At 34.2% G+C, this 57671-nt stretch carries 61 protein-coding genes and 3 tRNA genes (1 of these 64 running past the window's edge); 37 read left to right on the forward strand and 27 right to left on the reverse strand.

Translation table 11 applies throughout. The features are described 5' to 3' along the window. Nucleotides 1-46: 46 nt before the first annotated feature. Nucleotides 47-262 (reverse strand): hypothetical protein, encoded by a 216-nt coding sequence (locus ACEN92_RS09895; RefSeq protein ID WP_495642194.1) that lies wholly within the window; start codon nucleotides 260-262, stop codon nucleotides 47-49. A 483-nt stretch (nucleotides 263-745) separates the two neighbouring features. Here ACEN92_RS09895 and thrS point away from each other — a divergent pair, with 483 nt between their 5' ends. From thrS to ACEN92_RS09925, 6 genes are all read left to right on the forward strand, one after another. Continuing rightward, on the forward strand, nucleotides 746-2692 hold the full coding sequence (gene thrS / locus ACEN92_RS09900; RefSeq protein WP_495642195.1) for a threonine--tRNA ligase: 1947 nt from the start codon (nucleotides 746-748) through the stop codon (nucleotides 2690-2692). 22 nt (nucleotides 2693-2714) lie between these two features. Continuing rightward, nucleotides 2715-3266, forward strand: coding sequence for a translation initiation factor IF-3 (gene infC, locus ACEN92_RS09905; RefSeq protein WP_081491471.1), 552 nt, complete (start codon nucleotides 2715-2717; stop codon nucleotides 3264-3266). A 114-nt stretch (nucleotides 3267-3380) separates the two neighbouring features. After that, nucleotides 3381-3578 (forward strand): 50S ribosomal protein L35, encoded by a 198-nt coding sequence (rpmI, locus tag ACEN92_RS09910; RefSeq protein ID WP_007810722.1) that lies wholly within the window; start codon nucleotides 3381-3383, stop codon nucleotides 3576-3578. 101 nt (nucleotides 3579-3679) lie between these two features. Next, nucleotides 3680-4024 carry a 50S ribosomal protein L20 gene (gene rplT / locus ACEN92_RS09915; RefSeq protein ID WP_007810721.1) on the forward strand — a complete coding sequence of 115 codons (345 nt, stop codon included), beginning with the start codon at nucleotides 3680-3682 and terminating at the stop codon, nucleotides 4022-4024. A 132-nt stretch (nucleotides 4025-4156) separates the two neighbouring features. Further along, nucleotides 4157-4729: a Crp/Fnr family transcriptional regulator gene (locus tag ACEN92_RS09920; RefSeq protein WP_495642196.1), complete on the forward strand. Its 573-nt coding sequence runs from the start codon at nucleotides 4157-4159 to the stop codon at nucleotides 4727-4729. 77 nt (nucleotides 4730-4806) lie between these two features. Beyond that, nucleotides 4807-5241 (forward strand): carboxymuconolactone decarboxylase family protein, encoded by a 435-nt coding sequence (locus ACEN92_RS09925; RefSeq protein WP_495642197.1) that lies wholly within the window; start codon nucleotides 4807-4809, stop codon nucleotides 5239-5241. 57 nt (nucleotides 5242-5298) lie between these two features. Here ACEN92_RS09925 and ACEN92_RS09930 read toward each other — a convergent pair whose 3' ends face one another. Continuing rightward, nucleotides 5299-6312, reverse strand: a complete 1014-nt coding sequence (locus ACEN92_RS09930) for a hypothetical protein (protein ID WP_495642198.1) — start codon at nucleotides 6310-6312, stop codon at nucleotides 5299-5301. 296 nt (nucleotides 6313-6608) lie between these two features. Between ACEN92_RS09930 and ACEN92_RS09935 the strand changes: the two genes are divergently transcribed. The 12 genes from ACEN92_RS09935 to ACEN92_RS09990 all read left to right on the forward strand — a co-directional run bounded on the left by ACEN92_RS09935 (nucleotide 6609) and on the right by ACEN92_RS09990 (nucleotide 15555). Beyond that, nucleotides 6609-6788, forward strand: coding sequence for a hypothetical protein (locus ACEN92_RS09935; RefSeq protein ID WP_495642199.1), 180 nt, complete (start codon nucleotides 6609-6611; stop codon nucleotides 6786-6788). Between the two features lie 59 nt (nucleotides 6789-6847). Next, nucleotides 6848-8572, forward strand: coding sequence for a tetratricopeptide repeat-containing sensor histidine kinase (locus ACEN92_RS09940; RefSeq protein ID WP_495642200.1), 1725 nt, complete (start codon nucleotides 6848-6850; stop codon nucleotides 8570-8572). A gap of 6 nt (nucleotides 8573-8578) precedes the next feature. Beyond that, complete coding sequence (locus ACEN92_RS09945) at nucleotides 8579-9247, forward strand: response regulator (protein WP_495642201.1); 669 nt, start codon at nucleotides 8579-8581, stop codon at nucleotides 9245-9247. Nucleotides 9248-9646: 399 nt separating this feature from the next. Then, nucleotides 9647-9877, forward strand: a complete 231-nt coding sequence (locus tag ACEN92_RS09950) for a DUF4236 domain-containing protein (RefSeq protein ID WP_495642202.1) — start codon at nucleotides 9647-9649, stop codon at nucleotides 9875-9877. A 2-nt stretch (nucleotides 9878-9879) separates the two neighbouring features. Next, on the forward strand, nucleotides 9880-10128 hold the full coding sequence (locus tag ACEN92_RS09955) for an excalibur calcium-binding domain-containing protein (protein WP_495642203.1): 249 nt from the start codon (nucleotides 9880-9882) through the stop codon (nucleotides 10126-10128). Between the two features lie 14 nt (nucleotides 10129-10142). Then, nucleotides 10143-10538, forward strand: coding sequence for a hypothetical protein (locus tag ACEN92_RS09960; protein WP_495642204.1), 396 nt, complete (start codon nucleotides 10143-10145; stop codon nucleotides 10536-10538). Nucleotides 10539-10541: 3 nt separating this feature from the next. After that, a complete protein-coding gene (locus tag ACEN92_RS09965; RefSeq protein ID WP_495642205.1) occupies nucleotides 10542-11807 on the forward strand; it encodes an ABC transporter permease in 1266 nt (421 codons plus the stop codon). 3 nt (nucleotides 11808-11810) lie between these two features. Continuing rightward, nucleotides 11811-12707, forward strand: a complete 897-nt coding sequence (locus ACEN92_RS09970; protein ID WP_495642206.1) for a hypothetical protein — start codon at nucleotides 11811-11813, stop codon at nucleotides 12705-12707. A 161-nt stretch (nucleotides 12708-12868) separates the two neighbouring features. Beyond that, nucleotides 12869-13924, forward strand: a complete 1056-nt coding sequence (locus tag ACEN92_RS09975; protein ID WP_495642207.1) for a type I restriction endonuclease — start codon at nucleotides 12869-12871, stop codon at nucleotides 13922-13924. 154 nt (nucleotides 13925-14078) lie between these two features. Further along, nucleotides 14079-14480, forward strand: a complete 402-nt coding sequence (locus ACEN92_RS09980) for a hypothetical protein (RefSeq protein ID WP_495642208.1) — start codon at nucleotides 14079-14081, stop codon at nucleotides 14478-14480. A gap of 18 nt (nucleotides 14481-14498) precedes the next feature. Continuing rightward, nucleotides 14499-14708 (forward strand): hypothetical protein, encoded by a 210-nt coding sequence (locus ACEN92_RS09985; protein WP_495642209.1) that lies wholly within the window; start codon nucleotides 14499-14501, stop codon nucleotides 14706-14708. 43 nt (nucleotides 14709-14751) lie between these two features. Continuing rightward, nucleotides 14752-15555: an endonuclease/exonuclease/phosphatase family protein gene (locus tag ACEN92_RS09990; RefSeq protein WP_495642210.1), complete on the forward strand. Its 804-nt coding sequence runs from the start codon at nucleotides 14752-14754 to the stop codon at nucleotides 15553-15555. A 1-nt stretch (nucleotide 15556) separates the two neighbouring features. On the opposite strand, the gene ACEN92_RS09995 is transcribed toward ACEN92_RS09990, so the two are convergent. The 5 genes from ACEN92_RS09995 to ACEN92_RS10015 form a co-directional block, all read right to left on the reverse strand. Next, nucleotides 15557-16816, reverse strand: coding sequence for an asparagine synthetase B (locus ACEN92_RS09995; protein ID WP_495642211.1), 1260 nt, complete (start codon nucleotides 16814-16816; stop codon nucleotides 15557-15559). A 345-nt stretch (nucleotides 16817-17161) separates the two neighbouring features. Further along, complete coding sequence (locus ACEN92_RS10000) at nucleotides 17162-17830, reverse strand: response regulator transcription factor (RefSeq protein ID WP_495642212.1); 669 nt, start codon at nucleotides 17828-17830, stop codon at nucleotides 17162-17164. Nucleotides 17831-17930: 100 nt separating this feature from the next. Further along, on the reverse strand, nucleotides 17931-18722 hold the full coding sequence (locus tag ACEN92_RS10005; RefSeq protein ID WP_495642213.1) for a sensor histidine kinase: 792 nt from the start codon (nucleotides 18720-18722) through the stop codon (nucleotides 17931-17933). A gap of 213 nt (nucleotides 18723-18935) precedes the next feature. Continuing rightward, complete coding sequence (locus ACEN92_RS10010; protein ID WP_495642214.1) at nucleotides 18936-19160, reverse strand: hypothetical protein; 225 nt, start codon at nucleotides 19158-19160, stop codon at nucleotides 18936-18938. Nucleotides 19161-19582: 422 nt separating this feature from the next. Then, the gene (locus tag ACEN92_RS10015; RefSeq protein ID WP_495642215.1) at nucleotides 19583-19957 is read right to left on the reverse strand and encodes a hypothetical protein; all 375 of its coding nucleotides are present in this window, start codon (nucleotides 19955-19957) and stop codon (nucleotides 19583-19585) included. 231 nt (nucleotides 19958-20188) lie between these two features. Here ACEN92_RS10015 and ACEN92_RS10020 point away from each other — a divergent pair, with 231 nt between their 5' ends. The 6 genes from ACEN92_RS10020 (at nucleotide 20189) to ACEN92_RS10045 (ending at nucleotide 28082) form a co-directional block, all read left to right on the forward strand. After that, the gene (locus tag ACEN92_RS10020; RefSeq protein WP_495642216.1) at nucleotides 20189-20746 is read left to right on the forward strand and encodes a phage tail protein; all 558 of its coding nucleotides are present in this window, start codon (nucleotides 20189-20191) and stop codon (nucleotides 20744-20746) included. Between the two features lie 25 nt (nucleotides 20747-20771). Next, a complete protein-coding gene (locus ACEN92_RS10025) occupies nucleotides 20772-21329 on the forward strand; it encodes a phage tail protein (RefSeq protein WP_007810692.1) in 558 nt (185 codons plus the stop codon). 62 nt (nucleotides 21330-21391) lie between these two features. Then, entirely contained in the window at nucleotides 21392-22543 is a 1152-nt protein-coding gene (locus tag ACEN92_RS10030) for an ABC transporter substrate-binding protein (RefSeq protein ID WP_495642217.1), read from the forward strand. Between the two features lie 2 nt (nucleotides 22544-22545). After that, nucleotides 22546-23472 (forward strand): methionyl-tRNA formyltransferase, encoded by a 927-nt coding sequence (locus tag ACEN92_RS10035; protein WP_495642218.1) that lies wholly within the window; start codon nucleotides 22546-22548, stop codon nucleotides 23470-23472. Nucleotides 23473-23505: 33 nt separating this feature from the next. Further along, a complete protein-coding gene (locus ACEN92_RS10040; protein WP_495642219.1) occupies nucleotides 23506-27453 on the forward strand; it encodes a T9SS type A sorting domain-containing protein in 3948 nt (1315 codons plus the stop codon). 116 nt (nucleotides 27454-27569) lie between these two features. Beyond that, nucleotides 27570-28082 (forward strand): hypothetical protein, encoded by a 513-nt coding sequence (locus tag ACEN92_RS10045; RefSeq protein WP_495642220.1) that lies wholly within the window; start codon nucleotides 27570-27572, stop codon nucleotides 28080-28082. Nucleotides 28083-28171: 89 nt separating this feature from the next. Here the strand turns inward: ACEN92_RS10045 and dnaB are convergent, their stop codons facing one another. The 5 genes from dnaB to tgt all read right to left on the reverse strand — a co-directional run bounded on the left by dnaB (nucleotide 28172) and on the right by tgt (nucleotide 34138). Then, entirely contained in the window at nucleotides 28172-29716 is a 1545-nt protein-coding gene (dnaB, locus tag ACEN92_RS10050) for a replicative DNA helicase (RefSeq protein WP_495642221.1), read from the reverse strand. A gap of 140 nt (nucleotides 29717-29856) precedes the next feature. Further along, nucleotides 29857-30810: an acetyl-CoA carboxylase carboxyltransferase subunit alpha gene (locus tag ACEN92_RS10055; protein ID WP_495642222.1), complete on the reverse strand. Its 954-nt coding sequence runs from the start codon at nucleotides 30808-30810 to the stop codon at nucleotides 29857-29859. Between the two features lie 132 nt (nucleotides 30811-30942). Then, nucleotides 30943-31830, reverse strand: a complete 888-nt coding sequence (locus ACEN92_RS10060; RefSeq protein WP_495642223.1) for a DMT family transporter — start codon at nucleotides 31828-31830, stop codon at nucleotides 30943-30945. Then, nucleotides 31817-32905, reverse strand: a complete 1089-nt coding sequence (locus ACEN92_RS10065; protein ID WP_495642224.1) for an LptF/LptG family permease — start codon at nucleotides 32903-32905, stop codon at nucleotides 31817-31819. Before ACEN92_RS10065 ends, ACEN92_RS10060 begins: the two co-directional genes overlap by 14 nt. 102 nt (nucleotides 32906-33007) lie before the next feature. Further along, on the reverse strand, nucleotides 33008-34138 hold the full coding sequence (gene tgt, locus ACEN92_RS10070) for a tRNA guanosine(34) transglycosylase Tgt (RefSeq protein ID WP_495642225.1): 1131 nt from the start codon (nucleotides 34136-34138) through the stop codon (nucleotides 33008-33010). Between the two features lie 400 nt (nucleotides 34139-34538). Between tgt and ACEN92_RS10075 the strand changes: the two genes are divergently transcribed. The 3 genes from ACEN92_RS10075 (at nucleotide 34539) to ACEN92_RS10085 (ending at nucleotide 36974) form a co-directional block, all read left to right on the forward strand. Then, complete coding sequence (locus tag ACEN92_RS10075) at nucleotides 34539-34838, forward strand: hypothetical protein (protein WP_495642226.1); 300 nt, start codon at nucleotides 34539-34541, stop codon at nucleotides 34836-34838. Between the two features lie 255 nt (nucleotides 34839-35093). Beyond that, nucleotides 35094-35945: a transketolase gene (locus ACEN92_RS10080; protein ID WP_495642227.1), complete on the forward strand. Its 852-nt coding sequence runs from the start codon at nucleotides 35094-35096 to the stop codon at nucleotides 35943-35945. Between the two features lie 75 nt (nucleotides 35946-36020). Next, nucleotides 36021-36974: a transketolase family protein gene (locus tag ACEN92_RS10085; RefSeq protein WP_007807696.1), complete on the forward strand. Its 954-nt coding sequence runs from the start codon at nucleotides 36021-36023 to the stop codon at nucleotides 36972-36974. A gap of 76 nt (nucleotides 36975-37050) precedes the next feature. On the opposite strand, the gene bamM is transcribed toward ACEN92_RS10085, so the two are convergent. Then, nucleotides 37051-38259 (reverse strand): BamM family beta-barrel-assembly machinery protein, encoded by a 1209-nt coding sequence (bamM, locus tag ACEN92_RS10090; RefSeq protein ID WP_495642228.1) that lies wholly within the window; start codon nucleotides 38257-38259, stop codon nucleotides 37051-37053. 79 nt (nucleotides 38260-38338) lie between these two features. On the opposite strand from bamM, the gene ACEN92_RS10095 reads away from it, so the two are divergent. Continuing rightward, a complete protein-coding gene (locus tag ACEN92_RS10095) occupies nucleotides 38339-38722 on the forward strand; it encodes an RNA-binding S4 domain-containing protein (RefSeq protein WP_495642229.1) in 384 nt (127 codons plus the stop codon). 179 nt (nucleotides 38723-38901) lie between these two features. Continuing rightward, on the forward strand, nucleotides 38902-39402 hold the full coding sequence (locus tag ACEN92_RS10100) for a phosphoribosyltransferase domain-containing protein (RefSeq protein WP_495642230.1): 501 nt from the start codon (nucleotides 38902-38904) through the stop codon (nucleotides 39400-39402). On the opposite strand, the gene ACEN92_RS10105 is transcribed toward ACEN92_RS10100, so the two are convergent. Beyond that, nucleotides 39394-39912: a shikimate kinase gene (locus ACEN92_RS10105; protein WP_495642231.1), complete on the reverse strand. Its 519-nt coding sequence runs from the start codon at nucleotides 39910-39912 to the stop codon at nucleotides 39394-39396. The genes ACEN92_RS10100 and ACEN92_RS10105 overlap by 9 nt on opposite strands. A 126-nt stretch (nucleotides 39913-40038) precedes the next feature. Here ACEN92_RS10105 and ACEN92_RS10110 point away from each other — a divergent pair. The 3 genes from ACEN92_RS10110 to ACEN92_RS10120 all read left to right on the forward strand — a co-directional run bounded on the left by ACEN92_RS10110 (nucleotide 40039) and on the right by ACEN92_RS10120 (nucleotide 40348). Continuing rightward, nucleotides 40039-40111, forward strand: a tRNA-Lys gene (locus ACEN92_RS10110). A gap of 40 nt (nucleotides 40112-40151) precedes the next feature. Further along, a tRNA-Lys gene (locus ACEN92_RS10115) sits at nucleotides 40152-40224 on the forward strand. A 41-nt stretch (nucleotides 40225-40265) separates the two neighbouring features. Continuing rightward, nucleotides 40266-40348: transfer RNA gene (locus ACEN92_RS10120), tRNA-Leu, on the forward strand. A 137-nt stretch (nucleotides 40349-40485) separates the two neighbouring features. On the opposite strand, the gene ACEN92_RS10125 is transcribed toward ACEN92_RS10120, so the two are convergent. Both ACEN92_RS10125 and ACEN92_RS10130 read right to left on the reverse strand, forming a co-directional pair. Further along, nucleotides 40486-41463: a WD40 repeat domain-containing protein gene (locus tag ACEN92_RS10125; protein ID WP_495642232.1), complete on the reverse strand. Its 978-nt coding sequence runs from the start codon at nucleotides 41461-41463 to the stop codon at nucleotides 40486-40488. Next, the gene (locus tag ACEN92_RS10130) at nucleotides 41453-41962 is read right to left on the reverse strand and encodes a hypothetical protein (RefSeq protein WP_495642233.1); all 510 of its coding nucleotides are present in this window, start codon (nucleotides 41960-41962) and stop codon (nucleotides 41453-41455) included. The genes ACEN92_RS10125 and ACEN92_RS10130 overlap by 11 nt, the downstream gene beginning before the upstream one ends. Nucleotides 41963-42647: 685 nt before the next feature. On the opposite strand from ACEN92_RS10130, the gene ACEN92_RS10135 reads away from it, so the two are divergent. Continuing rightward, nucleotides 42648-43784 (forward strand): Gfo/Idh/MocA family protein, encoded by a 1137-nt coding sequence (locus ACEN92_RS10135; RefSeq protein ID WP_495642234.1) that lies wholly within the window; start codon nucleotides 42648-42650, stop codon nucleotides 43782-43784. 123 nt (nucleotides 43785-43907) lie between these two features. On the opposite strand, the gene ACEN92_RS10140 is transcribed toward ACEN92_RS10135, so the two are convergent. Continuing rightward, the gene (locus ACEN92_RS10140; RefSeq protein WP_495642235.1) at nucleotides 43908-44684 is read right to left on the reverse strand and encodes an XRE family transcriptional regulator; all 777 of its coding nucleotides are present in this window, start codon (nucleotides 44682-44684) and stop codon (nucleotides 43908-43910) included. A gap of 141 nt (nucleotides 44685-44825) precedes the next feature. Between ACEN92_RS10140 and ACEN92_RS10145 the strand changes: the two genes are divergently transcribed. Beyond that, on the forward strand, nucleotides 44826-45452 hold the full coding sequence (locus tag ACEN92_RS10145; RefSeq protein ID WP_495642236.1) for an alpha-ketoglutarate-dependent dioxygenase AlkB family protein: 627 nt from the start codon (nucleotides 44826-44828) through the stop codon (nucleotides 45450-45452). A 153-nt stretch (nucleotides 45453-45605) separates the two neighbouring features. Further along, nucleotides 45606-46067, forward strand: coding sequence for a DUF1810 domain-containing protein (locus ACEN92_RS10150; protein WP_495642237.1), 462 nt, complete (start codon nucleotides 45606-45608; stop codon nucleotides 46065-46067). Nucleotides 46068-46234: 167 nt separating this feature from the next. On the opposite strand, the gene ACEN92_RS10155 is transcribed toward ACEN92_RS10150, so the two are convergent. From ACEN92_RS10155 to ACEN92_RS10200, 10 genes are all read right to left on the reverse strand, one after another. Continuing rightward, on the reverse strand, nucleotides 46235-46660 hold the full coding sequence (locus ACEN92_RS10155; protein WP_495642238.1) for a VOC family protein: 426 nt from the start codon (nucleotides 46658-46660) through the stop codon (nucleotides 46235-46237). A 182-nt stretch (nucleotides 46661-46842) separates the two neighbouring features. Beyond that, complete coding sequence (locus ACEN92_RS10160; protein WP_495642239.1) at nucleotides 46843-47262, reverse strand: lipocalin family protein; 420 nt, start codon at nucleotides 47260-47262, stop codon at nucleotides 46843-46845. Nucleotides 47263-47454: 192 nt separating this feature from the next. Continuing rightward, nucleotides 47455-47622, reverse strand: a complete 168-nt coding sequence (locus ACEN92_RS10165) for a hypothetical protein (RefSeq protein ID WP_495642240.1) — start codon at nucleotides 47620-47622, stop codon at nucleotides 47455-47457. A gap of 170 nt (nucleotides 47623-47792) precedes the next feature. Then, complete coding sequence (locus ACEN92_RS10170; protein ID WP_495642241.1) at nucleotides 47793-48539, reverse strand: phosphatase PAP2 family protein; 747 nt, start codon at nucleotides 48537-48539, stop codon at nucleotides 47793-47795. Between the two features lie 169 nt (nucleotides 48540-48708). Beyond that, nucleotides 48709-49269, reverse strand: a complete 561-nt coding sequence (locus ACEN92_RS10175; RefSeq protein ID WP_495642242.1) for a hypothetical protein — start codon at nucleotides 49267-49269, stop codon at nucleotides 48709-48711. A 477-nt stretch (nucleotides 49270-49746) separates the two neighbouring features. After that, the gene (locus tag ACEN92_RS10180; RefSeq protein WP_495642243.1) at nucleotides 49747-50073 is read right to left on the reverse strand and encodes a uracil-DNA glycosylase family protein; all 327 of its coding nucleotides are present in this window, start codon (nucleotides 50071-50073) and stop codon (nucleotides 49747-49749) included. Between the two features lie 233 nt (nucleotides 50074-50306). Then, nucleotides 50307-51740, reverse strand: coding sequence for a TolC family protein (locus ACEN92_RS10185; protein ID WP_495642244.1), 1434 nt, complete (start codon nucleotides 51738-51740; stop codon nucleotides 50307-50309). Further along, nucleotides 51733-54900, reverse strand: coding sequence for an efflux RND transporter permease subunit (locus tag ACEN92_RS10190; RefSeq protein WP_495642245.1), 3168 nt, complete (start codon nucleotides 54898-54900; stop codon nucleotides 51733-51735). The genes ACEN92_RS10185 and ACEN92_RS10190 overlap by 8 nt, the downstream gene beginning before the upstream one ends. Before the next feature lie 123 nt (nucleotides 54901-55023). Then, nucleotides 55024-56106 (reverse strand): efflux RND transporter periplasmic adaptor subunit, encoded by a 1083-nt coding sequence (locus tag ACEN92_RS10195; RefSeq protein WP_495642246.1) that lies wholly within the window; start codon nucleotides 56104-56106, stop codon nucleotides 55024-55026. A 175-nt stretch (nucleotides 56107-56281) separates the two neighbouring features. Next, nucleotides 56282-56659: a hypothetical protein gene (locus ACEN92_RS10200; RefSeq protein WP_495642247.1), complete on the reverse strand. Its 378-nt coding sequence runs from the start codon at nucleotides 56657-56659 to the stop codon at nucleotides 56282-56284. A gap of 327 nt (nucleotides 56660-56986) precedes the next feature. Here ACEN92_RS10200 and ACEN92_RS10205 point away from each other — a divergent pair, with 327 nt between their 5' ends. Together ACEN92_RS10205 and ACEN92_RS10210 are read left to right on the forward strand one after the other, a co-directional pair. Continuing rightward, a complete protein-coding gene (locus tag ACEN92_RS10205; protein WP_495642248.1) occupies nucleotides 56987-57487 on the forward strand; it encodes a tetratricopeptide repeat protein in 501 nt (166 codons plus the stop codon). Nucleotides 57488-57613: 126 nt separating this feature from the next. Beyond that, nucleotides 57614-57671: the 5' end (the start) of an ion channel gene (locus ACEN92_RS10210; RefSeq protein WP_495642249.1), read on the forward strand. The gene runs 902 nt beyond the window's last position; only the first 58 of its 960 coding nucleotides appear in the window; its start codon is at nucleotides 57614-57616; its stop codon lies off the right edge, out of view.

Here is a 57671-nt window from a genome sequence, read left to right on the forward strand (position 1 = left end):
ATCCCACAAGCTTTTTTGAATCTTTTTTTGAAAAAATTTTTCAGTATCAATTCGTATGCTTGTCAGTATTTAAAGGAACGTCTGTCGCTGTTGCGGGTGCAAAAGTAGCACCTTTATTTACATTTGCAAGACTTTTTATTATATATTTTCCACCTTTTTTCAATCTTTTTCTTAACTCGCTGATAACACAAAACTTACGCTTCCCTCTTTTTTGGCATTTATAGGAATTTTCAGCAGCCAATTGTGTTTGTTGTAATTTCATTTAGTATTCATTGCCGCATTTTGTGGACTTCACATCACAGCAGGTTCTTTTGTGAGAACTTTTAAATATATCAGTCAAGCTGTTTTAGGGGTTTTTCATGGCCAGGAATGACTTTTGACCTTTATCTGAGCGCTTTTCCATCATACTCGAAGTTCTTCATATACATATAACAACAGCAATACCCTTTTGAAAACGGCTCCCCCAGCCCCGATAGAAACGGAAATCCTTTTGTACTGGGGTTCGGCACAAAAGATTGAAGCGCATAGCGGGAATAAGCTCCTTATTAAAAATCATATCCAAACCCTTCTACCAATTCTCAACACTCTTACTTATTATACAAGAAATCTCTACTTATATATATGTACAAAAAACTAATATAATAGAAATGATTTTCCTTCCTATATATTAATAGCATAAACATGTATATATGTATTGTATGTATTTTAGTAATGCGCTATATTTGCATTCACAAAATTATAAACAATGATTAAGATTACTTTACCCGATGGGTCGATTAGAGAGTTCGCTTCAGGCGTAACTCCGATGGAGGTTGCTAAAAGCATTAGTGAAGGATTTGCAAGAAACGTGATTTCTGCGTCTTTTAATGGTACAACAATTGAAACCGAAACTCCATTGACGACCGACGGTAGTCTTATTTTATATACTTGGAATGATGCGGAAGGTAAAAAAGCTTTCTGGCATTCGACTTCGCACGTAATGGCTCAAGCGCTTGAAGAATTGTATCCTGGGATTAAACTGACTCTTGGACCTGCAATCTCAAATGGATTCTATTATGACGTGGATTTTGAAGATCAGAAAATCGTAGAAGCTGACTTTAAAAAAATCGAAGATCGTGTTCTTGAGATTTCAAGAGAAAAGCATGAGTTCAAAATGCGTCCGGTTAGCAAAGCTGATGCTTTAGAAATGTACAAAGACAACGTTTACAAGACTGAATTGATTTCGAATCTTGAAGACGGAACTATTACTTTTTGTGATCATGCTACTTTTACTGATTTATGTAGAGGTGGGCATATTCCGAATACAGGTATTATCAAAGCTTTTAAAATCATGAGCGTTGCCGGTGCTTACTGGAGAGGTGACGAAAAGAACAAACAGTTGACTCGTGTTTACGGAACATCTTTCCCTAAACAAAAAGATTTGACTGAGTATCTTGAACTTCTTGAAGAAGCAAAACGTCGTGACCACCGTAAATTAGGTAAAGAATTAGAATTGTTTGCTTTCTCTCAGAAAGTTGGACAAGGCTTACCATTATGGTTACCAAAAGGTGCTGCACTTAGAGATCGTTTAGAGCAATTTTTAAAGAAAGCTCAGAAAAAAGCAGGATACGAGCAAGTCGTTACTCCACATATTGGTCAGAAAGAACTTTATGTAACTTCTGGGCACTATGCAAAATACGGTGCCGACAGTTTTCAGCCAATCAATACTCCTGCCGAAGGTGAAGAGTTTTTATTAAAACCTATGAACTGTCCTCATCACTGTGAAATCTATAATGTAAGACCTTGGTCATATAAAGATTTACCAAAGCGTTATGCTGAATTTGGAACTGTATATAGGTATGAGCAATCTGGCGAATTACACGGTTTAACTCGTGTAAGAGGATTTACTCAGGATGATGCGCATATTTTTTGTACTCCGGAGCAATTAGATGAAGAGTTTAAAAAAGTAATTGATTTAGTATTATATGTATTTGGTTCTTTAGGTTTTGAAAACTTTACGGCTCAAATTTCATTGAGAGATCAGGAAAACAGAGAGAAATACATTGGTTCTGATGAAAACTGGGAAAAAGCAGAAAATGCTATTATCAATGCTGCAGCTGATAAAGGATTGAATACTGTTGTAGAATATGGTGAGGCTGCTTTTTACGGTCCGAAGCTTGACTTTATGGTAAAAGATGCTTTAGGAAGACAATGGCAATTAGGAACAATTCAGGTTGATTATAACCTTCCTGAGCGTTTTGAATTGACTTATAAAGGTGCTGATAATGAATTACATCGCCCAGTTATGATTCACAGAGCTCCATTTGGATCAATGGAACGATTTATTGCAATTTTACTAGAGCATACTGCAGGAAATTTCCCGCTTTGGCTAATGCCTGAGCAGGCTATAATCTTGTCTTTGAGCGAGAAATACGAAATTTATGCTAAAAAAGTTTTAGATTTGCTAGAAAATCACGAAATTCGCGCCCTAATTGACAACAGAAGCGAGACGATTGGTAAAAAAATTAGAGATGCAGAAATGCAGAAAATACCGTTCATGCTTATCGTAGGTGAAGAAGAAGAGAAAAATGGAACTATTTCTATTCGTCGTCACGGTCAGGAAGGAAAAGGGAATATTACAGTTACAATAGAAGAATTTGTCAGAATTGTTAACGAAGAAATAAAAAAGACATTAAAAGTTTTTACAGTTTAACTTAAATTATAAAGTCATAGCAATAAGAAGCAACAGAGGTTATCAACCTCGCGTAGAAAAAAAGGATGCACACAGAATAAATAACCTTATTCGTGGTGTACAAGAAGTAAGATTAGTAGGCGAAAACATCGAACCAGGTGTATTTAAGCTTGCTGAGGCATTACGTTTAGCAGACCAATTCGAATTGGATTTGGTAGAGATTTCTCCGAATGCTGAGCCGCCGGTGTGTAAAATCATGGATTACAAGAAATTTGTTTACGAACAAAAGAAACGTGATAAGGTTTTAAAGGCTAAGTCAACGCAGGTTGTAGTAAAGGAAATTAGATTCGGTCCTCAGACAGATGAGCATGATTACGAATTTAAAAGAAAAAATGCTGAAAAGTTCCTTAAAGAAGGTGCGAAATTAAAAGCATTCGTTTTCTTTAAAGGACGTTCTATCATCTATAAAGATCAAGGTCAGATTTTATTACTACGCTTGGCAACAGATTTAGAAGAGCATGGTAAAGTGGAAGCGATGCCGGTTTTGGAAGGAAAGAGAATGATTATGTTCATTGCTCCGAAGAAAAAGAAATAAGTCTTAAAGTCGAAAGTCTTAAAGCCGAAAGTCATAAACTGACTTTTGACTTTGACTTTTAAACTTTCAGACCATGATATAAGTAAGTAAGAATAAATTAAAACACTAGGAAAAATGCCTAAAATGAAAACAAAATCTAGCGCCAAGAAACGTTTCAAAGTTACTGGTTCTGGAAAGATTAAAAGAAAGCATGCTTTTAAAAGTCACATCCTGACTAAAAAATCTAAAAAACGTAAATTAGCTTTGACACACTCAGCGTTAGTTCACTCTACAGATATGAAAAGCATCAAACAACAATTAAGAATTATCTAATAATTCTTTAGGTTAAAAAATTATTTATATAACCTTGGAGTATGGCTTTTAAGTTCCTTTGATTCAATTCAGGACGCCTGCTACAAAAACACATTAAAATTATGCCAAGATCGGTAAATTCAGTTGCTAAAAGAGCAAGAAGAAAAAAAATAATGAAGCAAGCCAAAGGTTTCTTTGGAAGACGTAAAAACGTTTGGACAGTTGCTAAGAATGCAGTAGAGAAAGCAATGTGCTACGCTTACCGCGATAGAAAACAAAACAAAAGAAATTTCCGTGCATTATGGATTCAACGTATCAACGCTGGAGCCAGATTGGAAGGAATGTCTTATTCTCAATTCATGGGGAAAGTAAAAGCTAACGGAATCGAATTGAACCGTAAGGTTCTTGCAGATTTAGCGATGAATCACCCTGAAGCTTTCAAAGCAATACTTAATAAAGTAAAATAAACGTTTTATCAACTCAATTTAGATTACTTACTTATCATAGAAAAACCATTCGTTAACGCGAATGGTTTTTTGCTTTTATATCAGTTCAAACTGTAGAACTGAATTTATAATTATCTTTAAAATTACAATCCTATGTACTCAACCCTTTTTAACCATATCCAGAAATTCGTAAACTTAGAACAATCTGATATTGAAATTTTGGAATCAAATTTAGAACTTTCCAAAATAAAGAAAAAGCAGCATGTATTACAAGAAGGGGAAGTTTGTAACACGATGTATTTTGTAATCAAAGGCTGTGTAAGACAATATATAATTAATGCAAAAGGGACAGAACAAACACTTCAATTTGCTATTGAAAGCTGGTGGCTAACTGATTATCTAAGTTACCACAATAATGTTCCTTCAAACTTTTATATTCAGGCTGTTGAGAATTCAGATGTCATTGCAATTGAGAAACCTGTCTTCGAATCATTATTGATTCAGATTCCTAAATTAGAACGCTATTTTAGAATCATTTCTCAGAAAACATTTGGTGCCGCACAAATGCGCATTAAATTCTTATTTACTATGTCTGCAGAAGAACGGTACAATCATTTTAAAAACCAAAACCCTGAATTTGTACAGCGTGTTCCTCAATACATGCTTGCCTCCTATCTTGATTTTTCGGCTGAATTTATGAGTAAAATTAGAGCCGGGAAAGCATAAAATCTATTTCTTGAAGTAGTTCAAGATTTTTAGAATATGATTCGCTGACCTTTGTTTCAACTTTAAAACAAGTAAAAATGAAACCAAGAATCGTTATTCCTACAGTTGCTCCGGAAGCTTATCAAGCTCTTATGAATTTAGAAAACTACATTTCTAAAACCTCATTGACACCAACTCATAAAGAACTCATCAAAATTCGTGCTTCACAAATAAATGGATGTGCTTTCTGTATTAATATGCATACAGCAGATGCCCGAAAACACGGAGAAACCGAGCAACGTATTTACCTTATAAGCGTATGGCGTGAAGCTGATATTTATACCGAAGAAGAAAAAGCAATTTTGGCTTTGACCGAAGAAGTAACTTTAATCAGCAATCATGTTTCTGAAGATGTTTATCAAAATGCTGCTCGCCAGTTTGATGAAAAGTATTTAGCCGAAATTATCCTTGCTATTATTACCATCAATTCATGGAATAGGTTTGCAATAACTACAGGCTTAAGGGCTTCATAATTATAGAAACTTCAGATGTATTATAAAATGTATATCTGAAGTTTTACACTTCTAATTCTATTCTTTTTTATTTTTCAATAAATATTTATCAATAATATATTGAGTTACGGGTCTTAATGGTTTTTTATTTTCAGGATGCCTTCCGTGTGTATTAAAAAATTCTACACTATCTCCTACTTTTACATACCAAATGACAGCTTCTCCATTTTTAAAAAAAGAAGTTGTATCACAAACCTTAATTTTTCTAAGATTAATTATTCTTTCATCTAAAGGCTCTGCAATATTGTAGGTTCCTATTCCCTGCATTTTCAAATCACAACTTACTTCTTCATAATGATTACCAGACCATTGCATACATTGTTTTTGTTGTGCAAAATAATAAACTAAAAACAACAAACAAATAATACCTGTTAGTATCAATATATTTCGTTTTGTCTTGTCATTTCCTTTCTGAGGCAATTCCTTTTTTAAACCCATAAATAAACTTACTGATTCAACAACTTCATCCGAACTCTCTGTTTCATTTTCTTTATTTAGATTTTCTTCTTTTTTAAAGCTTTCTCCCTCATTATTACAAACACTTATCTCTTTCTCTTTTTGTTTATCCTTTGAAATAAATAATTCTGGATCATTAAAACTTTCTATCTCTTTAGTCTCTTTAATACATTTGGCTTTAAATTTAGCAAAAGGTCGTAACTGAAAATCTATCAGAATTGCCGCAAGATTGATTGCATCTATATTAGATGGATCAGTCTCTCCTTTAAAAAAAGTCTCAATAGGTCTAAACTTGTCCTTTTGCTCTTTAAATTTATCTTTCTTGGTGAGATCAAATGGCATGCCTAATAAGGTACAAAAAACATTTAAATCCTCTTGGTTTAATCCTTTCTCAAATATCATCCAACATAAATCTCGCAATTTTCCTCTGGAAGGATTTTTCAAATAATAAGAATAATCACCTTCCTTCTCTATTTCATATCTGGCTTTAATTGCAGTTTTATATTTTTCTAATAAAGTATAGTTATACATAGGCATATTTTTTTTTTTAGGCTTTTCTAGGATTTCCCAGGTCATTTCAGGATTCTAACCACAGCATAGGAATTGCTAGGAATTCCTGATATATTGAGGCTTACAATGGCTATAACTTTGTCAAAAATTAGTTAACGTTTTAATCTGCAGGTTAAAACAAATGTACAAAACTAGTTCAATTAAAAGTGCGGAAAACCGTAAGACGGAGTTTATCCGGGAAGTATAGATAAAATCATACTGTTCTACGCACTTCACTTCCCAACCTTCATAGGTATTGTTTTATCAAGATCCGGACAGAATCCGGACGGCCATACCTATATCATTTTTTAAATTTTATCACGATGAAAAAATTAATCATATTGGGAACATTTGCACTATTGACAACTACATTATTTTCCTGCACAGCAGACGAATATGAAACTCAGGCAAAAAAAGAGATTCAAAAGAAAAGCCATCCTGTTCCGTCATATGCCGAAGGACCTGGCGATCAGCCTGTAATTGTTTTGCCACCACCAAAATAATATTTTATTTTAAGTACTATTTTTAGTATTAATTACTAATTTCGGGGAAAGTAACAATCATGCTACGATCCCCGATTTTGTATTTATTCATTTTTCTCTTTTTGCTCTCCTGCAATGAGCGTACTATTAAAACGGTTGATCCTGCCCTTTCCACCAAAGAAGCCAAAATACTTCAGGAGAAGGGCTTTTCCAATTTGCAAAAAAGTAACTTTAATAGTGCCTTCTATTACTTTAATAAATCAAAAATAACATTTGAAACCTATAAGGATAGTGCCAATATTGTCTACAATTTGATGCAGATGGCGTATATCCAGCAAATAAACGGCGATTATTACGGCAGCAAGGAAACCTTGACCGAGTCGCTGCCCTACCTCAAAAATGACAATAATTACGGAGTGGCCATCAATAACTTTTTTGGTATTGCGGATAAAGAACTTTCCTTATACGATGATGCCATTCTTTATTATAAAAAAGCCATTAAAGATTCAAAAGATACACTATCCAAACAAGCTCCTCTAAATAATATTGCCGTTGTCTATATCAAACAAAAAAAATACCCTGAGGCGATAGCTATTTTAGAATCCATAGTAAAGAGCAATATTTTAAGCGATAAAATAACAGATAAAAGGTCGCCTGAAATCCACAAAAGCAAAGCCAGAGTGCTGGACAATCTGGGTTTTGCTTATTTTAATAATGGAATGCACGAAAACGGGCTTGAATTTATGAATAAAAGTCTTACCTTAAGAAAACAGATTGATGATCCGTACGGAAGCATTGAAAGTTATCTCCATTTAGCCGAATATTATTCCGGAACCGATCTTGTAAAATCAAATCAAAATGCCCATAATGCCTATCAGCTTGCCACCCAATTTAATAGTGTTGATGAAAGGCTGAAAGCACTGTCTTTTTTAATTTCTAATGGTTCGGGTACGGAATATGCTCAAAAATACATTGTTATAAATGACAGTATTATCAAAATCCGAAACAATTTCAAAAACAAATTTGCCAAGATTAAATACGATTCCAAAAAAGAAAAAGAGGAAAATCAGAAACTGAAGTTAGAACGGGTTGAAAACTTATTATCGCTGCAGGAAGTAAAATACCAACGTATCTTTTTTATAATCGGTATTGCGGCACTTTTCTTTTTTATTCTTTATCTCAGAAAGCGAAATCGAATTGAAAAAATAAAAACAGCCTACGACACCGAAACCAGAATTGCCAAAGATATTCATGATGAACTGGCCAATGATGTTTTTAACGCAATGACTTTTACACAAACACAATTGTTAGATACCGAAAGTAAAGAAACCCTGATTCAGAAACTGGATCATATTTATGCACGGGTGCGCAGAATTTCGAGAGAGAACAATACTATTGATACCAAACAAAATTATGCTGCCAACTTAAAAGAAATGCTTTCTACCTATAATATCGAACGTACAAATAATACGGAAGGTACAAATGTAATTATTACCAGTATCGAAAATGTCAATTGGGAAACTGTTGACGACTTAAAAAAAGTAGCCGTTTACAGGGTTTTACAGGAATTAATGGTCAATATGAAAAAACACAGTGCTGCTTCTGTTGTGGTGGTAAAGTTTGCCACTGAAGAAAATTCTATCCTGATTAATTATACCGATAACGGACAAGGAACCGATAAAAATAAAATTATTAAAAATGGTCTTCAGAATATGGAAAACCGTATTCTGGCCATAAAAGGATCTATTATTTTTGAAACAGAACCGGGGAAAGGTTTTAAAGTAAAAATAACTATGCCTAAATAACTCTATATGTTTAAAAAAGTAATTGTAGCCGAAGACGTTGATGCCATCAGTTTAGGAATTGAACAAGTCTTAAAAGATTTAAATATTGTAAATTTTCAACATTCAAAATATTGCGATGAAGCATTTCTGAAAATGCGCGCTGCCATTAATCAAAATGAACCGTATGATCTTCTCATTAGTGATCTGTCATTCAAAACAGGGCATCGTGAAGTAAAGATTAAAGACGGTGACGAATTGATTCAGAAAGTGCGTGATTTACAGCCTGATATTAAAATTATCGCTTTTTCAGTCGAAGATAAGAGCTATCGCATTAAATCCCTTTTCGACAATTCAGGGATTGATGCCTTTGTACTAAAAGGCCTGAACAGTATCGAGGAACTAAAAAAAGCCATCCATATTGTCTCGACTTCAGATCAGACTTTTATTTCGCCTGAAGTCACTTCGGCATTACAGGAAAAAAATAATTTCGAAATAGATGATTTAGATATTCAAATTTTAAAACACCTGGCTTCGGGCACTTCACAAGATGAAATTATAGAGATTTTTAAAAGCCTGGATGTGAAGCCCAACAGCAAAAGTGCGATCGAAAAAAGGCTTTCAAAACTAAAAGACTTTTTTAAGGCTAACAATACGATTCATCTGGTTTCGATTACAAAAGATATGGGGATTATTTAATATCCTGATAATGCTGTCATCACTATAACAAGCTCCTCCGGGGGCTTTTTTTATGGAGTGAACTTAAAATAATTCGAATTATGGTTTTCCGTAAAATACTGGTTTTAAATAGGTTTAAGTTTGAATAATTAATCATTTAAAAATAAAATTATGAAAAAATTAGTCGTTTTGTTTAGTTTATTCTTCCTCGTTTTAGGAGGTAGTGTTGAGGCCCAAAGTGGTCATTACAAAAGTGGAAAAGGTAGTTCCCATAAAGGTGGGAAGTATAAAAACTCAAGTACCCATAACCACTATAAAAAAAGGAAATAAACATTCCTGACTTCGATTGACATGAACAAGGGAAGCGTCAAAAGAAGTTTCTGAATCATAAAAAACTTTAATTAACTAAACCTAAAAATCATGGGCTTTCGATTTCAAAAAAGAATTAAACTTGGAGGCGGACTCGGTTTAAATATTAGCAAATCCGGTATTTCTCCAAGTTTAAAAACAAAAATGGGAACATTTAGTAAAAGTGGATATTCTGTTAAAACTGGAATATCAGGCATACGATATCAAAATAGCGGATGCATGGTCTTATTTGCATTTACAGGAATAATAACCTTTTTAATTTATACAATAAAACATTTATAATTATGGAAAAACGAATAAAATACACGGGAATTTTTATCGCTATACTCTTATTACGATTAGCAATTTCCTGTTCAGAATCATCAGATTCTTCAGAAGTACCAAATAATACTTCGAGCTCAAATTGTCCAACCAAAACCTGCGGTGACTTTTCATCTCAGAGTGCCGCGCAATCTGCTTACAACAGTAATAAAAGCTGTTATAAAAATTTAGATTCTGATGGCGACGGAATCGCCTGTGAAACTTTAAAATAAAAACACCTTAAACTATGATAACACTAGAACTAAAAAGTCATTTTTTGAGATTATATCAAATAGCATTATCCGATGATCAGTTTGATGTATTAGAATTACAAATGCTCTATCATTTTGCTGATGAACGTGGAGTTCCTAAAGAGGAACTTGATAAACTTTTTCTAAATCCAATTAGTACAGATTTAATTATTCCAGAGGATTTAAATACCCGAATAGAATATTTATATGATTTGACACGAATCATCTGGGCCGACGGGAAAATTACCGATGATGAATTGAATATGCTGAAAAAGTATTGCAGGAAATTTAATTTCCTGGACGAAAACATCACTGATTTATCGAACTATCTCATTGACTGTGTGCAGAAAAACATTCAAAAAGAAGAAATTATTAGTCAATTAAACTCTTAAATTATGAAATCACTTACACAATTATTTAGTTTAAAAAAAGTTGAGGATTCCAATACTTTTGGTGAAAATGAAGAAGACAGAGAACAAATCAGAATCACCTACTACCAAAGCGGATTCGCGGCTTCTATTAAAGCAACCGGCAAACCCATTGTGCTAAAAGCCTGTCTCCAGAACCTGTATATGAGTTTTGAAGACCAATGCCGAAAGCAAAAACTGGAACAGGACAGACTCAAACAGCCGTATCGCGAAGAGCAGGAAAAAAACAGAACGGAACTTAAGAAATGCGAAGCGGCAATTGGTATTTACGAAAAGAAAGAACAGGACATCAATGATAGCGTTGACCAGATCAAAAATGAAATTATCGAAGTAAAACGCAATCCTGACAAATACGGAATCGAGGACGGAAAAGGACTGAAAGCGCAATTTTATATTGGTTTGTTTTTGCTTCTCCCAATAACTCTTTATGTATTAGTATTTTATATTTCAGCATCTTACTCTGCATTTTTTAAGGAGTTTGCAAATGATAGTTTAACGGCTGCTATTTTTGATGCCAATGCATTGACAAATTCATTTCAAGCAAGTTGGCTTGAAGGTGTTTTGGTAGTTACAATTCCATTTGTATTTATGGGATTAGGTTACGTAATTCATATGGTTCAAAAAGGAAAAGGCCTGAAAAACGTTTTCAGAATGATTGCTTTATTTGTTACAACTTTTTTATTTGATGCCCTATTGGCTTATCAAATCGAAAAAAAGATATATGAATTTAATAAAACAACAGATTCGTCTCCTTATAATTTAAATATTGCTTTAGGCGAAGCAGAATTCTGGATGATCATATTTGCCGGATTTGTGGTGTATATTATTTGGGGACTTGTTTTTGATTTTGTGATGAAAGAATTCGAAAACATCGATAAAATCAGAGCTTTTATAAGAGGAAAAAAAGAAAATCTTATCGATTTAGAAAAATTAAAAACTGAATATATCAATAAGATTAATGATTTTAAACAGCAAATAATTATTGTAACGGGGAAAATTGCAGAGCTGCAGTCAAAAATAGATGGGTTTGTTTTTCCTGTAAAAGAATATCTGCATTATCATCATCAATATAAGGAAGGATGGTTTCAAGCAATCGGTACTGAAATAGCTTTGCCTTATAAAGAAAAAGAGGAATTACTGGAAAGTTGCGAATTTCATTCTGAAGAACATTTAAGCAAACTAAACTTAGTTGATCCTGATTTTCAGCATTTAGTATATTCTATTAAAAACTAATCTATGAAAAATATTCTCAAAACATTTGCATTATTGCTATTTATTTCTGCATTTTCCTGCAGACAGGATTCAGACAAAGAAGAAAAAGAAGTTTTATCTAAAAATCCTGTAGCAGAAAATTATAACATTAGTATACTTCTGGATTTGTCGGACAGAATTAGCCTTGAAAAGAATCCTAATCCAACTATGGAATATTATCAGAGAGATTTAGGCTATATAAAATCTGTTTCTGAGGGATTTACACAGCATTTAAAGTCTAAAAGAATAAGACAGATTAATGACAAAATGCAATTATTTTTTAATCCGGAACCTAAAGATCCGGAGATTAATTCGATTTCTCAAAAATTAAGAATTGTTATCGATAAAAATAATGCTTCAAAAGATTTACTGAATTCAATAAACTCAAATTATGCTTCACAAACATCAAAAATATATGACTCAGCCATAAAAGACAATAATTTTATAGGTTCAGATATATGGAGTTTTTTCGACACTAAAGTAAAAGATCAATGCATTGAAAATGGTAATCGAAACATACTTGTCATTTTAACAGATGGTTATATGTTTTATGATGGGACAGTAATGACAGAAGGCAACAGAACGACATATATTACTCCGAAACTTATTCAAAAGAATGGCCTAAATACTAAAGACTGGGAGAAAAAATTCCAAGATCAGGATTTTGGTTTTATTAAGATCGGTGAAGATTTATCAAATTTGGAAGTTCTTGTTTTAGGAATTAATCCTAATCGTAATAATCCGTATGAAGAAAAAGTGATAAAAGCATATTGGGCAAAATGGTTTGCTGAAATGAAAATAAAACACTTCGAAATTAAAAATGCCGATTTACCATCTAATATGGAAAAGATCATCAAGGATTTTATAATAGGAAACCATTAATCTTTAGATAATATTGAACAAAACTACTTACAAGAGGATTTTACTAATCCTCTTTTTTATAACTGTTCAAAAAATTAAATATTTATTGATTTACGGTTTTCCATAAACTACTGATTTTTATTGAGTTTACATTTGAATAAATAAATTATAAATCTACATCTATGGAAATTAACATTCAGCTAAAAGCTTTGGCAGACAAAATAATACTGCTAAAAGATAAAATTGAAACAGAAGAATCTACTAAACATGCTTTTGTTTTGCCATTTATAAACATACTTGGATACGATACATTTAATCCAACAGAAGTTGTTCCCGAATTTACTGCTGACTTAGGTCTAAAAAAGGGTGAAAAAGTAGATTATGCTATTTTTCAGGACGGTGCACCTATACTAATTATTGAATGTAAGAGCTGGAAAGAAAAGCTTACCATTCATAATTCACAACTATTCAGATATTTTCATGTTACCAAAACGCGATTTGCACTTTTAACCAACGGAATTACTTATCAGTTTTTTACCGATTTGGATGAGAAAAACAAAATGGATGAAAAACCTTTTTTAGAATTTGATATTATAAATTTAAAAGACAACGTAATCAGCGAAATAGTCAAATTTCATAAATCAAATTTCGATGTAAATAAGATTGTTAACAATGCCAGTTTACTTAAATATACAACCGAAATAAAAAAACAAATTGACAACGAATTACAAAATCCATCTAATGAATTTGTAAAATTATTTGCCAACAAAGTATATCCCGGAAGATTAACAGAAAAAGTGGTTGATGAATTTAAGGAACTTGTTCAAAAGGGGTTTAATCAATTTATTGGCGAAAAAATCAATGATCGCCTAAATGCAGCAATTAATAAAGAAACTCAAAAACAAAAAGAAGAAGCTGAAGAAGTCATTATCATTGATGACAATAAAATTTTTACCAGTGAAGAAGAAATGGAGGGTTACAGAATTGTTATTGCAATATTGAGAAGAAAAATTCCAACAAAAAGAATTGTCTCACGTGACACCCAATCCTATTTTGGCGTTTTACTGGATGATAATAACCGTAAACCTATTTGTCGATTGCATCTTAACGGAGGTAAAAAATATATTGGTCTTTTTAATGATAACAAGAATGAAATTCGTCAGGCAATACAAACTGTTGATGATATTTATTTGTTTGAAAAAGAATTATTGGAAACCCTTGATGCTTATGAAGCCTAAATTCAGGTATAAATACGTATATATCAAGCGATATCGAATTGATACATTTATACATTATTAACAACCTGAATAAATAAAACAGGAAACCAATAGATAAATATATTCCTAAAGCCCTCATTTTTTTATTCAATTACTTTTTAAAAACAGATAAAATATGATTAGAAAATTACTTATTATATGTTTATTGGCGGTAATTAGTTGTAAAAAAATTCCTCCGAAGCAAAAAATAAACAATTTTTACAAAGAAGTTGTCACTGCCGATGACAGAAAAATTATTACTCCTCAGGAAGCAAAAACCTATCACGTAGACAAAACCTTTCAATATGAATACAGAACTGGAAATCCCGGTGATTATGAATATAATTATGATGTAAAAGGAATAAATACCAAAGGTGATTCCGTTTTTGGCAATATCAACGTTCAGGGAAAATGCGGTGCCGGAATATTAAATTCAGATGGTGTTCCTGATACTGAAATTAATACCGAATGGATATCTCATGGAAAATTAAAAGCAATTGATAAAAATGGTAATAAATATGATTTGATAGTCGATTAATAGTATAAAAGTAAAAACATGAAGCTTATTATAACAATTTTATTTTTTACCCTTTCGTCTTTTAATGTTATAGAAACGAAAGTTTATATTTGTGGTATAAGAGGAGCAAAAAAATATCATTTAAATGAATCTTGTCGTGGTTTTGGAGCGTGCAAACATCAAATAACAGAAGTTAGCCTAAAGGAAGCACAAGGATTTGGCTTGACACTTTGTGGTTGGGAAGACTAACAATAACAGTATAATCTTTATATTTGAGTTTTAATTTTATTAAATGAAAATCATCTTTAGCTCATTCTTATTATTATTTACAGTACTTCTTTTCTCCCAAACCAAGATTCTTTCCTGGAATATTGAAAATTTCGGAAAATCTAAATCTGAAACTCAGCTAAATTTTATTGCCAATACTATTAAAAATTATGACATCATTACCATACAGGAAGTTGTCGCTGGTTATGGCGGAGCACAATCAGTCGCAAAACTTGTAGAAATATTAAATCTAAAAGGTTCGGAATGGGATTATCAAATTAGTAATCCTACTTCGAGCAGTGCATATAAAACAGAACGGTATGCTTTTATCTGGAAAACCAACAAGGTAAAGCTGAAAGGAAATACCTGGCTTGAAAAAAAATATAATTTAGAAATTGATCGGGAGCCTTATTTTGCTACTTTTGAAATTGATAAAAAAACCATTACGTTAGTTACATTTCATGCCATTACCAAAAATAAGCAGCCCGAAACGGAAATTAAATATTTTAAGTTTTTACCTCAGGAGTATCCTAATCTGAATTTAGTTTTTATAGGAGATTTCAATTGCCCACAATCTCATACGGTTTTTACTCCACTGAAGAAAATGGGCTATACTTCAATTTTACAAAACCAAAAAACATCTTTAAAACAAAAATGCCAAGCAAATAATTGTCTGGCATCTGAATTTGATAATATGTTTTATAAAATAAATTCTATTTACTTTATAAATTCCGGAATACTTCCTTTTTATAAAAGATACAATTCCTTAAAAGAAGCCCGAAAAATTTCCGATCACATCCCGATATGGATTGAATTCTCAATGAAATAAATTATGTTTTTAATTTTTTCTTTTTTGCAGCAGGAAACAAAACGTTATTCAAAATCAATCTATAACCCGGAGAATTGGGGTGTAAATCCAAAACTGTTGGCGGATCACCTACCTGATGCTGAAAATCCTCCGGATCATGGCCTCCAAAAAAAGTAAACATTCCTTTCCCTTTTTCACCGTGAATATAACGAGCTTCGCCATTTACTTCACAAGTTCCCAAAATTAAAACATTTGATTTAATTAATGCACTGTCAAAAGAAGTAGTCTGTCCCATGAATCCTTTTACTAATTGAGTATGATTTTGACATAACATACTTGGAATAGGATCCCATTTTGCTGAAAATTCCATTAATGAAAAATAATCTTTTTCCGGGGGGATTCTTCGTTTTGTAGTCATATCAATATCTGAAAACTCATATTGTTCCGGTTTTCTTTCAAGTGTAAAATCTTTAAAAGCAAATGAATTCCCATAAACCAATTTTGATTGATAGTTTGGTTCACTCGCATCACCGTCAAACATAGCTTCACAAATATCGACACCATCTGCTGCCAAAGAAATATCAAAACTATCTGTAGCAGAACACATAGCGAACATAAAGCCTCCGCCAATAACAAAATCTCTTATTTTTTTTGCAACGGCGCTTTTCTCCTGCGAAACTTTAGTATATCCTAACTTTGCAGCCAGAGCCTCCGCATCCTTTTTTTGTTCAATATACCAGGGTGTATTTTTATAAGCTGCATAAAATTTTCCATATTGTCCGGTAAAATCTTCATGATGCAAATGCAGCCAATCATAAAGCAATAACTGATCGCTTAGAACCTCTTCATCGTAAATTGGTGTAAAAGGAATTTCAGCATAAGTCAGGACAAGAGTAACAGCATCATCCCAGGGCTGCTTTCCTTTTGGAGTATAAACAGCAATTTTAGGTGCTTTTTCAAGAACAACAGATTCCATATTTTGGGAAGGACTTGAAATTTCATCCAAAATTGATACTTCTTCACTATCAGAAAGTATTTCAAAACTAACACCTCGAATCTGGCATTCTTTTTTAATTTCATCTGCATAAGGCAATAAAAAAGAGCCTCCGCGATAATTCAGCAGCCAACTTGCTTTATAATCTTTACTCAAACACCAATAAGTAATTCCATAAGCTTTAAGATGATTTTGCTGTGTATTTTCGTCCATCGGAAGGAGTATAAAAGAAGCCTTTGCCGATAATGAAATTAGGAACAATACTATATATATTAAACATCGCTTCATTTGATAAACTTTTTAGAGTAAAGATATAAAGGAAGCTGTAAAAAACCATATTAAACTGATTCATTTATTGCCTGTAAAGATTTGTTGAAGGGACAAAATCTATTTTAGAAATTATTTTAAGAGTATAAATAAAAAAACAGGTATAAATACCTACAAAGCAAAGAAAACTTATCGTTAAATTTGATAATCAAACAAACAGAATTATATACAATTTAAAATGAAGAACATGAAAGTTAACGATCCCCAAAAAGAATTAAATATATTTCAAAAAATAGGTCTTTGCTTATTAGCAATTACTGTTATTTCATACTATATTTTATCAATTCAATTTTTAACAAGTTAAAGTCAGGAAGTTAAAACCGCAATTTCATTTTGAATAGCATAGACTACTAATCCTGCGATATTTCTTGATTCGGTTTTGAGTAATAAATTATTTCTGTGCCCTTCTACAGTTCTGGGACTTAAAAAAAGTTTTTCGGCAATCTCAGCTGTTGTTTTTTGGTTACAAATAAGTTGAAGAATTTCAATTTCGCGTGGTGATAAAAAGCTTGTTTCTAAATTAATTTTAGAATTTTTAGTTGTTAAAATAGTGTCCTTTATAGTTCTTAAAATATTTTCATTATAATAAAATCCTTTGCAGGCAACTTCATTAATTGTATTAATTAAATCTTTCGGAGTAGTATTTTTTATTATATAGGCAACTGCACCAACCTGAACCATATTTATTACAAATGCTTTTGTATCATAACTGGTTAAGGCAATGATTTTAATTTCGGGAAAGAATTTTCGAATAATTTTAGTGGCTTCAACACCGTTTAAAATTGGCATTTTCAAATCCATGATAATAATATCCGGCTTAGTTTCATTACTATTCAAATGCGAAATAAGTTCTTCACCATTTGAAGCTTCAAAAAGAACTTCAATATTTTTTTCTTTTTGAAGCAAAAATGAAATTCCTTTACGAAATAAGACTTCGTCATCAACTAAAGCTACTTTGATAGTAAAATCATTCATATTCTTTTTGTTTAAAGAATTTTGAAATTACGAAAATAATATCATAAATAATAAAAATAATGCTATTTATAGCTAATCCATTATAAAATAAACAAAACTGTTAAAAAGTAAAAACAACATCAAATCCATTGCCAATTTCAGAGTTCATATTAATAGTTCCATTTAAAAAAGAAATTCGGCTATCAATATTTTTCATTCCAAGACCTTTTTGGTTTTCAGTATTTTTACTGTCAAAACCGATTCCGTTATCCTTAAAATAACAAGTTTTAGTTCCATTAATACTATCAAAAATAACAGAAATCTCCGTTGCTTTTCCATGTCGTAAAGAATTATTCATTAACTCTTGCAAAATCCTAAAAACGTGTAAATGTTTATCCTTATCTTTTTCATCAAACTCAATTTTATTTTGATAAACAACCTTTACAGATTTACTACTTTCAAATTCTTCACATAATTCTTCAACACCAGCATGAAGTCCAAATTTTTCAAGCACGGGAGGTAATAAATTGTGGGCTATTTTTCTTGAATTTTCTAATGCTTTTGCAGTAAGATTGATAATATTAGCGGTGATTTCTTTGGTTTCAGCCGTTGTTATGTTAGGAGAAGTAAGCAAGTAGCTATTTAACGAGACTACATTTAGTTTTGAACTAATATCATCATGCAAATCCTGAGCTATTCGCTTGCGCTCTTCTTCCTGAGTAATAAGAATAGCACATAATTGCTCTTTTTGGTGTGCCAATATTAAATCTTTCTTTTCTAATTCTTTTTGAATAATTTTCTTTCTTGAGAAATAAAAGAATAAAATTAACCCAACTGCCATTATCATAAAAAAAAGTGACAGATACAAAATAATCGCCACTAGTTCTTTTTCCGGAATTGAATTTACTTTCATATAAACTTGTGGTATTTCATTTATTATTGAATGTCAATCTTAAAATCAAAGATATTGTATTTAATTTTATCAGAGATATATCTTCAAAATAATTTATAACAAAAATCTCCATCAAATATTAAATTTGACAGAGATTTTCAATTAAATTAATTCTTTTTTATTGAGTATTCGAAAAAGAATAAGGTTAATTACTTATTAATCAAATAAATCTTATTAAACCTGAAGAGCAGATTTTTTAGAAAAACTCATTTTCCATTCATATAAAATAACCAATTGGTATATTATAAACAGGAAAGCATTTAATGTCCAGGTAAGATATTTCACATCATCACTTAAACTTAGTGTTACATTTCCGACTAAATATAAAATAGTAGATCCAAACATAAAAAAAATAACAGCGATCGTAATGTAATAATATGTTTTCTGCTCCGAAAGCATGTTATAAAAATGTAATAATGCAAAAATCAATATTAACAAAGAAGTGACTGTAATTTCAAATAAATCAAATACAAATAACAGATTGTAATCATAACAATATTGACAAATGATTAAAAGCAGCACTAAATACATACTATAGGTTACGCATTTTTTTTGTTTTTTATTTATAAAAAGCGATTTAAAAAATAAACTCAAAAGAATAAATTGCCCAATAAAAAATACGTTTACTAATAATAAATTAGTGATTTTTAAGCGGTAAAGCATTTCCATTGAAAATTGCATTACAAAGGAAAATATTAAGTAACAAACAAAAAAAACATTAGCTTTTCCCTTTCGGAAAAAGCTAATACTGTAAAGAATTAGGTTAAAAAATAAAATTGTATAACCTAAGTATATCAAAAAATTATCAATCATCGCTTATATCAATAAGGAGGACTAGGACGGGTACCATCATAAACAACTTCTTCTGTATTTCCAGTCTCTTCAGTACCTTCAGTTGCAGTTTTTTGCAGTGCGGATGATTGTCCATAAACGTCTATGTACTTACCTGTTTCTTTATCCAGTTTTGCTCCGACGAAAAGTAAAGTCTTCTCATCCTGGTCATTGATACCAATATAGGCACGGACAGCTTCAGTATTGAGTTCCAGAACTTTTTCTAAACTTTCTCTTGGTATTAAAAAAGCAATTGCTTTTTTCTTGCTCTCTGCGAGTGTAGTATCACCGTGATACTTTTTCTCCCATTCTTTAGCCTTTGCTAATGAAACTTGGATAGGCCCTGGAAAGGTTTCTTCATTCATAATTTAATTTGTTTTTGGTTAAAAGTTGTTGTAATTGTTCAGCTAAACTAATGAATTATTTTAAAATTTTAACACTTATAGAATAAAAAAAATTCCATAAGTAATTCTACGTAGTTATTTGAATATTAAACAGTTATTTAAGACATATTGTAAAAACAGGTATAAATACGCATATACAGCTTTTTATTATGGTTTAATTTTGATGGTAATCTATTAACCTAAAAAACATTTATGTCAACAGAACCATTTATCGGAGAAATAAAAATTTTCGGATTTAATTTTGCACCAAGAGGCTATATGGCCTGTAGTGGGCAACTATTGTCGATTGCACAGAATACAGCACTTTTTTCCTTATTGGGAACGACTTACGGAGGAAATGGAGTGCAGACTTTCGCCCTTCCTAATTTACAGGGACGCATGCCTATAGGACAAGGACAAGGAGTTGGACTGCCTTCGTATGTAATGGGCCAACTCTCAGGCACAACTAATGTCAGTATATTGACATCAAATATGCCTTCGCATGTCCATACTTTAAACGCTGCTATTGTTAAAATAAAAGCTTCTTCAGCAAATGCAGATGAAATTTCTCCTGATGGTAATTTTCCTGCTGCTACCACATCCGCAATATATTCAGGCAATGGAGAAACTCCCAATGTTTTTACTGGAGGAACTACCGTTACGGGCACAACAGATATAGCCGGAGGAAGCCTCCCTATATCAATTTTGAATCCTTACTTAGTCATCAATTATTCTATAGCTACCCAGGGAATTTTTCCAAGTAGAAATTAACATAACTATTTAAAAACAATAAATTATGTCTACAGAACCATTTATTGGAGAAATAAAAATATTAGGATTTTATTTTGCTCCCAGAGGATATGCAACATGCCAAGGACAAATCATGAGTATTGCTCAAAACACAGCTTTATTCTCGCTTTTAGGAACTACTTATGGAGGAAATGGACAAACTACATTTGCATTGCCTGATTTACAAGGTCGTGTACCAATAGGACAAGGGCAAGGTCCGGGGCTACCAAACTATACCATGGGAGAAATGAGCGGTACACCTACTACTACTATATTGTTATCAAATTTACCACAACACGTACATACTCTTAATAACGTTATTGTAAAACAAAAAGCTTCAACATCTAATGCAGATGAAATTTCACCTGATGGTAACTACCCTGCTGCTACTACAGCTGCAACTTATTCAGGCAGCGGAGCAACACCTAACGTTTTTATGGGCGGTACAGTAATTAGTGGCTCTACAGATCCAACTGGCACAGGTTTTCCTATTGATATAATGAACCCCTATTTGACCATTAACTATTCTATCGCAACGGAAGGAATATTTCCAAGTAGAAATTAATAAAAATTATTAAAAGGAAACTTTCGTATTGAAAGTTTCCTTTTTTATTATTCAAAAAACATATGTATACAATAGGAATTTTATTAGCAAGATCAACATACTATCAAACTATTGGCTTTGATTTATATGAAGGACTTCGTTCCGGATTAAAACATCTGGGAAGAAATGACATTAAAATAGTTACAGAAAACATAGGTTTTGGAGCTGACAAACAACAATGCTACCGTGGTGCCGAAAAACTTTTATTGGAGGAAGATGCTTCAGTTGTAATTGCCTATATAGGGCATCGTATGGCGCAATTACTCAGACCTCTTTTTCTTGCAGCCAATAAAATGCTGATTGTTTTAGATGCCGGAGTTAATTTGCCTCAGGAATGGCCCAGCTGTCCTAATATTTTCTATCATTCACTTCATAATTCATTAGGTGCTTCACTTGCAGCAAAACAAGCAACAAAAGATGGTTACACCCATGCCGGAATGGTAACAGGTTATTATGATGGCGGTTATTTGCATACTTATAGTGTTACAAAAGGTTTTGAAGAAAATGGAGGAATGATTGCTTTTAATCATGCCACCGGATATAAGACAGAAGATTTTACTATTACGCCTATAAAAGAACATCTTGAAAAATTTCCAAATAGTGCTTTATTAAGCATTTTTAGTGGCGATTTTGTACAATGGTATTTTGAAAGTATTAAAAATTTATTTGAAGGACAAAACCTTCCTGTTTATTTGCCTCCGTTTGGATTTGAAGAGATGATGTTATCTGATGCTGAATATTCAAGTAAAAATATAAAAGGAATTGCAGCATGGTCGAAGAAGATAGAGTCTGAAGAAAATAAAATATTTATTGAAACAATAACAAACGCAGGCAGAATACCAAATCTGTTTTCATTGTTAAGTTGGGAAAGTGCCAAAATTGTCATAAAAACATTAGAATTAATTGACGAGTCTAAAAATAATATCTCACAAATAGCTACTGGTTTGCAATCATTTACATTCGAAAGTCCCAGAGGTAAGATTTATTTCGACTCGAAAACAAATACATCAATTGCTCCTTTATACAACGCAACTATAATTTCTACCAACGAAGGCAAATGTGAAGTTCAGATAGAAAGTATAGCAAATGACGTATTTGAACATTTTGAAAAACTAACCACTGAAAATCTGAATAATTCCACATCAGCATGGTATAACAGTTATGCCTGTATTTAATTATGGAAACACAAAAAAAAATAATGGTATTGTGTGGAGGTAAATTCGCCTTTAAAACGCTTCAATTATTGGCGTATGAAAAATTCATATGTGCAGTTGGAATTGGCAAAGGTGCTATCACAATAATAGATGCTTTAGAAAGAGAATCTGAAGACAATAACTTCGGTTTTAAATCTTTTCCTGATAAAAAAAGCGTTACTGAAATGAGAGCATGGATTGATGATGTACAGCCCGATTATATCTTTTGTATCTCATTTCCATTTCTGCTTCCTGAAAATGTTTTATCATACGGATCCAATAAATTCATCAATTTTCACCCAGGTCCGTTACCGCAATATCGTGGAGTAATGCCAATTTTCGAAGTATTAAAAAATCAGGAAACGGAAACCGCTATTTGTGCTCATTTTATGAATTCAAAATTTGATGAAGGCAATATTATTTTTAATGATCCGATTGCTATTCAGGAAGGAGATACATATGGCAAACTAACCGTAAAATTAAGTGACCGTATGGCTCAGGTCACTTTGAATATGGCGAACATGCTGCAATTTGCCAACAGCATTCCAAATCAGCCACAAGACGAGACCTTATCTTATTATTATGAAAAACCGGAATTATCGGATACTTATATTAATTGGAAACATATGACGGCAAGTGAGATAATCTCACTTATAAATGCTTGCAATCCCTGGAACACAGGAGCTGACGCTTCACTTCTGGGAGAACAAGTTAAAATAATCTCTGCAACATTATTAAACCAGCCTCATAATAATCAGAGAGGAACTATTGTGTCCATAACAGAAACGCTTAACATAGCTTGTGCTGATAACCAACAGATTGCCGTTGAAATACTTAGTACAGATTCGGGCATTATGACAGTTGCCCAGTTTGCCATGTTGCATCCTGTATTGACAAATATATTTAACTAATATTTTATACAACACTTAATTTAAAACACGATTATGAAAAAAAATTTTACTTTAATTTTCACATTGTTGCTTTGCCTCTTTTATATAGGAGGAAATGCACAAACGCAGTTTTGGAGCGACACCTTTGAGGATGCCGGCGCCCCAAGTTCTGGTTCAAGGACAGCATCTATAGATTTTTCTTGTGGAGGACCACCATTCACATCTTACTTCACAAGAACTTTACCAACAGGAATTGCCCTGCAAAATGGAAGTTATTCCCTTTTTCAAGGTTCTAAGATTTGGGCGGCAGAAGATATTGACAGAGGTCCTACCTGTACTAACGCATCCATATCTGCAAATCAACAAGTGACATGGAGCGGTATTAATATAGCGGGTAAAACCGGATTATCTTTTAAAGGCCTTTTAGCCGCATCTCAACTTGGTGGATGGCAAGGTCTTAATTTTGGTGCTGCAGAGGATTTTCTTATAGTAGAATATCGTATTGATGGAGGTTCATGGACAAAAGCTTTAGCATTTTACAGTAATGTTCCCGCTGCTTCCCCAGCTTCAAGCAATCAGCTTTATCTTGATACTGATGGAGATTTAATAGGCGACGGAGCTGGTTTAACCTATGCTTTTACTGAATATTCAGCAAATATTACAGGAACAGGAACAACTTTAGATCTGCGTTTCAACTGTTTTGCTAATGCTAGTGCAGCTCAAGAACTTGCGGTTGACAACTTTCGTTTGTATGAAACACCTCCGTGTGTACCAATAAGCGGAACAACCGTGGTGACCAATGTTGCCTGCAATGGCGGTACAAACGGAGCAATCAATCTGACTCCAACTGGTGGAGCTGGTGGTTATACTTTTAACTGGGGCGGAGGTATTACTACCGAAGACCGCACTGGATTGGCAGCGGGTACTTATTCAGTAATCATTACCGATGCCAACGGCTGTACCGGAACTGTTTCCGGAATTACAGTAACCCAGCCTGCAGCAGCAGTATCCGGAACTACAGTAGTTACCAATGTGTCCTGTAACGGCGGTACAAACGGAGCAATCAATCTGACTCCAACTGGTGGAGCTGGTGGTTATACTTTTAACTGGGGCGGAGGTATTACTACCGAAGACCGCACTGGATTGGCAGCGGGTACTTATTCAGTAATCATTACCGATGCCAATGGTTGTACGGGTACTGTTTCCGGAATTACAGTAACCCAGCCTGCAGCAGCAGTATCCGGAACTACAGTAGTTACCAATGTGTCCTGTAACGGCGGTACAAACGGAGCAATCAATCTGACTCCAACTGGTGGAGCTGGTGGTTATACTTTTAACTGGGGCGGAGGTATTACTACCGAAGACCGCACTGGATTGGCAGCGGGTACTTATTCAGTAATCATTACCGATGCCAACGGCTGTACCGGAACTGTTTCCGGAATTACAGTAACCCAGCCTGCAGCAGCAGTATCCGGAACTACAGTGGTTACCAATGTGTCCTGTAACGGCGGTACAAACGGAGCAATCAATCTGACTCCAACTGGTGGAGCTGGTGGTTATACTTTTAACTGGGGCGGAGGTATTACTACCGAAGACCGCACTGGATTGGCAGCGGGTACTTATTCAGTAATCATTACCGATGCCAATGGTTGTACGGGTACTGTTTCCGGAATTACAGTAACCCAGCCTGCAGCAGCAGTATCCGGAACTACAGTGGTTACCAATGTGTCCTGTAACGGTGGCACAAACGGAGCAATCAATCTGACTCCAACTGGTGGAGCTGGTGGTTATACTTTTAACTGGGGCGGAGGTATTACTACCGAAGACCGCACTGGATTGGCAGCGGGTACTTATTCAGTAATCATTACCGATGCCAACGGCTGTACCGGAACTGTTTCCGGAATTGCAGTAACCCAGCCTGCAGCAGCAGTATCCGGAACTACAGTGGTTACCAATGTGTCCTGTAACGGTGGCACAAACGGAGCAATCAATCTGACTCCAACTGGTGGAGCTGGTGGTTATACTTTTAACTGGGGCGGAGGTATTACTACCGAAGACCGTACAGGATTAGCAGCGGGTACTTATTCAGTAATCATTACCGATGCCAACGGCTGTTCCGGAACTGTTTCCGGAATTACAGTAACCCAGCCTGCAGCAGCAGTATCCGGAACTACAGTGGTTACCAATGTGTCCTGTAACGGTGGCACAAACGGAGCAATCAATCTGACTCCAACTGGTGGAGCTGGTGGTTATACTTTTAACTGGGGCGGAGGTATTACTACCGAAGACCGTACAGGATTAGCAGCGGGTACTTATTCAGTAATCATTACCGATGCCAACGGCTGTACCGGAACTGTTTCCGGAATTACAGTAACCCAGCCTGCAGCAGCAGTATCCGGAACTACAGTGGTTACCAATGTGTCCTGTAACGGTGGCACAAACGGAGCAATCAATCTGACTCCAACTGGTGGAGCTGGTGGTTATACTTTTAACTGGGGCGGAGGTATTACTACCGAAGACCGTACAGGATTAGCAGCGGGTACTTATTCAGTAATCATTACCGATGCCAACGGCTGTACCGGAACTGTTTCTGGAATTACAGTAACGGCTCCAACGGCAATCAGTACGGCAACAGGCTCACAAACCAATGTATCTTGCAACGGCGGTACAAACGGTTCGGCTTCGGTTACCCCTTCGGGCGGAACTCCGGGCTATACCTATTCCTGGTCTCCTTCGGGCGGAACGGCAGCTACGGCTACAGGTCTTGCCGCAGGAACTTATACGGTAACAATAACGGATGCCAACGGATGTACGGCCACTCGCAACTATACCATCACGCAGCCAACGGCAATCAGTACGGCAACAGGCTCTCAAACCAATGTATCTTGTAACGGCGGTACAAACGGTTCGGCTTCGGTTACCCCTTCGGGCGGAACTCCGGGCTATACCTATTCCTGGTCTCCTTCGGGCGGAACGGCGGCTACCGCTACAGGTCTTGCCGCAGGAACTTATACGGTAACAATAACGGATGCCAACGGATGTACGGCTACGCGCAACTATACCATCACGCAGCCAACGGCAATCAGTACGGCAACAGGCTCTCAAACCAATGTATCTTGTAACGGCGGTACAAACGGTTCGGCTTCGGTTACCCCTTCGGGCGGAACTCCGGGCTATACCTATTCCTGGTCTCCTTCGGGCGGAACGGCGGCTACCGCTACAGGTCTTGCCTCAGGAACTTATACGGTAACAATAACGGATGCCAACGGGTGTACGGCTACGCGCAACTATACCATCACGCAGCCAACGGCAATCAGTACGGCAACAGGCTCTCAAACCAATGTATCTTGTAACGGCGGTACAAACGGTTCGGCTTCGGTTACCCCTTCGGGCGGAACTCCGGGCTATACCTATTCCTGGTCTCCTTCGGGCGGAACGGCGGCTACCGCTACAGGTCTTGCCTCAGGAACTTATACGGTAACAATAACGGATGCCAACGGGTGTACGGCTACGCGCAACTATACCATCACGCAGCCAGCAGCTATAAATTCAACAACTACACTTGTTGGAGCAACCATAACAGCTAATCAGGCTGGTGCCACATACCAATGGTTTGAATGTCCAAGTACTATAATATCAGGACAAACCGGACAATCATTCATACCAACAGCTAATGGTTCTTATGGAGTTACTATAACAATCGGTGGATGTAGTGTTACATCATCATGTGTTTTAGTAAATACTTTGGCTAATCCTGATTTTGAGGAAAAATCTAAATTTATAATGTATCCAAATCCAAATAAGGGTATAGTGAATATAGAATGTGATTCTGATGGTGATTTAAATATTATAAATCAATTAGGACAAACTATTAAAACAGTAAAAGTTTCTTCCGACAGAATTAATACAATCAATATTGAAGGTCTTGCTGACGGTATTTATTTTATTTGCGAAAAGAAAGGAAGTAAAATAATTACACACAAATTGATTCTAAAGAAATAATATAAATTTGATAAAGGGGGATTGTTTAACGTCCCCCTTTTTTAATTTAAAACACAAATTATTTATGATAAACAATTACACTATAAACTGTCTTCTAACATTTAAATAAAATATCTATGGAAAGAAGATTATTTGCAAAACAGGCAAGCCTGCTGGCTTCGGGTGTTTTAATTTTTCCAACCGGAACCATATTATCAAACCCTGAACAAAAGAGTAGTAACCTTGATTTAACTCCTTTATTTATTACTGGTAAAAAAATTATAATAAAAGGATTAATTTTAGATTCAAAAACACATCTGCCAATAACTACAGATATAAATGTTAAAGTAAAAAGAAATAGATTTTATTCAAAAAACCATTCTATTACTGCTACAAATGGATGTTATTCCATTTATTCCGGATTTTCAAATTCTAATAAAATATCTGAAAAAGTAATGATTGAAATTAAAGTAAATGGATACAAACCATATGAATCGAATCTTTACTTAACCAAAAAGGGCTGTAATATTCATAGTGATCAATGGCAATACAATCCGGATTTCAAATCCGAATACTGCCCTGTAAATAAAGAAGAATCAGAATTTGTACTATCAAAATTTAATTTTTATTTAGTAAAAACTCAATACTGATTTAGAATATTGAATAACTTAAAAAGGGAAAATTTAATTATTTTCCCTTTTATTTTTTAAGTCATTTTTTATTTAATTATTTAAGAACCTTAAAACGGTACATCACTATCGTCATCATCTTCATTCAAATTACTTCCAAAAGCTTCGTTAGCAGATGGCAGGTTTTTAGTAATAAAAGGATTCTCTTCATGATTCATTTTAGACGGTAAGTCATCATAACCTCCTGTAAAATCTTCAAGATTATCAAATTTACCAAGGTTTCCGATAAATTTCAAACGGATATTTTCAAGACCTCCATTACGATGTTTTGCTATAATAAATTCGGCCTGACCTGCAGTTGGTGATTGTTCGTCATCATCCCATTCTTCAATTTTATAATATTCAGGACGATAAATAAACGAAACGATATCTGCATCCTGCTCAATTGCTCCGGATTCACGAAGATCCGAAAGCAAGGGTCTTTTACTTGATCCACGGGTTTCTACCGCACGTGATAATTGCGAAAGTGCAATAACCGGAACGTTTAACTCTTTTGCCAAAGCTTTTAAATTTCGGGAAATAGTCGAGATTTCCTGCTCACGATTCCCCCCTCCTTTTCCGCTTCCTCCAGCTGTCATCAACTGCAAATAATCGACTATAATAAGTCTTATTCCGTGTTGTGATGCTAAACGACGGCATTTTGCACGTAAGTCGAAAATAGAAAGCGAAGGTGAATCATCAATAAATAATGGTGCCTTTTCTAAATCTTTTACTTTAGTACTCAGCTGTTCCCACTCATGCTTCTCCAGTTTCCCTGTTCTTAATTTTTCTGATGACAGACCTGTTTCAGAAGAAATAAGCCTTGTAATCAGCTGTACAGAAGCCATCTCCAAAGAGAATACAGCCACCGGATGTCCATAATCAATTGCAATATTACGAGCCATCGAAAGTACAAAAGCCGTTTTACCCATACCCGGACGGGCAGCAATAATGATTAAATCACTCGGCTGCCATCCTGAAGTTACCTGATCTAATTTTTCAAAACCGGTTGCTACTCCACTCAACCCTTCCTTACCGGCAATTTCTTCAATACGTTTCTTTGCCTGTAAAACCAAACTCTGAGCCGTTTCTGAACTTCTTTTAATATTTCCTTGTGTTACTTCGTAAAGCTTTGATTCCGCTTTATCCAGCAAATCAAATACGTCAGTTGTTTCATCATACGATTCTTCAATAATTTCCGAAGAAATTCGAATTAAACTTCTCTGAATATATTTTTGAAGTATAATACGGGAGTGAAATTCAATATGTGCCGAAGAGGCTATTTTTTGTGTTAACTGAATTAAATAAAAATCACCTCCGGCTAGTTCCAGCTTACCATTTTTTTTAAGCTGTGTTGAAACGGTAAGTAAATCAATTGGTTGTGTTTCTGTAAAAAGTTGAACAATAGCTTCAAAAATAAATTTATGGGCATCTTTATAAAAAGCATCGGGCTGCAGAATATCAATTACATCATCAACCCCTTTTTTATCAATCATCATTGCTCCAAGCACAGCTTCTTCTAAATCAAGCACTTGTGGCGGCAATTTCCCTTTTTCTAAGTTAATAATTGTGGTTTTTTCAACCTTTATTGGGTTTATATTTTTGAAATTTTCCATATGCGAAAGTAGCAAATTTTAAAAAAAATATTGCTATCGAGTTATAACTATTAATTGTTTATAAGTAGCGGTTTTTTGTTTATAACCAAAAAAAAATCCGAAACTGTAAGGCTTCGGATTTTAAATCATTTTTCAGGAATTTACTCTTTATACTCGCCCATCTTACTGTATTTGTCCATTCTTTGGGCAATTAAGTCGGCTGTTGATAAGTCTTTCAATTCATTATATCCTTTTGTGATGTATTCGGTAACCGTTTTAAAAGTAGTTTCGCGGTCATAGTGCGCTCCTCCTAATGGTTCAGGAATAACATCATCAACTAATTTTTGTTTTTTCATGTCAGAAGAAGTCAATTTTAGAGCATCTGCCGCACGTTCTTTATATTCCCAGCTTTTCCATAAAATCGAAGAACACGATTCTGGAGAAATTACAGAGTACCAGGTATTTTCTAACATATATACTTTATCTCCAACACCAATCCCTAAAGCTCCGCCTGAAGCTCCTTCACCAACAATAATTGTGATAATTGGTACTTTCAATCGCACCATTTCAAAAATATTTCTGGCAATCGCTTCACCTTGTCCGCGTTCTTCGGCTTCAAGTCCCGGATATGCACCCGGAGTATCGATCAAAGTTAGGACCGGTATACCAAATTTCTCTGCCATTTTCATTAAACGCAAAGCTTTACGGTATCCTTCAGGATTTGCCATTCCAAAATTACGATACTGGCGTGTTTTTGTATTGTACCCCTTTTGCTGACCAACAATCATAAACGATTGTCCATTTACCTTACCTAATCCGCCAACCATTGCTTTATCGTCTTTAAAGTTACGATCGCCGTGAAGTTCTAAAAATGTTTCACCGCAAATTGCTCTGATGTAATCTAAAGTATAGGGTCTGTTTGGGTGCCTTGAAAGCTGAACACGTTGCCAGGCCGTAAGGTTTTTGTATATTTCTCTCTTAGTTTGCTCTAATTTTTTGTTGATTTCCTTACAGGTTGGTGTTACATCAACGGCAGATTCTTTTCCAATTATAACACACTTTTGTAACTGTTCTTCAAGTTCTTTTATTGGAAGCTCAAAATCTAAATATTCCATGGATTTTTTGAATTTTGTTTTTAAATCGAACCGCAAATATAAAAATATTATATCAGTTAGTATGAATAATTTATAGTTTTAGTGTGATTAGATCGTACTAAAAAATACATTGTGATTAATAACAATAAATTATTACACTTCTTTCTTGTTTTGATAATGTTTAAAAACGCCATTTAAGATAACTGTAATTACAATTATTATGGCACCAATATAAAATTCCATACTCATTTTTTCTTTTCCTCCAAGAATAAAATAAGCCAAGACAATTCCGTAAACCGGCTCTAAATTAGTCGTTAACATTACTGTGTAAGGAGTTAATTTCTGCATAACTTTTACAGAAGCCGTAAAAGCATAAGCCGTGCAGACTGATGCTAAAATAAACAGTAAAATCCAGTTATTTAATGATATGGAGAAGAATTCTGCATTGAATTTTCCCAACACTAAAAAATAAATGGAGATAAAGAAAACCCCGGCACCAAATTCATAAAAAGTAATTACTGATGGTTCATGATCAGCTATTAATTTGCCATTCATAAGCGTAAACAATACACCAAGAATAATAGAAGCCAATGCAAAATAAACACCATGCAAATACTTAATTTCTACCTGCATAATTAATGCTAAACCTCCAATAATTACAAGTCCGAAAAAAACCTCATACCATAATACTTTCCGTCCAAAAAAAAGAGGTTCCAATAAAGATGCAAAAAAAGCTCCGAGCGAAAATATCGAAAGGGTTATGGAAACATTTGAAACATGAATGGCTTTAAAAAAGAAAATCCAATGGAGTGCAATTAATAATCCGACGAAAATCAATTTAAAAAATTCTTTAACGGGAACCTGAAAAGATTGTTTTTTGTAAAGGATAAAAACACCCAGAAAAATTCCGGCAAGAAGCATTCTATACCAAACCAAATTTTCGGCATCAATCGTAATTAATGCACCTAAAATTGCCGTAAAACCCCAAATAAAAACAATTAAATGAAGTTTTAAATAACTTTTTAAATTATCGTTTCGCATTTCGTAATAAATAAACCGCAAGCATTCCGAAAACGATATTCGGAAACCATACAGCTAAAAAAGGTGAAAAAGTAGATTTTTCGGCAAGAGTACCAAATATTTTATCAAAAAAAACAAAAGAAAAGGCAATTGCAATTCCAATAGCAAGATTGACACCCATACCACCACGGCGTTTCATGGCAGAAACCGCAACAGCTATAATTGTCAGAATAAAAGCAGATACAGGAACGCTGTATTTTTTATAAAGCACTACTAAGTACGTATTTATATTTCCTGAACCACGTTTTCTTTCTTTTTCAATAAATTTATAAAGCTTTCCCAAACTTAAAGTTTCAGCGATATAAACGACAGGAGTTAAATCCTCTAATTCAAACTTGAAGGCTACATTTTTTTCAGGTGCTTTTTCAATTTTATCGTTCAGTGCCCCAACCGTTCTTTTAGTATAATCATACAGCGTATATATTTTCTTTTTGGGATCCCATTTAATACGGCTTGCAGTAATTTTATAGGTCAATTTATCTTTTTCGAAATGTTCTAAAGAAAAATTAAATGCTGTTTTGGACTCATCATTAAAACTATTAACAAAAATGAAATCGTTGTCATTAATCTGTCTGTAAACATTCGTATTTTCACCGCGCATTTCAGCTTTACCATTTCCTTTTAAATAGGTGTACCTAAAATTATTAAATCCTTCACTGGCAGCAGGAACAATAAAAAATCCCATTAATAAAACAAAAACCGAAACTATTGTCGCACCTATAATATAAGGCCGTAAAAATCGTGTAAATGAAATACCGGAACTCAAAATTGCAATAATTTCAGTATTATTGGCCAGTTTTGAGGTAAACCAGATTACCGATAAAAACAAAAATATCGGAAACAGGGAATTTGCAAAATATACAGTAAAATTATAATAATAGATCGCAATATCCATAAACGGAATCTTGTTTTCCAGCATTTTATTCACCTTTTCAGAAACGTCAATTACAATTCCAATCGGAATAAATAATAGCAACATCACCGAAAAAGTGGCCAAATATCTTTTTAAAATATATTTATCTATTATCGTTAACATATATCTTTATAGTTTCAAGTTGAAAAGCTTCGCGTTTCAAGTTCCAAGTTTCAGATTTCTGTGAGCAACCTGAAACTTGAAACTAAAAAAACATGAAACTCTTTATAATCTTTGACTCATATTTTTAACCATCATTTCTTTCCATGGTCTAAAATCTCCTGCTAAGATATGTTTTCTGGCTTCACGAACCAACCACATATAAAAACCAAGATTATGAATCGTCGCAATTTGTTTTCCTAAATATTCATTGGCAGCAAATAAATGACGCAAATAAGCTTTCGTATATTCAGTATCTACAAAAGTATGTCCCATTTCGTCAATTGGAGAAAAATCAGCTTCCCATTTTTTATTTTTAATATTGATTGTTCCGTTTGACGTAAACAACATACCATTTCTGGCATTACGTGTTGGCATTACACAATCGAACATATCAATTCCCAAAGCAATATTTTCCAAAATATTAATAGGAGTCCCAACTCCCATTAAATATCGGGGTTTATCTTCCGGTAAGATTTCACAAACCACTTCGGTCATGGCGTACATTTCTTCGGCAGGCTCTCCTACCGACAAACCTCCAATAGCATTTCCCTGCTGACCGGAATTAGCAATATATTCAGCCGATTGACGACGCAAATCTTTGTAAGTACTTCCCTGAACAATCGGAAAAAACGTTTGCTCATACCCATATTTATAAGGCACTTTTTCTAAGTGATTAATACAGCGATCCAGCCAGCGGTGCGTCATATGCATAGAACGCTGCGCATATCTGTAATCGCAGGGATAAGGCGTACATTCATCAAAAGCCATTATTATGTCGGCTCCGATAGTACGCTGAATCTCCATTACATTTTCCGGTGTAAAAAAGTGATATGAACCATCAATATGTGATTTGAACTTCACTCCTTCTTCCTTAATTTTTCGGTTATTTGAAAGCGAATACACCTGATATCCTCCTGAATCCGTCAAAATATTACGATCCCAGTTCATAAATTTATGCAATCCTCCTGCTTTTTCAAGGATTTCAGTCTGCGGGCGTAAATATAAATGGTATGTATTTCCAAGAATAATATCCGGGTTAATATCCTCTTTAAGCTCACGTTGGTGCACTCCTTTTACAGAAGCAACCGTACCAACGGGCATAAAAATAGGAGTTTCAATAACTCCGTGATCAGTAGTGATGCTCCCCGCTCTTGCTTTCGACTGCGGATCTTTTTGTAATAAATCAAACTTCATATATGCGTTTTTCAGTCGGCAAAGATAGGCTAATTTGAGAGAATTTTAATTAATTAGACAATTTGTCAATTAGAAATTAGATAATGATTTACTAATCTTAAACTTGAAACAAAGAAAACCTGAAACTTTTAACTTTTTTTTGGGCGTTTCCCAAGGGCCGGGCTATCCGCTATATTCCCAATTAACAAAAACTACGGCAAAAAAAGCCTTGTTTTTCTAAATCGGGAGATGCCGCTTCTATCCCTAACGCAAAACCAAAGAGTCATTCAATAACTTACGATTATCCAAATGTAAAAACTGCAATATCAAACCGACAAAGTGTAACAAAACTCTAGCATTGATTCTTTAATTTAGTTACAAAAGAAAAGTAGAATTGTATTAATTAAAAATTATAGAAATTATGATAAATTCAGATGATAAAAACCCAATGAAAGAAAATCAAATTGAAAGCAACCTCGAAAACTTAGATTATCCGGCAAATGAAGATATTTACAATCAGGAAGACAAACTGGAAGACATCGATCCTGAAGATATTTCCGGCGAAAGAATCATCAATCAGGATAATCATGAATGGAAACAAAATAGTGACAAAATCGGAAATGATTTAGACATTCCAGGTTCTGAACTTGATGACGAACAGGAAGAAATTGGTTCTGAAGACGAAGAAAACAACTTTTACAGCGAAGGCGATACAGAATAACCTTTTTTGCTGCAAATTACCAGGATTTATTTTTGCCACAGATTATACAGATTAACACACGATTTTTAAAATCAATTTAATCTTTAATCAGTGGCAAACTTTTTTATATACTGTCAGCAAGATTTTCAAGTTTTTTTTCGGTATCAATAAAAAAAGAGCCACAATTTAACAATTGTGACAAACTAAAGCAAAAAATCATTTGTCATACCGCAAAATAAAAATTACTTTTGCACCAGTTTAACTTTTACATATAAAATGAAGCCTAACACACAACAATTAAGCGATTTAACTATCCAAGTAAGAAGAGATATTCTTCGAATGGTACATGCTGTCAACTCAGGCCATCCAGGCGGTTCACTAGGTTGTACTGAATTTTTGGTAACGCTATACCAAAATATTATGGAACGTAAAGAAGGTTTTGATATGCACGGAATCGGAGAAGATATTTTCTTCCTTTCAAACGGACATATTTCTCCTGTCTTTTATAGCGTTTTAGCGCGCAGCGGTTATTTCCCTGTTTCAGAACTAGCAACATTCAGATTACTAAACTCTCGTTTACAAGGACATCCAACGACTCACGAAGGATTACCCGGAGTTCGTATTGCTTCTGGTTCATTAGGACAAGGTTTATCTGTAGCTCTTGGTGCAGCTCAGGCTAAAAAATTAAACGGAGATAATCATTTAATTTACACTTTACATGGTGATGGTGAATTGCAGGAAGGTCAAAACTGGGAAGCTATCATGTATGCTTCTGCAAAAAAAGTAGACAACCTTATCGCTACTATCGATGTTAACGGAAAACAAATTGACGGAACTACAGACGAAGTTTTAGCAATGGGAAGCCTTCGTGCTAAATTTGAAGCTTTTGACTGGGATGTTTTAGAAATCACAGAAGGAAATAATATCGAAGCAATTATTGCCGGATTAACTGACGCTAAATCAAGAACAGGAAAAGGAAAACCAGTTTGTATTTTACTACATACTGAAATGGGTAATGGTGTTGACTTCATGATGCATACTCACGCCTGGCACGGAAAAGCACCAAACAATGATCAATTGGCAACTGCTTTGGCTCAAAACTATTCTGAAGATCAAATCGATTATTAAAAAAAGCTTTAAGCTTTAAGCAACAAGTCTTATGTCTATTGCCTACAGCCTATTGCGTACAGCAAAAAAACAAAAATGAAAAAATATACAAATACAGGAAGTAAAGATACCCGTTCTGGTTTTGGAGCGGGAATGACTGAATTAGGTCAGAAAAACGAAAATGTTGTTGCATTATGTGCCGATTTAATTGGTTCATTAAAATTTGATGAATTCAAAAAAAATCACCCCGAGCGTTTTTTCCAGATTGGAATCGCAGAAGCTAACATGATTGGTATCGCCGCAGGTTTAACAATTGGAGGAAAAATTCCTTTTACAGGAACTTTCGCAAATTTCTCAACAGGAAGAGTTTACGACCAAATTCGTCAATCAGTTGCTTATTCTGATAAAAACGTAAAAATTTGTGCTTCTCACGCAGGTTTAACACTTGGTGAAGATGGAGCAACACACCAAATCTTAGAAGACATTGGTTTAATGAAAATGCTGCCGGGAATGACTGTAATCAATACTTGTGATTACAATCAGACAAAAGCAGCTACTCTGGCTTTAGCTGATCACCATGGTCCTGCTTATTTGCGTTTCGGACGTCCGGTTGTAGCAAACTTTACTCCTGCTGACGAGCCTTTCGTAATCGGAAAAGCTATTTTGCTAAACGAAGGAACTGATGTAACGATTATTGCTACAGGACACTTGGTTTGGGAAGCTCTTATTGCTGCCGAAGCATTAGAAGCAAAAGGAATTTCTGCTGAAGTAATTAATATTCACACAATCAAACCTCTTGACGAAGAAGCGATTCTTAAATCATTGGCAAAAACAAAATGTGTTGTAACTGCCGAAGAGCACAACATACTTGGAGGTCTTGGAGAAAGCGTTTCAAGAGTATTAGCTCTAAATACTCCTGCCCCACAAGAATTTGTAGCTGTAAACGATAGTTTTGGTGAGTCCGGAACTCCGGAACAATTAATGGAGAAATACAAATTAAACAATCAGGCGATTGTTGAAGCTGCAGAAAAAGTTATCAAAAGAAAATAATTTCAGATTTTCTTATTTATAAAAAAACCTCGAAAGTGATTTCGAGGTTTTTTATATTCATTTTCTATTTTTCAAATCAAGGCTTTGCAGTTATCGTAGTTACCTTGGTCGTATTATGTGCTTTATCAAGATGTATCTTAAGTCTGCCTGCGGTCTCATAATCATAAACATTTTTAACTACACCATTAAGCGTTTCAGTCTTAACAAATGCCGGAATTCCTTTAGGCTCACTATTTAAATTTTTCTCATTAATATTTAGTGTTTCCGGATCATCTTCCACATCAAACTTTTCAAATGGAAAATATTTACTTGGCCCATAATAGACCTTAATTCCTTCCTCAATAACTTCACCAACTTTACCAGCCGGCTTAGTAATTTCAAGTTTAGTGGTATAACTATCGCCATCGTCATCTATATCTATAAAATCAGGAACACCATCGCCATCTGTATCATCCGGATTAACCGGTTTATTAGGATATGCTGTTGTGTTACTAAAATCACGCACATAACCATCTCCATTAATATCTTCATACATATCCAAGACACCATCTGCATCATGATCCAGTCTTTGTATCTGATATAATTTAAAACTAAATACCAAAGGTCGATAAGCAGGTATTGAATTACTGCCCGTATAATAACCCAGTCCTGAAGGAAGAAACATTACTCCTGCACCAAAATCAGTATAGGTAATCGTTCCATTAGTATTTCCACTGGAATTTCCTGTCTTAAATTCAGGAAAAGTTTCTGCCCACCCTCTTACAACTCCAGTCAAGTCAAAGGCAGATTGAGGATATTTAAGTTGTTCAAAAAACGTTGTCTTAATATATGCCGGATTTTTATCCGTTTTAGCCACATCTGACAGATAACTTCCACTATAAGAAGCCAAAACTCCATCGGTATTCATTGGAGATTCTCCCGTCCCTTCTCTTAAAACTAAATAATAAAGCTCGTAAGTTATTCCGTGTAAATCAACACTTTTAGATCTTAACTGAGGAAAAGTAGCCGTGCCTACATTAGCCTTATATGACATAATGGGCACTTGTGTTGCAGTATCTTCAATAGAATCTATAACCACATCCATATCTTCCATATTGCCTGCACTTTCCGTAATTACAATATAATGTGTATTTAAATATCCCTCGATAGTAGCCTTATCTGTGGCGTATTGCACGGCAAAATCTCTTATTGGTTCTGTTTTCTGATCATCATTATCATTTTTATTACAGGAAATCAAAGAAGAACCGGCAACCAGTAGAATAAAAAAATATTTAAATTTGTTCATTATTATTAATTTTTTAAGTGCGCAAGATACAATATTGATTTATTTTTGTAAAGAATTTAACTCTGATTTTAGAAAAATTATGCGAATAGATAAATACCTATGGTGCGTACGATATTACAAAACCCGAAATATGGTTACCGAGGCTTGTAAAAAGAACCACATTACAGTAAATGGTCAGGTAGCCAAGCCATCTAAAGAAGTTTTTCCTACTGACAAGATAACATTCAGAAAAGACCAGATTACACAAATAATTACTGTCCTTGATATTCCGGAAAGCCGTGTCGGAGCAAAATTGGTTGATATCTACAGAAAAAATGAGACTCCGGCAGAAACATATGCTCATTTAGAATTATTAAAACTATCAAAAGAGCATTATCGCAAAAGCGGTACCGGAAGACCTACCAAAAAAGACCGTAGGGATATTGACGAATATGGGAATGAAATTTTTGATGAAGAAGAGTAAAACTAAACTCTAATTTTAAAATTCCAAATTCCAAAACTTCCATCTATAAAATCTAACATACAAATTCAAAAATCTAAAATAAAAACCTCAACATTATAATTTTAAAATTCTTTCTGACATTGGAATTTGGATTTTTTATATTGGAATTTAAAATTTGTACTTTAGCAAAAAAATAAATCATGAGCAAAAATATCATCTTGACCAATCAGGAAATTGAACACAAAATAAAGCGTATCGCCTATCAAATTTACGAGACTTTTGTTGATGAAGATGAAGTTGTGATTGCCGGAATCGCTACTAACGGATCTATTTTTGCCAAAAAAATTGCTTTAGCCTTAAGCAGTATATCTACTCTTAAAATCTCGTTGTGTGAAGTTATAGTAGACAAACAAAATCCTCAATTACCAATACAGACTTCTTTGTCCGTAACAGAATACGAAAACAAAGGCTTAGTACTGGTTGATGATGTTCTAAATTCCGGAACTACTTTAATTTATGCTGTTCGTCATTTCCTGGACGTTCCCTTAAAGAAATTCAAAACTGCTGTACTTGTAGACAGAAATCACAAAAAATATCCGGTAAAAGCAGATTTTAAAGGAATTTCACTATCAACATCCTTACTGGAACATGTTCAGGTGATTTTTGACGAAAATGGTGACGACTATGCTTTTTTAAGCTAATAGCTCCAGAATGTCCTGAACGGTTTCTTCAACAGTTTTATCATCAACCGCAACTTTATATTGCGCATGATTATAAAAAAAGCTTCTATCAAATAAATGCTTTGCAATAAACTCTTTCATTTCACCCTCATTCATATCAGCTATCAAGGGACGCTTGCTCTTGTTATGAATTAATCTGCCATATAAAGTCTCTATGGAAGCCTTTAAGTAAATTGAAGCAACATCATCTCTTTTTAATAATTCGTGATTATTTGCATAACACGGCGTTCCTCCGCCTAATCCTATTATACTATTTTCTGAAGACTGAAGTAATTCTACAAATATTTCGTGTTCTAATTTTCGAAAGTAGATTTCGCCATGCTGTTCGAAAATTTCACTTATAGATAAATTTGCTTTTTTTTCGATACATTTATCTAAATCCAGATATGGAATATTTGTCGCTTTTGATAAATTTTGGGCAATTGTAGACTTTCCGCAACCCATATATCCTAATAATATAATTTTTTTCATTTTAATAAAACCTTATAAACTAAGGCATTGTGAACTTTGGTTAAAAAAAGACAAATTTATAATAAATTTGCTTGCAAATAATAAAATAAACTCCTTATATTTGCACCCGCGTTCAAGAAACGAAATGACTCGATAGCTCAGTTGGTAGAGCACATCACTTTTAATGATGGGGTCCTGGGTTCGAGCCCCAGTCGGGTCACAAATTTTGTGATTCACAATATAAGTTTCTTGAATGCAATGACTCGATAGCTCAGTTGGTAGAGCACATCACTTTTAATGATGGGGTCCTGGGTTCGAGCCCCAGTCGGGTCACAAAAGGTCGAGTAATTATTTACTTGGCCTTTTTTATTTTCGGCCACGTGGAGAAACGGTAGACTTGCCATCTTGAGGGGGTGGTGCTCGTAAGGGCGTGTGGGTTCAAATCCCACCGTGGTCACTAAAACAAAAAACCTATTTCATCTAGAAATAGGTTTTTTTATGTCTTTTTTTAAACTATATGGCAAGTTTTGTTTTGTATTGGCGCATCAACTATTAAAGGCTTTTGCATTTGTAGACCCTGTTGTACCAGGTTTTTTAATCTGGATTCCAAAACTGGATACCGCCTTTTAGATCTATTGATACAAGTTGGCTTTCGTCATTTGCTACTTTTAATTTATTCACAGTTCCTTTATGACTTGTTAGTGATTTTAAAAGCTCACCGGTTTTTTTATCCCAAACCCTTATAGAACGGTCAATGCTAGCCGTAAAAATTTTATTTTTAGCAAATTTTGCCGTGGTAAGATTCATGCTGTAATCGTCTTCGTATACTTTACTTTCATCTTCTATATCATGCGTAATCCAATTAGGATGCTTTACCTTAAATTCTGACTGATGCGTATTGCTGTTGTATTTGGTACATTCATTATAATTTAAAGAAAGAAAATTTCCTTCACCATCCATATCCGTAAATTTCTTTAGGTCAACTAACGTTTCTTTTTGTACCGTATTATTATTCATATTCCAATAAGTAACTTTATTGGAGGTCACAATTGTTGCTATATTTTGTTTGTCAATTTTGACAATATTTCCTTTTGGAAAATCAGTTGACAATACCAATTCCTGATAATTTTTGGTTGCATCCCAGATGTATTGGTTTTTTTTCTGGTCCTGGGTAATCAGATAATTGAAATTATCCGAAAAGAAAACAGCAATAGACCAAGTGGTTTTTAAAGGCAGTTTTTTTATGATTTTTCCATTTTTCTCATTGATTAAAAGGATACTGTTTTCTAAAGTGGCAGCTGCAATTTCTTTTCGTTGGGGATGATAGGCCAGAGAATAAATTTCATCAGTAATTTTTGCAATTACAATTTCTTTTGGGTTGCCGTTTATTCTTTTGGAAATCCGTCCACTGAAAGTAGAAACAAGAACAGTGTCTTTAATACCGGTATAAACCACATCCGTATAAGATACCGGGTTTATATTGGTTAGTTTAGGAATAAAAATATTTTGACTTTTACAACCCAGTACCGCAAAAAGTAAAATGAGCGTATATAGAATTTTATTATTTTCCATTTTCATATAATTTTACATTTTTATCATTCTGCTTCAATTTTACATCTGCATTTTGATCACTGGTAGATAGTGTTATCGTGTTTTTTCTATCATGACTATTTAACATTATTGCTGCAGCACCTTGTGGTTCTGATAGTAATAACAATTGCATATTGGTTTTCGAGTCTAAAGACAGAAACGCATTTCCTAAATAGTCATCTGTAACATATCCTCCTCTTTCCTGTCCTTCCGCATCATAGAGCATAACACCTGAAACGCCAACCTTACCTCTTGAATTTAGTCTGCTCCCATAACTGCCTAAATTAGGTTCAGGCAAATGCGAACCAATAATAACCCGCTCAACCCCAAGTGAGTCAACAACAACAATACCCCTTACTTTTATTATTTTATCCTGAAAATCAACTACTTTAACATTTTCATTCTTAGAAAATGAAAAGAGATAGAAGCTAAAGGCTAACAGATTGCAAATACTTAGTGCATAAAAAAAATTTGACTTCATTTTGGTTTATTATTTAAATTTATCTTTTGTTGTTTACTTTAAAAAGTCCTAACAATGGCTATATATTTCTGAATCAATAGTGGGATTGATTAACCCGGATTTTAAGTTCCATTTTCCGTCCTTTTTTTAAAATGATATAAAATTAATCGGCATTTGAATTGCCTGAATTTTTATTGTTGTTTTATTTTTCTATTTTTCGGCTGTGTATGAGTATTCCGGATAGGATAAGGAACTGATTCCGGATTAGAGCAGCAATATAAAGCTCACAAAGATGTCTAAAACAGTTCAAAAATATAAAATTAATTTTGCCTTAGTGTGTGTTTTATTTTCTTTTTCTTTTCGCTTCTCCTTTTAATTCTATTCCACAGCATTGTGAAAAATTTATCTAAAATTGCTGCTCCCAATATCCACAATATTCAAACATTTTGCAAGAATTAAAAAACAACAATCAGCAACCTTGTTCTATAAATAATAGCCGCTCATATCTTGCCCCACTGGATTTTTAATTTCACGAAGCCTAATGTCCCCGCAGAGCTATTGTAAAAAGCAAAAAGCCCTCAGAATTTAATAAAAATTATTTTGACAATCTTAAAAATATCAGTAAATTCATTGTAATCAACTACTTATATTTATTTATTGACTAAACATAAGGTTAAAATAGGATAAAATATAATATCAAAAAGACATGAAAAAATATAAAATAGGAATAATTGGTTATGGAGGATTTGGCAGGTTTCTTCACCATTGGTGGGCCAAGCTGGACAATGTTGAAGTTGTCGCTATTGCCGATTCCGGAAAACATCCCCACAATGCTGAAAACTGCAGAAACTATCATGATTGGAAAGAACTCATCAACGATACCGAAATAGATATTGTAAGCATCGTTACACCTCCCAGCCTCCATGTTGAAATGGCATGTGAAGCTATGAAAGCAGGCAAGCATGTTTTACTTGAAAAACCAGTAGCAATTAGCGAAGAAGGCGCCCGGGAAATTTTAAATACGCAGAAGGAAACAGGCATGATCATTACGGTTGACCATATGATCCGATATAACCCTATTATTCAAACTTTTATGCAATTGGGACAAAGCGGCGCACTTGGCAAACTTAGACACGTGGTAGTGAACAATTATGCCCAGGATGCTGCTTTACCTGTCCATCATTGGTTTTGGGAAGAAGAATTATCCGGTGGCATTCTTGTAGAGCACGGCGTGCATTTTTTTGATATCGTTAATGCCTTAAGCGGTCAGCAATACAGCAAGGTATATGGAGTTTCACATAGCCGGAATGAATCACAACGAGATCGGATGGCCGCTATGGTATTGTACAATGAAGGATTGATTGCCAGTTATTATCATGCTTTTTCAGGCCCGGGTCTATTTGAGCAGACAACTATAAACCTTGCTTACGATCTGGCCAGAGTAGAAATAGAAGGCTGGATACCATTAAAAGGAACTGTGAAAGCACTCGTAAACGAAGAGAGCAAAGAACAATTAAAAAGTATTCCAGGCTGGACAATGAACAAGGCTGAAGCTCTCAATAATCTGAGAGATACGTCCAGACCTGAGGGCTGGGGTGCCTCCGATCCATCACCTTCACCTGATAAAGAATTGACATACTGCGGCGGAATAGCCTATGATGTTGACGAAATGATTTCTGGTACTTTTGAAATTCCTCAAACCAAAGGTGAGGTATATGGTAAATCTGTACAATTGATTCTGTCTGACCTGATTCAGAAGATAGAAAATAAGGATCATAAACTCACTGTAACCATTGAGGATGCCTTTGAAGGATTGAAAATTGCTGTTCTCGCTTCACAATAACTTTCCATGAGCCAGAAGATTTGAACTTTGCATTACAAGGAGGTTATTTAAAAAACGGGAAATAGAAGAAATTCTTCTATTTCCCGTTTTTTATTTCTTTCAGCTCTAAATTCTCATTACAAATCAACTTATATTTAAAATACTATTCTTAATTTCAGACACTTCCCTTTTTACTTCTAAAAGCAATTCTTTTGTAATTTGGGTTTCCGACATTTCCTGCCGTTTATCACTACGTCCAATATTACACTCATATTCCCAAATTTCAAGAATATCCGAAACCTTAACATCATATTTGGGATAAAAACTATTGTCAGACTCTAAAACCAGAATATTTTTTTTGTTTTTATTGAGACGCTTATAAACCATTCCCTCACTTTTGGTTATTAATATATAAGTTTTACCATCCTGAACCTCTCCAAGTCTTTCTACATAACGGCCAATAATAATGCTTCCATCCTCATGCGGGGGCATAGAATCTCCCTCAACCGGAAAACCTCTGTGCTTACCGGGTCCTAAAAAAGGAAGTGAGATTTGCTGCAGGTTTTCAATATACTCGGGATCTGCATATCCGTTTAAATAACCGGCCTTTACTTTTTGTGTAACTATTTCAATAAAGTCCTCTCCTTCCCGATCTACCTGTATGGGTAAAATAAGCCGGTTGTTTTCCAGCTTTAATAAATCCTGCACATCAATTTTACGAACATCTACTGATAGCAGTAAATCAATACTAATATGATAATGCTGTGCAATTTTCTTTAAAATATCATAAGGTGCTTCTGAGGTTCCGTCTTCGTATTTGACATACCTGCCTCTGGTAATTTGTAAACCCTCTGCTAATTTCTCCTGCGATATTTTATGCTTTAATCTTAAAGCTCTGATATTGTCTGAAAATAAGGACATAATAAATTTGTTACAATTTGTAACAGCAAATATAATTAAAATTGTTACAAACTGTATTAATTTTGTTTCAATAAATTAAAAGCAATTATACTGAAGAACTTTTTCCAGAACATTTAATATGCTTGAATAAAAAAACAACTTATGATGCTATTTAACGACACCGAATTATTTTCGTCTGGTTTATGTGGCAAAAAAATATTTGACCTTCCGGATACTGAACTTATTTTGATCGATAATTTCTTTAATAAAGAAGAATCTGATTATTATTACAACATACTGCTCCATCAGACAAAATGGAGAGAATATGAAATGCAAATCTTTGACAAAACTGTTACTGCTCCAAGAATGATAGCCTGGTATGAAGACAAAGAAAATATTGGAGCCAGTCAGGAAGGACCTGATTGGACTCCGGAACTGCTAACAATTCGTAAAAAAGTAGAAGCTGAAACCGGGCTGAGTTTTAACAGCCTCCTTCTTAATTTTTACCGAAACGGTAATGACGGTGTAGCCTGGCATAGCGATCAAGAGCATCATACAGGCAAGAACCCTGTCATTGCTTCAGTGACTTTTGGGGAAACAAGAATGTTCAGACTTCGCCATAAATTCAGAAAAGATATCCCGCGGGTAGATATTCCTTTACATCATGGATCTTTTTTATTAATGGCAGGAACGACCAACAGTTTTTGGCAGCATCAGGTTCCTAAAACGGCAAGAGAGGTACTGCCCAGGATTAATTTGACTTTTAGAAGAGTTAACAGAGAATTATAATTTTAGTAAATAATGGAAATTATTTCACATCTTAAATAAAGTAGAAAATTCTTCCTTTAAAAGTTAAACTGTTCATTGCATGGACCTTTAATTTCGTAACACTCCTCTTTTTGATTACTTTCGCACCCTTTTTCTATAATTATAAATATTATAATGACTCACTCAAACAATAATCTGATGCGTTTTTTAGACGCGCAAAATAAACTTTATCTTACTGCTTTTTCTGAAATTAAAAAAGGAAAAAAAGAAACTCACTGGATGTGGTTTATTTTTCCTCAAATAAAAGGATTAGGTTCCAGTGATAATGCAAATTATTATGCCATCGCAAATTTGGAAGAAGCCAATGAATTTCTGGCCCATCCAATTTTAGGCAAACACCTTATTGAAATTTCAGAATTGCTTTTAACTTTTAAAAGAAAATCTGCCGAATCTATTTTCGGCGATTTAGATGCCCGCAAATTACGTTCTTCAATGACGCTTTTTTCACTGATTGAAAATGCTGATCCGATATTTCAGGAAGTATTAGACGTTTTTTTTCCAAGTGAAATTGATTCCCTTACTCTGTCTATTATTAATTCAACAATAAATAAACAAATTGAAGAAAAACTATCCTGATTTAACAAGATACTTCAATTTGTTTATTTAAATATTATCTGCATAATGTGTATCATTGACTAACATTATACTACAAAAAAAGATTTTATAACTATGACTTATAACGAGTAAAACATATAAGATTAACTTTCATCTGTTTCCATATTTTGCAGAAGCTTTTTTTTACTCTAAGCAGGCTCCCATAATTCAATTTTGTTGCCTTCTGCATCCATGATATGTACAAATTTTCCATAATCATAGGTCACAATGTCGTCCAGTATGGTTACTCCGTTTTCTTTGAGTTGATTTACTAATCCTTCAATATTCTGAACACGGTAATTAATCATAAAATCTTTTTTGGACGGAGAAAAATATTCATCTCCTTTTTTGAAAGGGCTCCATTGAAGAGAGTGGATCTCCTCTGGTTTGTCAATATTTCTGGATTCAAAACTTGACGTTCCCCAATCACTGATTTCAAATCCCAGATTTTTGGCATACCAGCCTTTTGTTTCCTGCGGATTGTCTGAAAAAAAGAAAATCCCGCCAATTCCTGTCACCTTTGGTATTGTATCAGATGAAGCTGAGCTGCTTGTTTGATTTTTTTGATCTTCCATAATTTTTTTTTAGTTGTCAAAATCATCAACTAATATAATCAAAATCAGTTTAAACGTACTCCTATTTACGAGCGGAATTCTCTCAGTTGGGAGTAATAAAAAAACGGAAATAACTTTTATATCAGTTATTTCCGTTTTTAATTCCAATTCTCAAGAATCAGATTTTCTTCTTAAAATCTCGTTTATCTTGTATAAACTGTGATTTCACCAGTGGCCTTATTCTTTAATTTCAATTCTTTATTAGTAAGATTCATGATATCGCTGGTTGTACTGGTAGAACCCATAGTAATAGTTAAATCATTATGAGATCTTACATAAGTCCCCGTAGCTTCTGTTAAGCTACAACTAGAACCCTCATAATCACCTATAACGGCTACATTACTCAATTTTAGTTCTAAATAATCTTTACTACAGCCACTTTGATTTTCAGCAGCATCAACTAACACTTCTTGTCCATTAACAATTGTTCCTGTTTTGCTTAGGCTGTACTTCCCCTGGATTGGTACTATTGTTTCTCCGTCATTATCATCGTTACTACAAGATGTTGCGGCGAATAATCCAAAACTTAGGGCTAATACGTATAAAAAATTTCTAGTCTTCATGTTTTTTATTTTTTAAAATTATGTTTGATTTATATAAGCGAAATTACGCTCGATGTAATTCAAATTTGTTTCATAATTTTAAAAATAATTTACATAATTGGTACTTATTTAATAAAAATATAATTTTTTGTTAATAATTCAAATAATAATTCAAAAAATCCGTTTGGGGATAAAATTTCAAACAGTTCGTAATTACGTCTTGCACAATGCCATTAATTCATTGTGTCTTTGACAACCGTCTATTCTTTCTTTTTCAGTTAAAGTCCAAACATTCATTACTTTATTTCCTAATTTATTTTCAGAATCAGGCGCAATCAATTCAAATTCAATAATAATTACCCATCTTGCAAATGCTACCATACATTTCTTTTAATTTATATAGGTACTCGTTGCAAACGAGCACCGGTTTGGGTCAAAGCGAACTGAGTTCTCTCCGCCAAAATAAAAACATTCTTTGTGAAAATGAAACGTGAATTTACCGAAAATTCCGCGATTGCGATTACAGGCTGTTGTGCGTAGTTCGGTTGTTATTAAAATGACATTGATATACCCAAACCATATTGTTTTCCATTATAAACAGGCATGATTACTCCGTTCAGGTTTTCCTTCTTTTTGAATATTGCTTTCTTAATGAGCGGATGAATCCAATATGCTATTTTCGTACTTAAAATTCCAATACCAGCTCCAGCTGCAACATCACTAAACCAATGTCTGTCATTGTACATTCTAAAAAATCCTGTTCCTGCAGCGACAACGTAGCCTGAAATTCCGTACCAGATTGATATATCTTTATATTCTTGAAATAAAAACTCAGCGCCCATGAATGCAGTTGCTGTATGACCGGAAGGAAATGAGTTGTTCGAAGTCCCATCTGGCCTTAGTTCATTTCCTGTCTTTTTTATAATATTAACTGTTGTTCCCATAATTAAATACGCGGAAGTTAAAATAATTGTTCTGTCTTTGAAATTATTTTTCCCTTTAACTCCAGCAGCATTTAACGCATATACAGATAGAAAAGTACTGTATTGAGAAAAGTCGTCAATAGTAAATTTGTTGTCGATATGTTCATTTAATTCCTCCTTTGTATCATTGTTGATGTCTTTGAGTGTATGACTTTCAAGCCCAATAACTCCATATGTAATTAAAGCAGTTGGAATAATTAAAGTTTCATATTTAAACTTAATTTTTTTGTTTATGATTATACTATCCGGGCTTTTCTGCCCAAACACTTTTGAAATTAATAGACAAAATAAAATGATCAAATTTGTTATTTTCATCGCATTTTTTTTTTAGAATTATATAAAATTCTGGTAATCAGCGGGTTTTGGATTAAATTAAGCCCTATTTTCGGATTAGCTAAATCATCCCAAATACAAAATCAACTTTCTAACAAGTCAATTGCCCAAATCCATTATAGTAGCCCTTGTGCGTTCGGTTTTTTATTTATTAAAATTCAACATCATCTCTTTCACAATAATATTTAGCAGGTTCAACTATACAACCTTCTCTATATTTGTTTTTATAAATTTTGCTGTAAATTGTATCTCCAGGTTTATTGATTTTACGTGTTACAATTGGTGGATCTGAATATTCAATTTCATATACTTTATCAGCTTTTTTGCATTTCAGGCAAATAACTTTTCCTAAAAAGGTTTTCTTATATTTTGCTGTAAAATCCAAATTCATTTCTATGTTATCACTTTCAAAATCAGTCACTGATTTAAGCAAAATTGGTCCAATTCCAATTCCGCTACAGAAAAAGTCAAAAGATTTTTCTTTTTCTGGTGTAAATGTCAAATTGAAATCTCCATTTTTGTCGGTATAATTTTCTGCTACTATTTTTCCATCTGCTTTCACAAAAATCTTCAGACCAACGATATAATCTTTCAGTTCTGGATTTTTTGGTTTCAAATGTCCATTTATGAAAACTGGATTTGATACGTTTTTGAAACTTAAGATAAGTAGAACTACAAAAATCGGCAAAATATATTTTATTTTAAATTTCATTTTTTTAGATTTTATCATTCGACTTCTTTCTGTTTTCTATTGCTCGAAACTGATGCACAACGTTCTAGTATTACAGCGGTTTGGCACTAAATTAATCCCATTATTCGGATTTGCCAAAATCATCCAAACACAACCAACTTCCCATTAAGCCAATTGCCCAAATCCGTTGTAGCTGTTAGCAGATGGCTCTGTTGAATAATAATTTAGGATATTGTTTATCTTTAATTTCGTTTTTCTCACGACTTCTTGTAGCTGGGTATAATAGATAAATTTCAATTTTTCTTTTTTCAAATTGATAAATCATTTTTTGTCCGTTTGCTGAAATACTATCTTCAATTATCGACAATTTATTTTTTTCAAGTTTGCATTTTAATATTTCAAAAGCCAATTTGTATGTGCAACAAATTCTAACTAAACTCGTATGTTGATTTAAAATATTTTCTAATTTTCCATTTTCTATAATATTTTCAACACCTATTAAATCCTCATCTTTTGTTGTTTTTTTATTCTACTAATTTTTGTAAAAACATCTAAAAAACCGATTTCTTTTTTTTCTGAAAAATTTATTTTATCCATCTTATTCTGTTCAGGAGAAATTTCACAACATTTAGTTAGTGTTTTTTTTAGAGGATATTTTGGGAAAATATTTTCCATTCTATTCCAAAAATGATTTCTGACTGAAGAATAAAAGAAAAAGTTATTATTATTGTAGACATCTTTAGGAGGAAATGTTCCTACGATAAGAGTTTTTATATTATTATGGATTGAACCATTTTCTATAGGATGCTTTTCTATTTCTTTCATTACAGTTTTTTTAAGCTATCTGCCAACTTGTTTATATGTATAATAAAATCACACAAATTCACTCTTATAGGCTGGCTTCATGCGATAAACGTTACTAGTATTTATTTCAGCTAATATAACAATCTTTATATTACAAAATTCATCATTATAAATTTCAAACATAAAATCATAAAAAAACCTCCCGAAATTTTACTTCCGGGAGGTTCAGTCCTACAATCAATAACCAACAATAATTATTTCCAGCCACCGCCTAAGTCTTTGTAAACATGGACTGCAGCATTTAGCTGTTCTTTTTTAGTATCTATCAGTTCTAATTTTGACTCTAATGCATCGCGTTGTGTCATCAGAACTTCAAAATAATCTACTCTTGCAGATTTAAACAAATCATTTGAAACATCTATGGATTTATTTAAAGCATCTACTTGTTGTGATTTTAAATCATATCCTTTTTGAAGATTATCTATTTTAGAAAGCTCATTCGAAACTTCGATATAAGCATTCAAAACCGTACGATCGTAGTTATACAATGCCTGAAGCTGTCTTGCATTGGCATTGCGGAACTCTGCTTTAATAGCATTTCTGTTAATCAATGGCGCAGCAAGATCTCCGGCCAAAGAATACAAAAGTGATTCCGGCAATGTAAACAGGTAAGACGGATTGAAAGCATTTACGCCTATCGCAGCCGAGATATCAAGCGATGGGTAAAATTCAGCACGAGCGACTTTTACGTCCAGTTTTGCGGCTGTAAGTTCCATTTCTGCCTGTTTGATATCAGGACGGTTTTGTAATAATTGAGACGGAATTCCAGAACTAACAGTTGATGGCAACAAACTTAAAAAGTTGTTTCTATCTCGCTTAATTTCCTGTGGATATTGACCCACCAAAAAGTTAATTCTGTTTTCCGTCTCTTTTATCTGCTGACGAATGTCAAATTCTTTACTTTTAGAATCCAGTACTTCAGCCTGAAATTTCTGAACAGCCAGTTCTGTTGCTCTGGCTGCCTGTTTCTGGATGTTTACGATTTCCAGGGCATTAGATTGTAACTCTATATTTTGTTTTACAATATCTAACTGACTGTCAAGGGCCAATAATTCGTAATAAGAATTAGCGATCTCAGCGATCAGATTTGTAACTACAAAATTCTTTCCTTCTACTGTTGATAAATACCTGCTTACTGCTGCTTTCTTAGAATTACGCAGTTTTTTCCAGATATCCACTTCCCAGTTTGCATAGGCGGCAACAACAAAATCCCCAAGGGGATCCGGTGTTTCTTTACCGGGCTTGATTTCTGTAGTGGCATCACCAGCACCCTGACTCGTATATCTTCCTACTTTCTCTACTCCTGCTCCGGCCCTAACGCCAACAGTTGGTAAATAAGCTCCTTTTTTTATACGAACATCATTCTTTGCGATTTCAATTTCCTGCAAAGTGATCATTAATTCCTGATTATTTTTCAGGGCAGTATCAATCAGATTTACCAGATTTTGATCTTTAAAGAAATCATGCCACGGAATGGCAGCCATATTGGTTGTATCCTTACTGTTTGTGTAAGCTTCAGGAACGACAGCTTTATTTGGAGTTTCCGTTGTGGCCTGCGGAGCCTTGCAGCTAACCGCTGCAAGACAAAGACCTAACGCAATATTATGTTGTAACTTGAATTTATACATGATTGTTGTCAATTTCTTCTGTTAATGGATTCTCTTCTTCATGTTTTACCAATTTGTGTTTCTCAGCAATCCTTGCGAAAATGTAATACAATCCCGGAATTACAAAGACACCGCAAATGGTACCGATCAGCATACCTCCGGCAGCAGCGGTTCCAATGGTTCTGTTACCAATTTTACCCGGACCGGATGCAAAAGCAAGTGGCAATAATCCTGCTATAAAAGCAAATGAAGTCATCAAAATAGGACGGAACCTCGCTTTCGCACCTTCCATTGCGGCTTCAAGAACTGATTTACCTGCTGCATGTCTTTGTATTGCAAACTCTACAATCAGTACGGCATTTTTACCCAGTAAACCAATAAGCATTACCATCGCAACCTGAGCATAAATGTTATTCTCCAATCCTGTTAATTTTAATAAAAGGAAAGCACCGAAAATACCCGCCGGTAAAGAAAGAATTACAGATAATGGCAGAATAAAACTTTCATATTGAGCTGCTAAAACCAGATACACGAATCCTAAACAAATCAGGAATACCCAAATTGCCTGATTACCCTGAGCTACCTCATCGGCAGAAATACCTGCCCAGTCAATATCATATCCCCTTGGTAATTTTTTGGCAGCCACTTCCTGAATCACCTTAATAGCCGTACCGGAACTATATCCCGGAGCTGCACCACCACTGATTTCAGTAGAATTGTACATATTATGTCTCGTAATTTCTGAAAGACCATATACCTTTTCTAATTTCATAAAGGCTGAAAAAGGCACCATTTCATCATGATCATTTTTCACATATAGTTTTAAGATATCTTCCGGCTGTGCACGATATTCCGGAGCCGCCTGAACGATTACTTTATAATTAATTCCGAATTTAATAAAACTGATTTCATAGTTACTTCCCACAAGAGTTGACAAAGTATTCATCGCGTTTTCGATAGAAACTCCTTTTTGCTGAGCCAGATCATTATCAACTTTCATCATGTACTGAGGAAAACTGGCACTAAAGAAACTAAATACGTTAGATAATTCAGGACGTTTATTCAATTCTTCGACAAACTCTTTATTGGCAGTTTCCAGTTTTTTAAAATCACCTGAGCCTGTTTTATCCAGTAACCTAAGTTCAAATCCTCCTGCTGCTCCATATCCCGGTACTGCAGGCGGCTGGAAAAATTCGATATTGGCACCCGGAATATCTTTCGATTTTTCTTCGAGTTCAATCATAATCTCCTGAACAGATTGCTTTCTGTCATTCCAGTCTTTAAGGTTTATCAAACAAGTTCCTGCATTAGATCCGGTACCCTCAGTCAAAATTTCATAACCTGCCAATGAAGAAACCGATTTTACACCTTCAACAGTTTCGGCTATTTTTTGCAATTTCTCTGCAATATTATTTGTTCTTTCTAATGAAGAACCCGGAGGTGTCTGAATAATAGCATAAAACATTCCCTGATCCTCATTCGGAATAAATCCGGAAGGAACCGTACTGCTGATCAGCCATGTTCCGGCACAAAATCCAAGAAGCGCGATAACAGTAACGGCTCTTCTGTTTACAATTTTACCTAATACATTTTGGTATTTGCCCTGCGCCAGGTTAAACTTGTTGTTAAAACCATCTATAAATATATTTACCGGCGTTTTCTTTTTAGGTTTACCATGATTATTTTTTAACATCATTGCACAAAGTGCCGGCGTTAAAGTCAAAGCCACAATCCCCGAAAGGATAATTGCTGTTGCCATCGTAATCGAAAACTGTCTGTAAAAAACTCCTACAGGCCCGGACATAAAGGCAACCGGAATAAATACCGCAGCCATCAGGAACGTAATAGCGATAATAGCTCCTGCAATCTCATGCATCGCTTTTTTAGTTGCTTTAAGTGGCGAAAGATGCTCTTCCTCCATCTTGGCATGGACGGCTTCAATAACCACAATCGCATCATCGACGACGACTCCAATAGCCAAAACCAGGGCAAACAACGTAATTAAGTTCAATGAAATATCAAAGAATGTCATGAACACAAAAGTTCCTACCAGCGAAACCGGTACTGCAATTGCCGGAATAACCGTAGAACGCCAGTCACCCAGAAAAAGAAACACCACCAATCCTACCAAAATAAAAGCTTCGATCAGTGTGTGAATTACTTTCTCGATAGAAGCATCCAGGAATTTAGAAACATCATATGAGATTTCATAATCCATTCCTTTTGGAAATTTCTGCTTGATTTTTTCCAGTTTCGCTTTTACGTCTTCAATAACCTGATTGGCATTACTTCCAAAAGATTGTTTCAATACAATAGCTGCTGATGGTCTGCCGTTTAAGTTCGAATAAATATCATACATCGAACTGCCAAATTCAACTTTGGCAACATCTTTCAAACGCAAAAGCTCTCCATTGCTGTTTGATCGTACAACAATATTCTCATATTGTTCTTTTGTTGTAAAACGCCCGGAATATTTCAATACATATTCAAATGCCTGCGAACGTTTACCTGATGCCTCCCCTGTTTTACCCGGTGAAGCTTCTAAACTTTGACTCGATAAAGCTTCCATTACTTCATCGGCAGAAATTTTGTAAGCCAGCATACGATCAGGTTTTAGCCAGATACGCATGGCATATTCACGTGTTCCTAAAATATCTCCGGATCCAATACCATTTACCCTTTTTAATTCTGACAGTACATTGATATCTGCATAATTGTACAAAAACTTCATGTCGGTATTTTTGTCCGTACTATAAAGGTTCACATACATCAACATACTCGGAACTTCACGAGTAATCTTTACACCCTCTCTTACTACTAATGGAGGTAATTTATTAGTAACCGAAGCCACACGGTTCTGAACGTTAATGGCTGCCTGATTAGGATCGGTACCCAGGTTAAATACGACTTGTATACTCGCCTCACCATCATTTCCGGCATCAGAGGTCATATATTTCATCCCCGGAACACCATTTAAAGCTCTTTCCAAAGGAATAACAACCGATTTGATCATCAATTCTCCGTTAGATCCAGGGTAATCTGCCGTAACATTTACCATAGGAGGAGAAATCGAAGGGAACTGGGTAATAGGTAAATTCAAAACTGACAATATCCCTAAAAAGACAATTATAAGCGATATTACTATCGACAGAACAGGTCTTTGTATAAATTTATTAAACATTTATTTATTTTTTAATGATTAAACCAAAACCAAAATTGGCAATTGTTTCAAGTTTCAGGTTTCAAGCTTCAAGTTTCGCACTGAACGTGAAACCTGAAACTTGAAACAATAAAAAACAAAAACTTACTCCGCTTTTAGGCGTAAATTATTGATTACCTTTTGAGGAGCTATGTAAGAATATTTAATTTTATCATTCTCTTTTACTTTCTGAACCCCTTCAAGTAAAATTTTATCCCCTTCAGCAAGTCCGCTGCTTATCACATACAAATCAGGGATTTCACCGGTAATAGTAATTTCTTTTGAACTTACCTTATCGTTTTTACCTATTACAAAAACATACTTTTTATCCTGAATCTCATATGTTGCTTTTTGCGGGATTACGATAGCATTTTTAAGGGGTACAAGCATTTGAACCTGTCCGGTTTCTCCGTTTCTGAGTAATTTTCCGGAATTAGGGAATCTTGCTCTAAAAGCAATATTACCTGTTTCGTTGTTAAATTCACTTTCGATAACTTCTACCTTTCCTTGGTATTTAAAAGTTTCGCCATTGGCCAGAACTAAATTCACTTTAGTCTCAGCACGATCTTTTACGTCAGTTTGGTATTGTAAATATTCAGGTTCCGATACGTTGAAATAAGCAAACATCTGACTGTTGTCTGAAAGACTGGTCAACAATTCGCCTTCGTCAATAAGACTTCCTAATTTTAAAGGGATTCTGTCAATTGTTCCGTCAAACGGAGCCCTGATTTCTGTAAATGACAAATGCAGTTTTGCAAGAGCCACTTCAGCTTTTGCGGCCTGGAGCTTAGCCTGTGCCACAGCCTGTTCATTCTTTGAAACGATGTTTTTATCGGCCAGGGTTTTGGCGTTTAGTAATTCTATTTCTGCTGATTTTTGTTCTGCCTGAGCTTTGAGTAATTCAGCTTCATACATTTTTGGCATGATTCTGAACAATACCTGACCTGCTTTTACAAACTGGCCTTCATCAACATAAATGTTTTGCAGGAATCCTTTTTCCTGAGCACGGATTTCGATGTTTCGTACAGATTTTATCTGCGAAACATATTGTTTAGTAAATGAAGTATCTATTTTTACAGGGTTTGTTACTGTAAAAACTTCAGCTTCTTCTTTTTCTTCTTTTTTTGATGTACAACTGGTTAGGCACAACAAGGCTGCTAAGCCCGTTAAAATAACTACTCTTTTCATGATATAAATTTGGAAATTAAGCGATAGGATGTCAGGAATACAAGATTCCTGAGGTCTGAAACATAAAAATCAGCCGCCAGATAAACCGTGAAAAGTCAGAATGACAAAGTATATTAAAAATACAACTCGTACTTATGCATGATCACGCTTATTAGTAACCGATGAATAAGTAGAATCAAATTCTTAAAACTCTCTGAGTAATATAAATAGGATTTGAATTGCCACAGAATGGCACGAAGAATTTAAAATGACTGTGATAATTTACAATGATCTGACTTGAGAATGTCAAATACCAATTATCAAGCAAACTGTAATTTGCAGCAAAAGTTTTACTGACTGCTTTATTTTTAAAAGTGTCGCCACCCAGATGTTCCTCATCCAAATCAGCTTCCTCAATTATGGAACTGCCCTGATCCTGATTCGTGTATTTTACCCGGTGTTTATGCTCATAAGCATGTAGATGAGAACTATGATGTGTACCCGCATTAAGATATTGCCCTCCGCCAAGCAGAAGGAAATTCATGAATACCAGAAATACAATTAATTTTCTCATTTGATTGCGAAAGTAATGAAAGTATTGAAACAAAAAAATAAATTTTAAGAAGCTTTAACATCTAAAACAAACGAAAACGTTTTCTTTATGTATTAAAAATTTAACAGTAAAATTTCTCGATTTAATTTGTAAAAAATAGAAGACTTTTTCGGTTTGAAAAAATAATCTTTATAGCTTTTTAATCGCTGGCTATCATTTAAATAACCGGAAGAGAAAAATTATTTTCTGTTTTTTATCTCATTTTTGCTAAAAAGAACTTTTCTTGCAAAATAAATATTTCTATATTCGTTTTTCACAATATTAATCTAAACCCCCAAATTAATTTTTATGAAACACCTACTACTTACTGTATTTTTTATGATGACCTGCCTGAGCTGGTCACAATCTGCAAATGATTTTTTTGACAAAGCTCTTAAAAAAGCAGAAGCCGGAAACACAAAAGGGGCAATTGCAGACTACACTAAGGCTATTGCCCTGAATACAAAATTTGTTGCAGCTTATCAAAACAGAGGAGTTGCGAAATTCAAAGCTAATGACCTGACGGGAGCCCTTGCCGATTTTAATAAAACAATTGAATTGGATAATATGAATACTGATGCTTTTACCGGCAGAGCCAATGTCAATTACAAATTAATGAAATATGAGGAAGCTATAAAAGACTGCTCCGCTTCTATTGATTTTAATCCTAAAGATTATGTAGCCTTCAATCTTAGGGCTTTGGCTTATAACAGAATCGGAAACAAAAAAAATGCCTGCAAGGATTTCTCAAAAGCAATAGAATTAGGCAGTCAGAGTGCCATCAAGAACAGAGCTACTTTTTGCAAATAAACACAACCAACTAACAGTAAGCAATCTGGAAGAACTTTAAATCTTACAGATTGCTTTTTTTATTAAAATATATGGAGTTGTTTATCCTAAAAAGATATTCTTAAATTTGTTTAAAAGCAAAAATCAATGGCACTTCTGAGAAATGTAAATACAAAAGCAAAAGACGATAAAAATTCAGGTTTTG

It is taken from the genome of Flavobacterium sp. Flavsp81, assembly GCF_059491325.1.

Coding starts and splice junctions, on each gene's coding strand:
- ACEN92_RS09945 (WP_495642201.1), top strand. CDS start 8,579: ATGTTTAAAAAAGTAATTGTAGCCGAAGACGTTGATGCCATCAGTTTA.
- ACEN92_RS10185 (WP_495642244.1), bottom strand. CDS start 51,740: ATGTATAAATTCAAGTTACAACATAATATTGCGTTAGGTCTTTGTCTT.
- ACEN92_RS10135 (WP_495642234.1), top strand. CDS start 42,648: ATGAAAAAATATAAAATAGGAATAATTGGTTATGGAGGATTTGGCAGG.
- ACEN92_RS10195 (WP_495642246.1), bottom strand. CDS start 56,106: ATGAAAAGAGTAGTTATTTTAACGGGCTTAGCAGCCTTGTTGTGCCTA.
- ACEN92_RS10100 (WP_495642230.1), top strand. CDS start 38,902: ATGAGCAAAAATATCATCTTGACCAATCAGGAAATTGAACACAAAATA.
- ACEN92_RS10015 (WP_495642215.1), bottom strand. CDS start 19,957: ATGAATGAAGAAACCTTTCCAGGGCCTATCCAAGTTTCATTAGCAAAG.
- ACEN92_RS09970 (WP_495642206.1), top strand. CDS start 11,811: ATGAAAAATATTCTCAAAACATTTGCATTATTGCTATTTATTTCTGCA.
- ACEN92_RS09995 (WP_495642211.1), bottom strand. CDS start 16,816: ATGAAGCGATGTTTAATATATATAGTATTGTTCCTAATTTCATTATCG.
- ACEN92_RS10025 (WP_007810692.1), top strand. CDS start 20,772: ATGTCTACAGAACCATTTATTGGAGAAATAAAAATATTAGGATTTTAT.
- ACEN92_RS09975 (WP_495642207.1), top strand. CDS start 12,869: ATGGAAATTAACATTCAGCTAAAAGCTTTGGCAGACAAAATAATACTG.
- ACEN92_RS10175 (WP_495642242.1), bottom strand. CDS start 49,269: ATGAAATTTAAAATAAAATATATTTTGCCGATTTTTGTAGTTCTACTT.
- ACEN92_RS09960 (WP_495642204.1), top strand. CDS start 10,143: ATGATAACACTAGAACTAAAAAGTCATTTTTTGAGATTATATCAAATA.
- ACEN92_RS09925 (WP_495642197.1), top strand. CDS start 4,807: ATGAAACCAAGAATCGTTATTCCTACAGTTGCTCCGGAAGCTTATCAA.
- rplT (WP_007810721.1), top strand. CDS start 3,680: ATGCCAAGATCGGTAAATTCAGTTGCTAAAAGAGCAAGAAGAAAAAAA.
- ACEN92_RS10160 (WP_495642239.1), bottom strand. CDS start 47,262: ATGAAGACTAGAAATTTTTTATACGTATTAGCCCTAAGTTTTGGATTA.
- ACEN92_RS09940 (WP_495642200.1), top strand. CDS start 6,848: ATGCTACGATCCCCGATTTTGTATTTATTCATTTTTCTCTTTTTGCTC.
- ACEN92_RS10055 (WP_495642222.1), bottom strand. CDS start 30,810: ATGGAATATTTAGATTTTGAGCTTCCAATAAAAGAACTTGAAGAACAG.
- ACEN92_RS10075 (WP_495642226.1), top strand. CDS start 34,539: ATGATAAATTCAGATGATAAAAACCCAATGAAAGAAAATCAAATTGAA.
- ACEN92_RS10145 (WP_495642236.1), top strand. CDS start 44,826: ATGATGCTATTTAACGACACCGAATTATTTTCGTCTGGTTTATGTGGC.
- ACEN92_RS10085 (WP_007807696.1), top strand. CDS start 36,021: ATGAAAAAATATACAAATACAGGAAGTAAAGATACCCGTTCTGGTTTT.
- thrS (WP_495642195.1), top strand. CDS start 746: ATGATTAAGATTACTTTACCCGATGGGTCGATTAGAGAGTTCGCTTCA.
- ACEN92_RS10005 (WP_495642213.1), bottom strand. CDS start 18,722: ATGAAAGTAAATTCAATTCCGGAAAAAGAACTAGTGGCGATTATTTTG.
- ACEN92_RS09950 (WP_495642202.1), top strand. CDS start 9,647: ATGGGCTTTCGATTTCAAAAAAGAATTAAACTTGGAGGCGGACTCGGT.
- ACEN92_RS10125 (WP_495642232.1), bottom strand. CDS start 41,463: ATGGAAAATAATAAAATTCTATATACGCTCATTTTACTTTTTGCGGTA.
- ACEN92_RS10035 (WP_495642218.1), top strand. CDS start 22,546: ATGGAAACACAAAAAAAAATAATGGTATTGTGTGGAGGTAAATTCGCC.
- ACEN92_RS10105 (WP_495642231.1), bottom strand. CDS start 39,912: ATGAAAAAAATTATATTATTAGGATATATGGGTTGCGGAAAGTCTACA.
- ACEN92_RS10060 (WP_495642223.1), bottom strand. CDS start 31,830: ATGCGAAACGATAATTTAAAAAGTTATTTAAAACTTCATTTAATTGTT.
- ACEN92_RS10000 (WP_495642212.1), bottom strand. CDS start 17,830: ATGAATGATTTTACTATCAAAGTAGCTTTAGTTGATGACGAAGTCTTA.
- ACEN92_RS10130 (WP_495642233.1), bottom strand. CDS start 41,962: ATGAAGTCAAATTTTTTTTATGCACTAAGTATTTGCAATCTGTTAGCC.
- ACEN92_RS09990 (WP_495642210.1), top strand. CDS start 14,752: ATGAAAATCATCTTTAGCTCATTCTTATTATTATTTACAGTACTTCTT.
- dnaB (WP_495642221.1), bottom strand. CDS start 29,716: ATGGAAAATTTCAAAAATATAAACCCAATAAAGGTTGAAAAAACCACA.
- ACEN92_RS10030 (WP_495642217.1), top strand. CDS start 21,392: ATGTATACAATAGGAATTTTATTAGCAAGATCAACATACTATCAAACT.
- ACEN92_RS10010 (WP_495642214.1), bottom strand. CDS start 19,160: ATGCTTTCGGAGCAGAAAACATATTATTACATTACGATCGCTGTTATT.
- ACEN92_RS09980 (WP_495642208.1), top strand. CDS start 14,079: ATGATTAGAAAATTACTTATTATATGTTTATTGGCGGTAATTAGTTGT.
- ACEN92_RS10065 (WP_495642224.1), bottom strand. CDS start 32,905: ATGTTAACGATAATAGATAAATATATTTTAAAAAGATATTTGGCCACT.
- bamM (WP_495642228.1), bottom strand. CDS start 38,259: ATGAACAAATTTAAATATTTTTTTATTCTACTGGTTGCCGGTTCTTCT.
- ACEN92_RS10180 (WP_495642243.1), bottom strand. CDS start 50,073: ATGAAAGAAATAGAAAAGCATCCTATAGAAAATGGTTCAATCCATAAT.
- ACEN92_RS10155 (WP_495642238.1), bottom strand. CDS start 46,660: ATGGAAGATCAAAAAAATCAAACAAGCAGCTCAGCTTCATCTGATACA.
- ACEN92_RS09955 (WP_495642203.1), top strand. CDS start 9,880: ATGGAAAAACGAATAAAATACACGGGAATTTTTATCGCTATACTCTTA.
- ACEN92_RS10165 (WP_495642240.1), bottom strand. CDS start 47,622: ATGGTAGCATTTGCAAGATGGGTAATTATTATTGAATTTGAATTGATT.
- ACEN92_RS10190 (WP_495642245.1), bottom strand. CDS start 54,900: ATGTTTAATAAATTTATACAAAGACCTGTTCTGTCGATAGTAATATCG.
- ACEN92_RS09965 (WP_495642205.1), top strand. CDS start 10,542: ATGAAATCACTTACACAATTATTTAGTTTAAAAAAAGTTGAGGATTCC.
- ACEN92_RS09985 (WP_495642209.1), top strand. CDS start 14,499: ATGAAGCTTATTATAACAATTTTATTTTTTACCCTTTCGTCTTTTAAT.
- ACEN92_RS10040 (WP_495642219.1), top strand. CDS start 23,506: ATGAAAAAAAATTTTACTTTAATTTTCACATTGTTGCTTTGCCTCTTT.
- ACEN92_RS10150 (WP_495642237.1), top strand. CDS start 45,606: ATGACTCACTCAAACAATAATCTGATGCGTTTTTTAGACGCGCAAAAT.
- ACEN92_RS09920 (WP_495642196.1), top strand. CDS start 4,157: ATGTACTCAACCCTTTTTAACCATATCCAGAAATTCGTAAACTTAGAA.
- ACEN92_RS10020 (WP_495642216.1), top strand. CDS start 20,189: ATGTCAACAGAACCATTTATCGGAGAAATAAAAATTTTCGGATTTAAT.
- rpmI (WP_007810722.1), top strand. CDS start 3,381: ATGCCTAAAATGAAAACAAAATCTAGCGCCAAGAAACGTTTCAAAGTT.
- ACEN92_RS09930 (WP_495642198.1), bottom strand. CDS start 6,312: ATGACCTGGGAAATCCTAGAAAAGCCTAAAAAAAAAAATATGCCTATG.
- ACEN92_RS10045 (WP_495642220.1), top strand. CDS start 27,570: ATGGAAAGAAGATTATTTGCAAAACAGGCAAGCCTGCTGGCTTCGGGT.
- ACEN92_RS10200 (WP_495642247.1), bottom strand. CDS start 56,659: ATGAGAAAATTAATTGTATTTCTGGTATTCATGAATTTCCTTCTGCTT.
- ACEN92_RS09895 (WP_495642194.1), bottom strand. CDS start 262: ATGAAATTACAACAAACACAATTGGCTGCTGAAAATTCCTATAAATGC.
- ACEN92_RS10140 (WP_495642235.1), bottom strand. CDS start 44,684: ATGTCCTTATTTTCAGACAATATCAGAGCTTTAAGATTAAAGCATAAA.
- ACEN92_RS10080 (WP_495642227.1), top strand. CDS start 35,094: ATGAAGCCTAACACACAACAATTAAGCGATTTAACTATCCAAGTAAGA.
- ACEN92_RS10205 (WP_495642248.1), top strand. CDS start 56,987: ATGAAACACCTACTACTTACTGTATTTTTTATGATGACCTGCCTGAGC.
- ACEN92_RS10170 (WP_495642241.1), bottom strand. CDS start 48,539: ATGAAAATAACAAATTTGATCATTTTATTTTGTCTATTAATTTCAAAA.
- ACEN92_RS09935 (WP_495642199.1), top strand. CDS start 6,609: ATGAAAAAATTAATCATATTGGGAACATTTGCACTATTGACAACTACA.
- tgt (WP_495642225.1), bottom strand. CDS start 34,138: ATGAAGTTTGATTTATTACAAAAAGATCCGCAGTCGAAAGCAAGAGCG.
- ACEN92_RS10095 (WP_495642229.1), top strand. CDS start 38,339: ATGCGAATAGATAAATACCTATGGTGCGTACGATATTACAAAACCCGA.